Source organism: Alkalicoccus luteus (assembly GCF_052061695.1).
Classification (GTDB): Bacteria; Bacillota; Bacilli; order Bacillales; family Salisediminibacteriaceae; genus Alkalicoccus; species Alkalicoccus luteus.
In genome coordinates this window covers 1-57,671 of sequence record NZ_JBPZEY010000014.1, presented here as the reverse complement: position 1 = coordinate 57,671, position 57,671 = coordinate 1, and the positions used below count along the sequence as shown (strand labels likewise).

Annotated in this window: 51 protein-coding genes and 1 riboswitch (1 of these 52 running past the window's edge); of the genes, 29 read left to right on the top strand and 22 right to left on the bottom strand. The window is 48.7% G+C overall.

What is annotated here, in order from left to right:
* Positions 1-1,868, top strand: partial view of a fructose-1,6-bisphosphatase gene (locus ACSZLD_RS15570; RefSeq protein ID WP_444685716.1) — the 3' portion only. Its footprint begins 64 nt before the window's first position; the window shows 1,868 of its 1,932 coding nt (coding positions 65-1,932); its start codon lies off the left edge, out of view; its stop codon occupies positions 1,866-1,868.
* A 37-nt stretch (positions 1,869-1,905) separates the two neighbouring features.
* Here the strand turns inward: ACSZLD_RS15570 and ACSZLD_RS15565 are convergent, their stop codons facing one another.
* Positions 1,906-2,472, bottom strand: a complete 567-nt coding sequence (locus ACSZLD_RS15565) for a M15 family metallopeptidase (protein WP_444685715.1) — start codon at positions 2,470-2,472, stop codon at positions 1,906-1,908.
* A 590-nt stretch (positions 2,473-3,062) separates the two neighbouring features.
* Between ACSZLD_RS15565 and ACSZLD_RS15560 the strand changes: the two genes are divergently transcribed.
* The gene (locus ACSZLD_RS15560; RefSeq protein WP_444685714.1) at positions 3,063-4,001 is read left to right on the top strand and encodes a diacylglycerol kinase; all 939 of its coding nucleotides are present in this window, start codon (positions 3,063-3,065) and stop codon (positions 3,999-4,001) included.
* Between the two features lie 105 nt (positions 4,002-4,106).
* Here the strand turns inward: ACSZLD_RS15560 and ACSZLD_RS15555 are convergent, their stop codons facing one another.
* Both ACSZLD_RS15555 and ACSZLD_RS15550 read right to left on the bottom strand, forming a co-directional pair.
* Positions 4,107-4,559 carry a DUF948 domain-containing protein gene (locus ACSZLD_RS15555; RefSeq protein ID WP_168007799.1) on the bottom strand — a complete coding sequence of 151 codons (453 nt, stop codon included), beginning with the start codon at positions 4,557-4,559 and terminating at the stop codon, positions 4,107-4,109.
* A gap of 36 nt (positions 4,560-4,595) precedes the next feature.
* Positions 4,596-4,943: a DUF5665 domain-containing protein gene (locus ACSZLD_RS15550; RefSeq protein ID WP_377907597.1), complete on the bottom strand. Its 348-nt coding sequence runs from the start codon at positions 4,941-4,943 to the stop codon at positions 4,596-4,598.
* A 224-nt stretch (positions 4,944-5,167) separates the two neighbouring features.
* On the opposite strand from ACSZLD_RS15550, the gene ACSZLD_RS15545 reads away from it, so the two are divergent.
* The 3 genes from ACSZLD_RS15545 to deoR all read left to right on the top strand — a co-directional run bounded on the left by ACSZLD_RS15545 (position 5,168) and on the right by deoR (position 8,255).
* Positions 5,168-6,418, top strand: coding sequence for a NupC/NupG family nucleoside CNT transporter (locus ACSZLD_RS15545; RefSeq protein ID WP_377907598.1), 1,251 nt, complete (start codon positions 5,168-5,170; stop codon positions 6,416-6,418).
* A gap of 28 nt (positions 6,419-6,446) precedes the next feature.
* Entirely contained in the window at positions 6,447-7,118 is a 672-nt protein-coding gene (deoC, locus tag ACSZLD_RS15540; protein ID WP_377907599.1) for a deoxyribose-phosphate aldolase, read from the top strand.
* Positions 7,119-7,289: 171 nt separating this feature from the next.
* On the top strand, positions 7,290-8,255 hold the full coding sequence (gene deoR / locus ACSZLD_RS15535; RefSeq protein WP_444685713.1) for a DNA-binding transcriptional repressor DeoR: 966 nt from the start codon (positions 7,290-7,292) through the stop codon (positions 8,253-8,255).
* Positions 8,256-8,375: 120 nt separating this feature from the next.
* Here deoR and ACSZLD_RS15530 read toward each other — a convergent pair whose 3' ends face one another.
* Complete coding sequence (locus ACSZLD_RS15530) at positions 8,376-9,347, bottom strand: SEC-C metal-binding domain-containing protein (RefSeq protein ID WP_377907601.1); 972 nt, start codon at positions 9,345-9,347, stop codon at positions 8,376-8,378.
* Between the two features lie 124 nt (positions 9,348-9,471).
* On the opposite strand from ACSZLD_RS15530, the gene rlmD reads away from it, so the two are divergent.
* The 4 genes from rlmD (at position 9,472) to ACSZLD_RS15510 (ending at position 14,591) form a co-directional block, all read left to right on the top strand.
* Positions 9,472-10,842 carry a 23S rRNA (uracil(1939)-C(5))-methyltransferase RlmD gene (gene rlmD / locus ACSZLD_RS15525; RefSeq protein WP_377907602.1) on the top strand — a complete coding sequence of 457 codons (1,371 nt, stop codon included), beginning with the start codon at positions 9,472-9,474 and terminating at the stop codon, positions 10,840-10,842.
* A gap of 65 nt (positions 10,843-10,907) precedes the next feature.
* Entirely contained in the window at positions 10,908-11,879 is a 972-nt protein-coding gene (locus tag ACSZLD_RS15520; protein ID WP_377907603.1) for a tRNA dihydrouridine synthase, read from the top strand.
* A 402-nt stretch (positions 11,880-12,281) separates the two neighbouring features.
* Positions 12,282-13,478 carry a PDDEXK-like family protein gene (locus ACSZLD_RS15515; protein ID WP_444685712.1) on the top strand — a complete coding sequence of 399 codons (1,197 nt, stop codon included), beginning with the start codon at positions 12,282-12,284 and terminating at the stop codon, positions 13,476-13,478.
* A gap of 468 nt (positions 13,479-13,946) precedes the next feature.
* Positions 13,947-14,591 (top strand): hypothetical protein, encoded by a 645-nt coding sequence (locus ACSZLD_RS15510; RefSeq protein WP_444685711.1) that lies wholly within the window; start codon positions 13,947-13,949, stop codon positions 14,589-14,591.
* 419 nt (positions 14,592-15,010) lie between these two features.
* Here ACSZLD_RS15510 and ACSZLD_RS15505 read toward each other — a convergent pair whose 3' ends face one another.
* Complete coding sequence (locus ACSZLD_RS15505) at positions 15,011-15,190, bottom strand: SE1832 family protein (protein WP_377907608.1); 180 nt, start codon at positions 15,188-15,190, stop codon at positions 15,011-15,013.
* A 117-nt stretch (positions 15,191-15,307) separates the two neighbouring features.
* The gene (locus tag ACSZLD_RS15500) at positions 15,308-15,529 is read right to left on the bottom strand and encodes a hypothetical protein (RefSeq protein ID WP_168008178.1); all 222 of its coding nucleotides are present in this window, start codon (positions 15,527-15,529) and stop codon (positions 15,308-15,310) included.
* Between the two features lie 222 nt (positions 15,530-15,751).
* Between ACSZLD_RS15500 and ACSZLD_RS15495 the strand changes: the two genes are divergently transcribed.
* Positions 15,752-16,180 (top strand): VOC family protein, encoded by a 429-nt coding sequence (locus ACSZLD_RS15495; RefSeq protein WP_377907609.1) that lies wholly within the window; start codon positions 15,752-15,754, stop codon positions 16,178-16,180.
* 226 nt (positions 16,181-16,406) lie between these two features.
* Here the strand turns inward: ACSZLD_RS15495 and ACSZLD_RS15490 are convergent, their stop codons facing one another.
* Positions 16,407-17,237: a SurA N-terminal domain-containing protein gene (locus tag ACSZLD_RS15490; RefSeq protein ID WP_444685710.1), complete on the bottom strand. Its 831-nt coding sequence runs from the start codon at positions 17,235-17,237 to the stop codon at positions 16,407-16,409.
* A 288-nt stretch (positions 17,238-17,525) separates the two neighbouring features.
* On the opposite strand from ACSZLD_RS15490, the gene ACSZLD_RS15485 reads away from it, so the two are divergent.
* Positions 17,526-17,963 (top strand): OsmC family protein, encoded by a 438-nt coding sequence (locus tag ACSZLD_RS15485; RefSeq protein WP_377907611.1) that lies wholly within the window; start codon positions 17,526-17,528, stop codon positions 17,961-17,963.
* A gap of 72 nt (positions 17,964-18,035) precedes the next feature.
* On the opposite strand, the gene ACSZLD_RS15480 is transcribed toward ACSZLD_RS15485, so the two are convergent.
* Positions 18,036-19,718 carry a methyl-accepting chemotaxis protein gene (locus tag ACSZLD_RS15480; RefSeq protein WP_444685709.1) on the bottom strand — a complete coding sequence of 561 codons (1,683 nt, stop codon included), beginning with the start codon at positions 19,716-19,718 and terminating at the stop codon, positions 18,036-18,038.
* A 106-nt stretch (positions 19,719-19,824) separates the two neighbouring features.
* Between ACSZLD_RS15480 and ACSZLD_RS15475 the strand changes: the two genes are divergently transcribed.
* Entirely contained in the window at positions 19,825-20,496 is a 672-nt protein-coding gene (locus tag ACSZLD_RS15475; protein WP_377907612.1) for a phosphotransferase family protein, read from the top strand.
* Positions 20,497-20,516: 20 nt separating this feature from the next.
* On the opposite strand, the gene ACSZLD_RS15470 is transcribed toward ACSZLD_RS15475, so the two are convergent.
* Positions 20,517-21,461, bottom strand: coding sequence for an EamA family transporter (locus ACSZLD_RS15470; RefSeq protein WP_444685708.1), 945 nt, complete (start codon positions 21,459-21,461; stop codon positions 20,517-20,519).
* Between the two features lie 150 nt (positions 21,462-21,611).
* Here ACSZLD_RS15470 and ACSZLD_RS15465 point away from each other — a divergent pair, with 150 nt between their 5' ends.
* Positions 21,612-22,154, top strand: a complete 543-nt coding sequence (locus tag ACSZLD_RS15465) for a general stress protein (protein WP_444685707.1) — start codon at positions 21,612-21,614, stop codon at positions 22,152-22,154.
* Between the two features lie 145 nt (positions 22,155-22,299).
* Entirely contained in the window at positions 22,300-23,319 is a 1,020-nt protein-coding gene (locus ACSZLD_RS15460; RefSeq protein ID WP_444685706.1) for an LLM class flavin-dependent oxidoreductase, read from the top strand.
* A gap of 749 nt (positions 23,320-24,068) precedes the next feature.
* Here the strand turns inward: ACSZLD_RS15460 and ACSZLD_RS15455 are convergent.
* The 3 genes from ACSZLD_RS15455 to ACSZLD_RS15445 all read right to left on the bottom strand — a co-directional run bounded on the left by ACSZLD_RS15455 (position 24,069) and on the right by ACSZLD_RS15445 (position 28,215).
* On the bottom strand, positions 24,069-26,429 hold the full coding sequence (locus tag ACSZLD_RS15455; protein WP_444685705.1) for an FdhF/YdeP family oxidoreductase: 2,361 nt from the start codon (positions 26,427-26,429) through the stop codon (positions 24,069-24,071).
* A gap of 106 nt (positions 26,430-26,535) precedes the next feature.
* Positions 26,536-26,907, bottom strand: a complete 372-nt coding sequence (locus ACSZLD_RS15450) for a Na-translocating system protein MpsC family protein (protein WP_168008158.1) — start codon at positions 26,905-26,907, stop codon at positions 26,536-26,538.
* 60 nt (positions 26,908-26,967) lie between these two features.
* Positions 26,968-28,215: an L-lactate MFS transporter gene (locus ACSZLD_RS15445; RefSeq protein WP_444685704.1), complete on the bottom strand. Its 1,248-nt coding sequence runs from the start codon at positions 28,213-28,215 to the stop codon at positions 26,968-26,970.
* A gap of 362 nt (positions 28,216-28,577) precedes the next feature.
* On the opposite strand from ACSZLD_RS15445, the gene ACSZLD_RS15440 reads away from it, so the two are divergent.
* Positions 28,578-28,808, top strand: coding sequence for a hypothetical protein (locus ACSZLD_RS15440; RefSeq protein WP_377907618.1), 231 nt, complete (start codon positions 28,578-28,580; stop codon positions 28,806-28,808).
* Between the two features lie 92 nt (positions 28,809-28,900).
* Here ACSZLD_RS15440 and ACSZLD_RS15435 read toward each other — a convergent pair whose 3' ends face one another.
* Both ACSZLD_RS15435 and ACSZLD_RS15430 read right to left on the bottom strand, forming a co-directional pair.
* The gene (locus ACSZLD_RS15435; RefSeq protein WP_377907619.1) at positions 28,901-29,443 is read right to left on the bottom strand and encodes a cupin domain-containing protein; all 543 of its coding nucleotides are present in this window, start codon (positions 29,441-29,443) and stop codon (positions 28,901-28,903) included.
* Positions 29,444-30,001: 558 nt separating this feature from the next.
* On the bottom strand, positions 30,002-30,259 hold the full coding sequence (locus tag ACSZLD_RS15430) for a hypothetical protein (RefSeq protein WP_377907620.1): 258 nt from the start codon (positions 30,257-30,259) through the stop codon (positions 30,002-30,004).
* Between the two features lie 414 nt (positions 30,260-30,673).
* Here ACSZLD_RS15430 and ACSZLD_RS15425 point away from each other — a divergent pair, with 414 nt between their 5' ends.
* From ACSZLD_RS15425 to ACSZLD_RS15400, 6 genes are all read left to right on the top strand, one after another.
* Positions 30,674-31,636: an N-acetylglucosamine kinase gene (locus ACSZLD_RS15425; RefSeq protein WP_444685703.1), complete on the top strand. Its 963-nt coding sequence runs from the start codon at positions 30,674-30,676 to the stop codon at positions 31,634-31,636.
* A gap of 5 nt (positions 31,637-31,641) precedes the next feature.
* Entirely contained in the window at positions 31,642-32,562 is a 921-nt protein-coding gene (gene murQ, locus ACSZLD_RS15420) for an N-acetylmuramic acid 6-phosphate etherase (RefSeq protein WP_444685702.1), read from the top strand.
* A 71-nt stretch (positions 32,563-32,633) separates the two neighbouring features.
* On the top strand, positions 32,634-34,001 hold the full coding sequence (locus ACSZLD_RS15415) for an ABC transporter substrate-binding protein (protein ID WP_377907767.1): 1,368 nt from the start codon (positions 32,634-32,636) through the stop codon (positions 33,999-34,001).
* Positions 34,002-34,140: 139 nt separating this feature from the next.
* Positions 34,141-35,034, top strand: a complete 894-nt coding sequence (locus ACSZLD_RS15410) for a carbohydrate ABC transporter permease (protein WP_377907624.1) — start codon at positions 34,141-34,143, stop codon at positions 35,032-35,034.
* Positions 35,035-35,063: 29 nt separating this feature from the next.
* Positions 35,064-35,909, top strand: coding sequence for a carbohydrate ABC transporter permease (locus tag ACSZLD_RS15405; RefSeq protein WP_377907625.1), 846 nt, complete (start codon positions 35,064-35,066; stop codon positions 35,907-35,909).
* A gap of 31 nt (positions 35,910-35,940) precedes the next feature.
* Positions 35,941-36,825: a MurR/RpiR family transcriptional regulator gene (locus tag ACSZLD_RS15400; protein WP_502306129.1), complete on the top strand. Its 885-nt coding sequence runs from the start codon at positions 35,941-35,943 to the stop codon at positions 36,823-36,825.
* Positions 36,826-36,917: 92 nt separating this feature from the next.
* On the opposite strand, the gene ACSZLD_RS15395 is transcribed toward ACSZLD_RS15400, so the two are convergent.
* From ACSZLD_RS15395 to ACSZLD_RS15385, 3 genes are all read right to left on the bottom strand, one after another.
* On the bottom strand, positions 36,918-37,772 hold the full coding sequence (locus tag ACSZLD_RS15395; protein ID WP_377907627.1) for a transglutaminase family protein: 855 nt from the start codon (positions 37,770-37,772) through the stop codon (positions 36,918-36,920).
* Positions 37,773-38,071: 299 nt separating this feature from the next.
* Positions 38,072-38,341 carry a 30S ribosomal protein S14 gene (rpsN, locus tag ACSZLD_RS15390; protein WP_377907628.1) on the bottom strand — a complete coding sequence of 90 codons (270 nt, stop codon included), beginning with the start codon at positions 38,339-38,341 and terminating at the stop codon, positions 38,072-38,074.
* A 246-nt stretch (positions 38,342-38,587) separates the two neighbouring features.
* Positions 38,588-39,901: a C40 family peptidase gene (locus tag ACSZLD_RS15385; protein ID WP_444685701.1), complete on the bottom strand. Its 1,314-nt coding sequence runs from the start codon at positions 39,899-39,901 to the stop codon at positions 38,588-38,590.
* A gap of 184 nt (positions 39,902-40,085) precedes the next feature.
* Here ACSZLD_RS15385 and ACSZLD_RS15380 point away from each other — a divergent pair, with 184 nt between their 5' ends.
* Together ACSZLD_RS15380 and ACSZLD_RS15375 are read left to right on the top strand one after the other, a co-directional pair.
* Complete coding sequence (locus ACSZLD_RS15380; protein ID WP_377907630.1) at positions 40,086-40,712, top strand: FMN-dependent NADH-azoreductase; 627 nt, start codon at positions 40,086-40,088, stop codon at positions 40,710-40,712.
* Between the two features lie 380 nt (positions 40,713-41,092).
* A complete protein-coding gene (locus tag ACSZLD_RS15375) occupies positions 41,093-41,980 on the top strand; it encodes a helix-turn-helix domain-containing protein (protein WP_444685700.1) in 888 nt (295 codons plus the stop codon).
* Here the strand turns inward: ACSZLD_RS15375 and ACSZLD_RS15370 are convergent.
* The 3 genes from ACSZLD_RS15370 to ACSZLD_RS15360 all read right to left on the bottom strand — a co-directional run bounded on the left by ACSZLD_RS15370 (position 41,926) and on the right by ACSZLD_RS15360 (position 45,375).
* Positions 41,926-42,558 carry a hypothetical protein gene (locus ACSZLD_RS15370; protein ID WP_444685699.1) on the bottom strand — a complete coding sequence of 211 codons (633 nt, stop codon included), beginning with the start codon at positions 42,556-42,558 and terminating at the stop codon, positions 41,926-41,928. The genes ACSZLD_RS15375 and ACSZLD_RS15370 overlap by 55 nt on opposite strands.
* A gap of 84 nt (positions 42,559-42,642) precedes the next feature.
* Entirely contained in the window at positions 42,643-43,992 is a 1,350-nt protein-coding gene (locus ACSZLD_RS15365; RefSeq protein WP_444685698.1) for a flagellar assembly protein A, read from the bottom strand.
* Between the two features lie 32 nt (positions 43,993-44,024).
* Positions 44,025-44,109, bottom strand: a riboswitch (cyclic di-GMP riboswitch).
* Between the two features lie 489 nt (positions 44,110-44,598).
* Positions 44,599-45,375, bottom strand: coding sequence for a hypothetical protein (locus tag ACSZLD_RS15360; RefSeq protein ID WP_444685697.1), 777 nt, complete (start codon positions 45,373-45,375; stop codon positions 44,599-44,601).
* Between the two features lie 141 nt (positions 45,376-45,516).
* Here ACSZLD_RS15360 and ACSZLD_RS15355 point away from each other — a divergent pair, with 141 nt between their 5' ends.
* Entirely contained in the window at positions 45,517-46,803 is a 1,287-nt protein-coding gene (locus ACSZLD_RS15355) for a protoglobin domain-containing protein (protein ID WP_444685696.1), read from the top strand.
* A gap of 99 nt (positions 46,804-46,902) precedes the next feature.
* On the opposite strand, the gene ACSZLD_RS15350 is transcribed toward ACSZLD_RS15355, so the two are convergent.
* Positions 46,903-47,361, bottom strand: coding sequence for a DUF1499 domain-containing protein (locus tag ACSZLD_RS15350; RefSeq protein ID WP_444685695.1), 459 nt, complete (start codon positions 47,359-47,361; stop codon positions 46,903-46,905).
* A gap of 171 nt (positions 47,362-47,532) precedes the next feature.
* Between ACSZLD_RS15350 and ACSZLD_RS15345 the strand changes: the two genes are divergently transcribed.
* Positions 47,533-47,988: a GNAT family N-acetyltransferase gene (locus ACSZLD_RS15345; protein ID WP_444685694.1), complete on the top strand. Its 456-nt coding sequence runs from the start codon at positions 47,533-47,535 to the stop codon at positions 47,986-47,988.
* A gap of 68 nt (positions 47,989-48,056) precedes the next feature.
* On the top strand, positions 48,057-50,492 hold the full coding sequence (locus tag ACSZLD_RS15340) for a PAS domain-containing protein (RefSeq protein WP_444685693.1): 2,436 nt from the start codon (positions 48,057-48,059) through the stop codon (positions 50,490-50,492).
* Positions 50,493-50,743: 251 nt separating this feature from the next.
* Here ACSZLD_RS15340 and ACSZLD_RS15335 read toward each other — a convergent pair whose 3' ends face one another.
* Entirely contained in the window at positions 50,744-52,411 is a 1,668-nt protein-coding gene (locus tag ACSZLD_RS15335; protein WP_444685692.1) for a glycoside hydrolase family 13 protein, read from the bottom strand.
* A 293-nt stretch (positions 52,412-52,704) separates the two neighbouring features.
* Between ACSZLD_RS15335 and ACSZLD_RS15330 the strand changes: the two genes are divergently transcribed.
* The 3 genes from ACSZLD_RS15330 to ACSZLD_RS15320 all read left to right on the top strand — a co-directional run bounded on the left by ACSZLD_RS15330 (position 52,705) and on the right by ACSZLD_RS15320 (position 57,305).
* Positions 52,705-53,697 (top strand): DoxX family membrane protein, encoded by a 993-nt coding sequence (locus tag ACSZLD_RS15330; RefSeq protein WP_444685691.1) that lies wholly within the window; start codon positions 52,705-52,707, stop codon positions 53,695-53,697.
* Between the two features lie 70 nt (positions 53,698-53,767).
* Positions 53,768-55,483: an ABC transporter ATP-binding protein gene (locus ACSZLD_RS15325; protein WP_444685690.1), complete on the top strand. Its 1,716-nt coding sequence runs from the start codon at positions 53,768-53,770 to the stop codon at positions 55,481-55,483.
* On the top strand, positions 55,476-57,305 hold the full coding sequence (locus ACSZLD_RS15320; protein WP_444685689.1) for an ABC transporter ATP-binding protein: 1,830 nt from the start codon (positions 55,476-55,478) through the stop codon (positions 57,303-57,305). The genes ACSZLD_RS15325 and ACSZLD_RS15320 overlap by 8 nt, the downstream gene beginning before the upstream one ends.
* Positions 57,306-57,671: the final 366 nt, after the last annotated feature.

Genomic DNA, 57,671 nt, shown 5'->3' with positions numbered 1-57,671 from the left:
AGATTATTCACCTGGAATCGATCTTGGATTTGCCGAAAGGAACGGAGCATTTTGTAAGCGACCTTCACGGTGAATACCAGGCGTTTCAGCACGTGCTGCGGAACGGATCGGGCAATGTCAAAATGAAGATAGCCGATGTGTTTAAAGGCGAGCTGAGCGAAGCGGAAATAAACGAGTTTGCGACGCTCATCTACTACCCGGAGGAGAAGATAAAGCTTGTCAAAAGCACCTTCACGAGCAAGGAGGAGCTCAGAGAGTGGTATGAGAAAACGATCGCACGCATGCTGCGGCTGATTTCACGTTCATCCTCAAAATATACGCGGTCCAAGATCCGTAAAGCACTGCCGCAGCAGTTTGTCTATATTGTCGAAGAGCTGCTGTACAAAAAGGATGAGGTCGAAGATAAAAAGGAGTATTACGAAAAGATACTTGAGCGCACAATTGCCTTCGGACAGGCAGACAAGCTGATTATCGGCCTTGCCTATACGACGCAGCGGCTCGTCGTCGACCATCTGCACGTCGTCGGTGACATTTATGACCGGGGGCCCGATCCCCATAAAATTATGGACACGCTCATTAACTACCATTCGCTAGACATACAGTGGGGGAACCATGATGTGCTCTGGATTGGCGCCTACGCCGGTTCTAAAGTGTGTCTTGCCAATATCATCCGCATATGTGCACGCTACAACAACCTGGACATCATTGAAGACGCCTACGGTATTAACCTGCGGCCGCTGTTGAATCTTGCTGAAAAGCACTACGGGGATAATCCGCCGTTCCGTCCGAAGCGGACCGATGACGATCAGCTGAGCGAGCAGGAGCAGCTGCAGATCACGAAAATCCACCAGGCGATCGCCATCATTCAGTTCAAGCTCGAAAGTCCCATCATCAAACGGCGTCCATGCCTGCACATGGAGGACCGGCTGCTGCTGGAGCGTGTCGACTACGGTAAGAATGAAGTGACGATTCACGGGAAAACCTATCCGATCGAAAACGGCTGCTTTGCCACCGTGGACGCGGACGATCCGTCTGCGCTTTTGGATGAGGAGCAGCAGGTAATTGACAAGCTGCTGTTCTCCGTTCAGCACTCCGAAAAACTGACGCGCCATATGAATTTTCTAATGAAAAAAGGCAGTCTGTATTTAAAATATAACGGCAACCTGCTGATTCACGGCTGCATTCCGCTGGAAGAAGACGGCAGCATGAAAGAAATGGATATCGAAGGCAAGGTATACGCCGGGCGTGAACTGCTCGATGTGTTCGAGCGGTACGTACGCGATTCGTTTGCCCGTCCGGAGGAGACGGATGATTTCGCGACGGATATGATCTGGTATTTATGGACGGGTGAAAATTCATCGCTGTTCGGCAAGCGGGAGATGACGACGTTTGAGCGCTACTTTATTAGGGACAAGGCGACACACAAGGAGCGGAAGAATCCATATTATTCATTGCGGGAGGATGAGAACATGTGCCGGCGCATGCTGGAGGAGTTCGAGCTGGATCCGGAGCAGGGACGCATCATCAATGGGCACACCCCGGTGAAGGAAATCGACGGGGAGGACCCGATTAAAGCCGAGGGAAAGATGATCGTAATCGACGGCGGCTTCTCAAAGGCGTACCAGTCGACGACGGGAATTGCAGGATACACGCTTTTGTACAATTCGTACGGCATGCAGCTCGTCGCCCACCAGCATTTCAACTCAAAGGAAGACGTGCTGACGAAGGAAACCGACGTTCTCTCGGTGAAGCGACTCGTGAATGAGGAGCTCGTGCGGAAAAAAGTGCGGGAGACGAACAACGGAGAAAAGCTGAAGCAAGATATCGAAAGCCTGCACCGGCTGCGGGAACACCGGTATATGACATAGAAAAGAGCGCCGCACCTTTTGCTGAAGGGGCGGCGCTTTACTCATCGGAGTTAGTTTCCCTAGCCCGCTGAAGTTCGTTGATGGACAGGCCAAATGTCATTTGCAGATGCGGGTAATCGGAGAAGCCATCCCAGTCACCGCCCCATTCAAAACCGATATCTTTGGCGATAGCGGCCACTTCGAGCCAGTCTGGTTCGCCGCTTCCGTTAAAGTCGGTTTCGATGTCCCAAACAAGTCCATCATCGGTTTCGAGTGCATAGTCAATGGCAAGGCCGTAGTTATGATACGACTCCCAGGCGGCTGCGTTGGTGACGATATCCCCGTCGGCAGACCGGCCTCTCGCATACAGCTCATCCTGGCGGTCGGGGGAGCGGTACCCTTCTGTAATAACGAGGCGGATGTTCTGTTCCTCCGCCCGCCGCAGCAATTCCTCTTTCGCCTCTTCCACGAGCGGGTGAAGCTGGTTTTCCGACACGACAGCTTCCGCGGAAACGAGCGGATCTCTCTGTTCTTCGGTACTGCCCGGAAGTTCCACCGTCTTCCAGTCTACCGCTGACAAAGCAGCGAGCGCTGCCAGGAGAAGCATCACTACAATTAATCGCATATCGTTTCACCTTCTTTCGTTTATGGTATCACAGAACAGGATTTGAGACGGTGCCCAACCTCCTTACGATGGAACCTGCGAGTAAATGAAAGCACGGAACGACGCACGAACATGATGCTGCTCATAATGGCAACGGGTCTGTGAGGGTCAAAGCCAAGAACGCCTTAGCCTGTGTATGTCTCGGCAGGCAAGTCGGGTATATCCGCTTTAACCCGGTAAGTCAGGGTAATACGAAAACGAAAAAGAGAGAAATTAAAAGCATGCAGTAGTATATATGAGAGATAAAGCGATTTTACCTATTAAATTAATAATTCTGAATATTTACAATAAAAAGTTTATCGTATAAAATGAGCTCTACACAGCAAGAAGCTGTGATATCCATAGGAAAGGGGTTTTGCGATCGATCCAGCCACAGCAAGGATTTTTTACGCGAAGGAGGGATTGCAAAACAGGATGAATAGCGACATACGAACATGAGCAGGCCTTTGTCAAAAACGATGCTGTTGACAAAGGCCTGCTTTTTGTATGCTTCAAGCGTCCATATTATGGTATACTGACTTGGAAAACTGGGGATGACGGGGGACGGTACCATGACGAAACGAGCCAGGCTGATTTATAATCCTACTTCCGGCAGGGAACAAGTAAAGCGTCATCTGCCGTTTATTTTAGAAACATTGGAAAAAGCAGGATACGAAGCATCCGCCCACGCAACAACCGGCGAAGGGTGCGCCCGCCGAGCTGCTGCGCTTGCGTGTGAACGGGAATTTGATTTTGTGATTGCAGCAGGCGGCGACGGAACCATTCATGAGGTCGTTAACGGGATCGCCGAAAAAGACTACCGGCCAAAGCTGGGGCTGCTTCCGGGCGGCACTACGAACGATTTTGCACGGGCGCTTCATATTCCAAAAAACATAGAGGAAGCCTGTGAGACGCTTGTATCGGGGAAAGAGCGTGCGATTGACGTCGGCCGCGTCGGCGAAAAATATTTTATTAACATTGCGGGGGCAGGTACCCTAACCGAGCTTACATATGAAGTGCCAAGCCGCCTGAAAACGATGATGGGGCAGATGGCGTACTACGTAAAAGGATTTGAGAAGCTGCCGAGAATTAAACCGACGCAGGTGACGATTCACTATGATGGAGAGACCTTTGAAGGGGAAATTATGCTCTTTCTCGTCTCCAACACGAACTCCGTCGGGGGATTTGAGAAGCTTGCACCGCAGGCGTATCTGGACGATGGCAAGTTCGATTTAATCATCGTCAAGAAGACGAACCTGGCGGATGTCGTCCGCCTCACAGGGGCTGCCATGCGCGGCGAGCATTTGAAGGACGATCGTGTTCTCTACGTACAGGCCGGGGACATCGAAATCATCTCTGAAGATAAACTGGAGCTGAACCTGGACGGTGAGCATGGGGGAGCATTGCAGGAGCGGTTTACCAACTTGTACCGGCATGTGACGATGATGGTGCCGGACAGAATACACACGTGTCTGAAAGCAGATGATGACGCGCAGGCGGAATTAGAATAGCGAAAGAGCTGTCCAGTCCTATTGGCCTGCGACAGCTTTTTTGAGCAACCAAAAATAAAGAGCGGTCCGGCAGTTTCACCGGGCCGCTCTGTAGGGTCAGTTCGATCAGGAAGCTGATGTGACGTCTTCCGCTACTTTGTTCGATTCTTTCTTAATCTGGCGCAGGTAATACACGAACGCAGCGCCGCGAAGAATACCTTCAAGGTGCTTTTTATCAATGTAGTTAATGCCGGCTGTTGCACGGTCGTGCTTTACGGACGTATAGCTTGCGAGCGTGCCTGTCAGGTGATGAGCAGCTTCGCCGGTGTCGTGAATGATATCAAACAGCGGATTCAGCTTGCCGATTTTTTCGTTAACATCCACGAGTGTTTCGTTCGTGTTATAAAGAATCAGCGTTGTCTCACTCGTAATTTCCCCGAGACTTTTATTCAGCGTTGACACCGTATCGGCCGTGTTTGATAGCGTGGCGGCCAGATTGTTGAGCACCGGACGCAGGAACAGTACGGCGACAAAAAATGCAATTGCTAATACAAGAACTCCAATGCCTAACCAATCCATATGTAGCACCTCATTTCAAAAAATTTGAACTTCTTACTATTCATTATCCCGATTTGCTTCGACAATATCAAGCAGGTTTGCAATATATTCGCCGACAAGCGGAGCTGAAACGAGCTGAGATAAAATTAAAATCAGTAAACCGATAAAGATCGCGGTACCGACGGTAAGGCCGACGCCCCGTGCTACACCTGCAATCAGGTTCGTTTTGATAACTTCTCTCGTATTAGTGAAGTGATACGCCATATCCTTCAACCGGCCATTCGTCGTAATATCCTCCAGCTTGTCCAGCAGCTGTTCAAACCGCTGATTCTCTTCCTGGCGCTTCTCATCCCCGCGGGTTTTGGACGGGACTTTTCGTTTTTCCTGCTCCTTCGAAAGCGGCATCTAGTCAACCCTCCTCTGCTGCATCTGATGATTGAATACGGACTGCTGTTCTTATTCCCTGTATGCGCCATATGTAAACAACAGGCAGAAAAAAGGGCGATCGGTTGGGTACATCACGATCAGCAAAAATGAACTTGTGATTAAAGTAATATTTACATATGTTCAAAATTAGTGGTATAGTGGCAAAGTCAGAAGAAAACGCTAACATAACGGGGGATTCACAGATGAACATTTTGTGGGGAATTGCCGGAATTGTAACAGTGCTCAGTATTGCACTGCTGCTGTCATCCAACCGGAAAGCGATTAATCCACGGACGATATTCGGCGGTTTAGCCATCCAGATTTTATTTGCATTTATTGTGCTTTATTCCACGGTGGGCCAGCAAGCGCTGTTTGCCTTCACGGAAGTAGTCAACGCGATCGTCGGCTTCACGGGAGAAGGGATCGACTTTCTCTTCGGCGGATTATTTGAAGCTGAAGGCGTCGGCATGATTTTTGCGTTTGAAGTACTTACGATCATTATTTTCTTTTCTTCACTGATTTCCATCCTTTACTACCTGGGAATCATGCAGTTTGTTATCAAGATTATCGGCGGTGCCCTCGCATGGCTTTTAGGAACAAGCCGGACAGAATCGCTGTCTGCTTCTGCTAACATCTTTGTCGGCCAGACGGAAGCACCGCTCGTGGTCAAACCGTTCCTGCCGCAGATGACACGCTCCGAGCTTTTTGCTGTCATGACCGGTGGACTCGCATCTGTAGCCGGTTCTGTGCTGATCGGGTATTCCCAGCTTGGGGTACCACTCGAATACCTGCTCGCAGCAAGCTTTATGGCGGCACCTTCTGGACTCGTTCTGGCTAAAATTATTATGCCGGAGACAGAGCCGGAGAAAGCGTCAGATAAGCAGGAAATCGATATGGAAGATGATAAAGAGTCCTATAATGTCATCGATGCCGCAGCGAGAGGGGCAAGCACCGGTCTTCAGCTTGCACTGAACATCGCAGCGATGCTGCTGGCGTTTATCGCTCTTGTTGCTCTTGTCAACGGAGGTCTCGGCGTTGTTCAGACCGGTATTAACTGGGTTCTCGATTTCTTTACGACATTTCAGCTGGAAGGATTAACGCTTGAAAATATCTTTGGCGTCATTTTCGCACCGCTCGCCTTTGCGATTGGAGTGCCGTGGGCTGAAGCATTTCAGGCCGGAAACTACATCGGACAGAAGCTCGTTCTGAACGAATTTGTAGCCTACGCTTCGTTTGCACCGGAAATCGAGAACCTTGATCCGAAAACGGTTCTCGTTATCAGCTTTGCGCTTTGCGGTTTCGCAAACGTATCGTCACTGGGGATCCTGCTCGGCGGACTTGGGAAGCTTGCTCCAAGCCGGCGCGGAGATATTGCCCAGCTCGGTGTCAAAGCCATTTTTGCAGGTATGCTCGCCTCTCTCTTGAATGCATCTATTGCAGGCATGTTCTTTTAAAATTTGACGATAAAAGGGGTAATGTATGATGACACAGTCAGTTGCATCCATGATCGACCACACGCTATTAAAGCCGGAAACAGTTGAAGAACAAATCGTTAAGCTCTGCCAGGAGGCAGATGAATACCGCTTTGCATCCGTCTGCGTTCAGCCTGTATGGGTTGAAAAGGCAGCGGAACTGCTAAAGAACGCTGAAGCAAAAGTGTGCACGGTTGTTGGTTTTCCTCTCGGAGCTAATACACCGGAAGTGAAAGCCTTCGAAACAGAAAATGCGATTCAAAACGGAGCAGATGAAATTGATATGGTCCTGAATATTGGAGCGCTTAAGCAGGGAAATCTTGAGCTCGTAGAACGGGACATGCGTGCCGTTCAGGAAGCAGCGCAGGGAAAAGCGCTGACGAAGGTTATTCTGGAAACATGCCTGCTGACAGATGAAGAGAAAACGGCAGCCTGCAAGATTGCCGTGAAGGCAGGACTGGATTTTGTAAAGACGTCCACCGGCTTCTCGACAGGTTCCGCAACCGTAGAAGATGTAGCACTTATGCGCAGAGCGGTCGGAGATCAGGCTGGCGTAAAAGCATCTGGCGGAGTCCGGTCGCTTGAAGACGCGAAAGCGATGATTGAGGCCGGCGCAACACGAATTGGCGCCAGCGCAGGTGTAGCGATTGTAAAAGGGGAACAGAGCGAATCCGATTATTAATCAGTAGAACGTAAGGCCTCGGAGTGAAGCAGATTCCGGGGCCTTCTTTATGGATAAAGCTGCGTAAAATAAACACACTGATTCTCGGAGAAAGCGATTGCAATTTACGAAATTGCGTGAAATAATGTTCATAGACGGAATAACGTTAGTTTGGCTCCAGGGGGAAGGACCATGACAAAGGATAAATTATCACGGGTCGTCAAAGCAGCGAAAATGTATTATCAGCTGGACTACAGTCAGCAAGCGGTGGCGGAAGAGCTTGGTATTTCCAGACCTTCTGTGTCGAGACTTCTTCGAGAAGCCAAAGAGAAGGGAATTGTGCAAATCCGCATCGTAGATCCCTACCAGGATTTACAGCAGATTGGAGCGGTAATCGAGGAGCATTTCGGACTGAAGAACTGTATTGTCGTCGATGCCCCGGTTCACGACGATCATATTATCAAAGAGGAAATCGGGAGACAGACGGCTTCTTACTTGCAGCAGATCGTTAAAGACCACGACATCATCGGAACAACGTGGGGCTCGACGATGTATGAGGTGGCCAGGCAGCTTCAGCAGAAAAGCGTGCACGATGTGATTGTGACGCAGCTGAATGGCGGAGTCAGCTATTCGGAAGCCAATACGTACGCCTCCGAGATCATACACTATCTCGGACGGGCGTTTCATACGTCGCCGTATTTTCTGCCGCTGCCAGCGATCGTCGACCATATGGTAGTGAAGCAGGCGATCGTCTCCGACCGGCACATTCGTCATGTGCTCGATCTCGGTAAAAAAGCGAACATCGCTGTCTTTACGGTGGGCATGCGCTATGAGGATTCCGCCTTGTATAAAGCCGATTACCTGACCGATGATGATATGAAGGTGCTGAAGGAAAAACAGGCGGTCGGAGATATCTGTTCACGCATGTTTGATATTAACGGGAAGCTCTGCGATGAAGATTTGAATAACCGGACGATCGGCATCGAACTTGATGAACTGAAGGAAAAGGAATACGCTGTGCTGGCAGCCGGCGGGCTTCAGAAGCTGGATGCTATTATCGGCTCGCTTCAGGGAGGCTACTGCAACGTGCTGATTACCGACCTCTTCACAGCGGAAGCGCTGCTTGACTGGAAGCAGGAACAGGAAACAAGTGCCTGAGAAGAGTAGATGAATGAGAGAAAAACGTACTCTGCCGATGTTAAAAAGCGACATGAGAAAAGCCGGTGATCTGGAATAGATCGCCGGCTTTGTTGATTTAATCTGGTTTTTCGTTTTCCATTAAGATTGCTCAAAGGCAGTGAGCTGCTTGACCTTTGCAGAGATTGTGCTTTTCGAGACACCATACTGCTCCGCGCAGGCCTGCTGGGAAAGAGGCTCCTCATCCGGGAGTTCTCTTGCAGCCCAATAGTGCAGAGAGGCTGCATAGGCTGCTGGTTTCGTAATGCGGGGTGCTTTCTGATAAAGAAAGCGGCGCAGCATGGATGCAGAGGCTGCACGGACACGCTTTCGAGCAGACAGCTCAGACAGGATCGTTTCATAAGCCTCCTGTTTATCGAAGACGGGTCCGGTTTCCAAGACAGCACCAAGCAGCTGCAGCAGCTGATCAAACTGCTTCGTAAAATGCTTTTGTTTGGTTATCTCCACCCGGGTACATTCATTCAGAAATGCTTCGGCAAGCTTCGACGGGAGTTCAACAGCATCGCTGCCGAGAGCCGGTCCGTCGGGAGTCGGATAAAGGTAGCCGATCACATAGGAACCGCCTTCGATCGTCTGCGAGGAAGGCGTCTTTTGAATCGTCTGCGACTTATCCGTCCAGACGTTTTTCAGCGCGATATATTCGCTGTCTGCGTGAACGACTTCAAACAGGCTCGGCTCAAGCTTTTGCCACGCCCCAAGGAACTCCTGGAATGCGGGCGTATAGCTGTCGTGATGCTCATCGACAAACCGCTCCAGAATCGTTTTATCCTTGAGTTTCCAGTTAAACAGCATCCAGTGAAAGAGGAGCTGGGAGAAGGCGCGGGCATCCGGTACGGCCAATGATTCAAACGCAGCAGTTTTTTTGTCGTACTCGGTTTTAATTTGATCATCAAATGCCTTGCTGTAGTCAAACAGCTTCGGAAGCAGTTCATTAAATGCGCGCACATCTGCCATATCGAATTTAGACTTTGTTTCCAGCTTTTTTAAGCAGCACTTTTTGTATTTTTTTCCGCTGCCGCATGGGCAGGGATCGTTTCGTTTTAACGTAGCCATGATTCCACCTCTAATTTTCTGTATGCATGATTGTCCTAACCTATCATACCAGCTTCAAGTCCGTTTTCAAACAGCCGGAATGTGTTACAATCGGGTAAGCTGAAAAGAGAAAGGACGTACGTACATGAAACAGCAGGCACCAGTGAAAAAAAACGAACAGTACCGGGTGTTAGTCGAGGATTTAACGCACGACGGAGCCGGGGTCGCAAAAATAGACGGTTTTCCGGTATTCATTAAAGGCGCACTTCCCCGGGAAGAAGCCGACATTAAAATCGTTCAGATGAAAAAGAACTTTGCATTTGGCAGACTTCTGACGCTGCATGAAACGAGCAGCGATCGAACGGAACCTCCATGTCCGGTGTTCAAACGATGCGGAGGCTGTCAGCTGCAGCATCTCACGTACAGCGGCCAGCTTGCGTATAAACAGAATGTCGTAAAAGAAGCACTTGCCCGGATCGGCGGATTAACAGACGTTCCAGTGCATGAAACGCTAGGGATGGCGGATCCGTGGCGCTACCGGAATAAATCACAAATTCCAATCGGCGAGCAAAAGGGGCAGATCGTAAGCGGCTTTTATGCTGAGCGCAGTAAGGACATCGTCGATACCGACGAGTGTCTGATTCAGCATCCGGACGCAGATCGCACGATGAATCTCGTGAAAGCAGCAGCGTCGGAACTTGGCATTCGCGCCTATGATCCGCAAAAACATAAAGGACAGCTTCGCCACGTTGTTATCCGGCACGCCAAAACGACGGATGAACTGATGATCGTGCTGATCACGAAAGATAAGGGGCTTCCGAATAAAAAGCAGCTGGCCGACAAGCTGCGCGACACCTTCCCGAACCTGAAGTCGATCATGCACAACGTGAACCCGAAGCGGACGAACGTTATTTTTGGCGACGAAACGAACGTCGTTTGGGGAGAGAGCGTCATTCACGATGAAATTAACGGTGTTCGCTTTGCTATTTCCGCCCGCTCCTTTTATCAGGTAAACCCGGAGCAGACCGATGTGCTCTACGGGAAGGCGCTGGAGTATGCAGCTTTAACCGGAACGGAAACGGTGATGGACGCCTACTGCGGCATCGGCACGATCAGCTTGTTTCTTGCAGGCAGAGCTCGACGCGTATACGGGGTGGAAATCGTTCCGGATGCCGTCGATGACGCGAAGCGAAACGCGGAAATTAACCATATTGAGAACGCTGATTTCTTCGTAGGGGAAGCCGAGAGCATCATGCCCTGGTGGCAGGCGCAGGGAATCCGTGGCGACGTTATCGTCGTCGACCCGCCTCGAAAAGGCTGTGACGAATCGCTTCTCACCACGATGACCGAGCTCGCACCGGAGCGAATCGTCTACGTTTCCTGCAACCCGGCGACCCTTGCCCGCGATCTGAGCATCCTCGCAGAAAAAGGATACGAAACAAAAGAAGTCCAGCCGGTTGATATGTTTCCGCATACGACGCATGTGGAGTGCGTTGCATTGTTAACATCCAGCTAGCTTGATAAAATGAGAAAAAGTCGAATTTCTTTTATGATATTTATAGTAAGTGGAGTTGATTGATTGTGAAAGAGAATTTCTGGCGCGACCTGCCGCGGCCGTTTTTTGTATTAGCACCGATGGAAGATGTGACGGATGTCGTGTTTCGGCACGTCGTCAGTAAAGCTGCGCGTCCCGACGTCTTTTTTACCGAGTTCACGAATTCAGACAGCTACTGCCATACAGAGGGAAGAGACAGCGTGCGCGGGCGTCTGTTATTCACTGAAGATGAGCAGCCGATGGTAGCCCATATCTGGGGAGACAAGCCTGAGTATTTCCAGCAAATGAGCGTAGGGATGGCGGAAATGGGCTTTAAGGGGATCGACATTAATATGGGCTGTCCCGTGCCGAATGTGGCATCAAGCGGAAAAGGCAGCGGTCTGATCCGCCGGCCGGATGTCGCAGCAGAGCTCGTTCAAGCGGCAAAAGCCGGTGGGCTGCCGGTAAGCGTGAAGACCCGTCTCGGCTTTACAGAAGTGGAGGAGTGGAAGGGATGGCTTACGCACATTCTCAAGCAAAATGTGGCAAACCTCTCTATTCATCTTCGCACGAGGCAGGAAATGAGCGCAGTGGATGCCCACTGGGAGCTGATTCCAGAAATCACCAAGCTGCGGGATGAGATCGCCCCGGAGACCTTGCTTACCATCAACGGAGACATTCCCGATCGGCAGGTCGGTCTTGAACTTGCTGACAAATACGGAGTAGACGGCATTATGATCGGGAGAGGAATATTCAAAAATCCGTTCGCTTTTGAAAAAGAGAAAAGAGAGCACAGCAGCCAGGAGTACCTGGATCTGCTGAAGCTGCAGCTCGACCTTCAGGACTATTACGCAGAGCAAGTGCCCCGACCGATCACGAAGCTGCACCGCTTTTTCAAGATATACGTAAAAGGATTTCGAGGCGCCAGCGCACTTCGAAACGAACTGATGCAGACGAAGTCGACAGATGAAGTGCGGGCACTGCTGAAGCAGTTTGAACAGGCGGAGCAGCCGGTATAGCTTTTTTAAAGGCAATCTGGTGCAAAGCTAAAGCTTTGCTTCGATCCAGTCATACGAGTAACAAGCAGCATGTCGGGATGAAGTCCGGCATGCTTTTTTTCGATAAAAATAGTGTTTTATAAATGGCGATTAGTAACACCGTTTGACAACGTAAGGGTAATCAAGCCATAGTAAATAGAAAAGAATTGTCCTTTCAACAATGGTTAAAGCGTGTATTCGTGTGACCAAGTGTAGTTACATATCAATTCGACATACATAAAGAAAAAGGGAAAAGTTTGATTGAGCTGAGAGCAAATTATATAAAGCAGCAACAAAATAATGATAACTAGCCATTTCTGACTGGTTAATTCTATCGTTTAAGTTCTGTTTTCTAAATATGTTCGGAAGGCTGGGATGATAAATATGAATCAAGATGTTGCCGCACTAAATAACTTTTTACTCGATACAGAAGCTCTTCATCGAATAGAAACGAAAGCATCTGCGTTTAATTTGTTTGAAGTGCTTGGGGTTGTAAATCGGGAGATCCGACATAGCAACGTTCTTGCTTGGCTATTAGATCCAAATGAATCTCACGGGATGGATGATTTTATCGTGAGAGACTTAGTCAACATGGTTATGCAGCGTGTCCATGATGACGAAATTGATCATCAAAAGCGTTTGCGGGTGGCTTTAGTTGATTATGCGGATTTAATTGTAAAACGAGAATGGAATAACATTGATATTCTTTTAGTTTCCGAGAAGGAACAGCTCGTCATCGTTATTGAAAACAAGATATGGAGTCAGGAGTCCAACCATCAATTAAACAAATATGAACAGATAATAGAAAACCACTACCGTGATTACATGGCTGTCTATATCTACTTAACTCCATTTGGAGATAGTGCCAGTCACTCTGAACGTTGGGTTAACGTGGATTACTCTACGATTATTAAACTCATTGAAGAAGGCACGAGTCATCGAGAATTAACTTTAAATGAACGGTCACGTGATTTTCTGACACAATACATAGAAATGTTGAGGAGGCACATTGTGGGAGATGAGGAGTTAGAGCAGATATGTAAGGAAATTTATGCAAAACATAAAAAAGCCTTAGATCTCATATACAAATATAAGCCTGATATACAATCTGAGATAGCAAGCAAGCTTCCACATGATATTAAAGATGAAAAGAACTTAATCTTAGATCATTCCATTAAAACGTTTATAAGATTTACAACAAATCGATTGGATTCGCTAATCGAGCACCTAGGCTCTAACTGGACGCCAAGTAAACGAATCGTGCTGTTTGAGTTTCAAAACAGACCGCATCAACTTCTATTAAAATGCATTATAGGTCCAGGTGAACCTGCACTTAGAGAAAAACTCCATCAAGTGGCAATAAAGTACCCTGAGTTGTTTAACATTGCAAAAAACCGACTAAATACTGGATATGCACCAATTTATTATAAAGAAATTCTTCCTAATGGCTATCAAGATGAGTTAGATGAAAGCAGTATTTTTGAAATGATCGAACAAAAGATGAACGATTTTTTAAAAACCGATTTAGAAAAGCTTGAATCAGCTTTTGAGAACGAGTTTCAGAGTGATAATACCTGTTAATGTTAATGGATTAGTATGGCTGAATCTGAAGAACACGCTATTATCGTGGTGCTGGTTACAACACTTAACTCTAAGCCTTATTGGAATAAGTCTATGAATAAAACGTATGCAGCTAAACCTTCTAAAACAACAAGTTCGAAGCGAAGAGCGTTGACTCCGAGAGGATCAGGCCGAGGCAAAGATCCACTGGCTCGGAATCACCGAGCCAGTTAGCTGAGACCGGCCCCTCCGGAAAGCATACGCTCGTAGGCACAGAACACAGCTTTGTTTGAATTTACTCATCTACCTCGTCAGAAAGTTCCTATGTTCGTGCCTATAATTCTTTCAGCTCTGCTTTCATGTGATTTATGTATTTCTGCTAAACCTTTTGTGAATGAATTAATGAACTTTATTTAGAACCGTAAAAATAGTTAGCCTGTAACAAGTTCGAGTGAAAATTGAATTAATTATACAAAGGGGCTGTTGAATATGATGATTAGTCCTGAGTGGTATTACGAGGAGCACCTGAACGGGAAATCAAAAGAGCAGATTATGACCTCCATAAGGGGACTTAAGCAGAGGATAGGCAGCCTCAAAAATTCAATGGAAAACCCGTATGAGGATATAAAGATTTTTATGCAACCAAGCGAAGAAACTCAACTTTACTGGACTCGTGAATATTTAAAAATGGCTAAGCAAGCTTACGCTGAAGCAGGGGGAACTTACATCTTGTCTGAATCTGAAGCGAGAGCAGCTGAATTTGATGAAAACATTTATTCTATCAGCAAAATAACCTTTCGTATTAAAAAGAGCTCCGATATCTTCCATAAATATGTTATAGAAGTTTTAAATGATATAATAACCCTTTCTGAATTTAGAGAACATGGTTTAATCAAAAAACGTCATAAAAAAAACGTGACAAAAACCGTTTTTTTATATGAGCTTAAAAACTTGCATATTGGTGAATGGCGTAGACGATACTCTGCTAAACATGATGAATTCAACGTGCTCAATATAACGAAGTGGGAAGTAGAGTTTGAATATAGCAATGAATTTAAACCAAAAAAATTTGGTGGAGAAAATGCCTATCCATATAATTTTGATAGGTTTCAGATGTTATTTGAAGTAGATTGATTTAAAATAAAGACACCAAAGGAATTTTAGTGTTGAGCAGAACATGATTAATGATTAGTGTTGATAGGAAGAAAACACGCTTATAACAAAGAAGTCTTTTCGCTATCTTTTCCTTGCGAACGGGATGGTCTTTAAGCTTTCCCCTTTTAGAGGCGTCTTGAGAATCACCTTGTCTTTCCTGTTCCTGAGCGGAAAGACAAAGAACAAAACGATCTCTCTTTTGTTTTAGCGAATAGAAGCGCAACGAAAACCGGCGGACGCCTGTGGAAGAACGAGCTGGGAAGATCCCGCAGCGAATCGAGGAAGCTGAGGAGCTCGTCCACGGCAAGCCTGCCGAGTTGTAGTGACGCATCTTTCTATAATTTAATACCTGCATAATAAGCAGCATGTCATTGTCAGGGGACATGCTGCTTTTACGATTAAGAAAGCTCCTGCTTCCGAGCATTCAATTCCTTCAGTTCAACCTCAATATCGCTCAGCCGTTTTTCCAGCGGAGCCAGATTACCGCCAATGGACTCAAGCTTATCCAGGTTGTTCTGCAGCTGTACATACTCATCCTTCAACTCTAAAATCTGGCCGTCGATCTGCTGTTTATCCACGATCATCACCTTCTGCTTTCGTTTTGTTTAGTGCAAGCTTATCATGAAGCGGCGGTTTGGGAAAAGGCCGGCCGCCGCATAGAAAAGAGCGTCCCCGTTTAATGGAACGCTCTTCGTTTATGCCATTGATTTTCGCCCATATCGCTTATAATCCTCATAGGTTCCGGAACCTCTGCATGAACGGCACTGCTCGGCCGGCTCATAGCTGTATTCACTGACATACGCTTTCGTAACGCCGCGGCCTCTGCAGTCGATGCACTTATTCTTTCGTTCAAACCGGTGTGCACGTCTCGTGTAAAGAAGCTTGCGGGTGCCTTTCGTTCTGTCCATCACTGCCATGTCTACAACCTCCTTTATAAAATGAGGAAAAGACTGATCAGCCCGTCTGAACAAAAAGTTCCCGTGGCACAAGGATGGCCGACGGGACTCCATGGAGTAAAAAAATAAGCGGGGTGCTTATGCGTCTATTATATAAAATACATTCCATATGTACAAGTGTATTCTCTAAATAAACATGATAAGCTTAAATGGAGCGATTTTAACACGGGGGAGGACCTGCGCATGAAAACAGGTATTGAAATTGATCTGATTGTCCATGACAGTTTGGATGCACTGCGCTTATATGAAACGATTTTTGATGTTCAACGTCTGACTGTAACTGATCTCCAGCAAGGTCAGAATGAAGTGATTTTTTCGATTTATGGTACAGAAATACATCTGCTCGATGAAAACGAAGCATACGGCATGAAGGCACCTTCTGGTGAGGAGCCGCTGCCAATCTGGATTAACGTAACAGTACCGGACATTCATAAATCGTATAACAACGCCATAGCAGGCGGATGCAGAAATATGCAGCCTGTCACAACCATGGAGAAGTACGGCATATCCAATGCAGTGTTTATGGATCCATTCGGGTATCAGTGGATGCTCCATGAAGTACACCGGGATCTGAGTGACGAAGAGCGGGATGCGATGCTCAGAGGAGAATAGCGTGAAAAGCTTCACAAAACGTTCACTAGCTGACGGCTCAGAACGGGAATAGGAAGGTATACCGGAGCCTTACAGTCGGTGTGTGCCTGTCGGGAATGTGGGGGCTGGATCGGGAAGAGCCTGCACCGGATTTACTCCAGGCTCCGGATTCAGTCAACTGGATCAGTCAGCAAAAAGGACCGTCTCAGCAAGTTGCTGAAACGGTCCTTTAGGTTATAACAATGTGTTAGAGGTGAATCGTTACATCTGCATTTTCACGCAGTTCCTGAGCCAGCGTCTGGGAATACTCGGCTTCCTGTTCAGCGCGCAGCTGTTCTTCCAATTCAGGCTGAATTTCTTCAAATTCAGGCATTTCCATTTCTTCGCCGCCTTCACCGCCGGCCATTTCTTCCTGCTGGGCGACGAGCTGCTCGTAATACTCTTCAACCTCTTCCTCGGAAGGATCAACGTCGCCGGCCTCTGAAGCGATCAGTTCATCGACTTTAATCTGCATTTCTGCTTCTTCCTGCAGATTTTCTACATCTTCACCCTGTTCTTCCAGCGCTGCAACAAATTCATCGCCGGATTCCATGCCGCTTTGAGCAGCCAGCTCGTCAAACAGTTCGTTCACTTCCTCTTCCGATGCTTCAAAGCCTTGCTCTTCTGCTTCCTGCACCATCAGCTCCAGATCTACCATATTCTGCACGAGCTCTTCCTGAAGCTCCTGCTGGTCAATTTCTTCACCAGTCATCTGTGCCTGCTGGGCAGCCTGCATGAACATGTTTTCATAGGTAACCGCGAATTCGTCGCGTTCAATTTCTTCGCCGTTTACTTCCGCAACAACCTCCGGAAGATCATCTGTTTCTGCTTCAGGCATGTCCTGCTCTCCCATGTCAGCAAGCTCATCGGCTCCTTCAGGGTCTTCTGCAGCTTCTTCATCGTTCATTTCTTGTTCGGAATTATTGTTCATACCGCCATTTTCAGGTGCTTCTTCTGTATTGCCTTCGTTGCCGCCGCAAGCTGCGAGAATCAGCATCGCAGACGCTGCTGCGGTTGTTAATGTCCATTGTTTTTTCATCGGATAACTCCCCCTAACGAATAACTTAGTGGTGAGTGTAACACACTGCCGAGAAGCGTTTCGCCCCTTGCGGCTGTAAGATCAGAGCGGATTTCTAGTATCTATGAGACTGTGGGATGCAAAACAGCGACATAAGCGCTGTCGTGCTCTTTCCATCAGCCAAATACGGATAATTTGTAAAATCATGAAATGGACTGATCCTCGAAACGTTCCGCAAATGGAACATTTAAATGTGGATAAAGTCGGGTATAGCAGCAGAGACAATCATTTAAAGGAGGAGTCCGTAATATGAAACGAGTAGATTTTGAAGTAGCAGGCACTGGTCAAGGAATGAAAACAGAGGTGGCATCGGACAAGCATACAATCGTCATCGATGAACCGCCTGCGATGGGTGGAAACGATGAAGGGCAGGACCCGTTGACGAACCTGCTTGCCTCTCTTGCAGGCTGTGAGAATGTCATCGCGCATATGGTTGCAGACGAAATGGATTTTAATCTTGATAAGATCGACTTCAAGGTTAGCGGTTATATCGATTTGCGAGGTTTGCAGGGAGAAGAAGGCGTGAAACCGTATTTTCAGGAAGTGACGGTAAAAGCGGCCGTCCATACCGATGAATCAGACGAGCGGATCGATGAACTGCAGCGAAAAACAGATGCGCGCTGTCCCGTGTATACGACGCTTGAAGCAGCAGGCATTCCACTGCAGACGGCTTGGACAAAGGCATAAGCAATGCAACAGAAGCCGGCGATTAAGTTAGGGATCGCCGGCTTCGTGCCGTTTGCTGTCGTATTCGGGGGATTATGATAAACGAAACCGATCTAATTCTGTACGCAGGCTTTTCGCGCTGCCGGAGAGGCTTGAAGCGCTTGACGCCATCTGTTCCATAGATCGGTCTGTTTCTTCGGCAGAAGCGGTTGTTTCCTGGATACCGGCTGCGGCTTCCTCTGCTGAAGCTGCTGCCTCCCCGAGAGAAGCATGAATCTTCGAAGTCTGGCCGGACATACCGGCTACGTTTTTACCGATTTCTCTCATTTGATCAGCAAGCTCCGTGATCGACACCTGAATAGCTGTAAACGTCTGCTCGGTCGCTTTCATATTGCTGCTGCCTTCGCTCGTTTCCTCATAGCCTTTTTGCAGAGATTCTGCGACGGAGAGAGAATCCTGCTGTACGCTGTGAACGATATTGGTGATGTCTGCAACGGAGCCGGTGACCTGCTCAGCGAGTCGCCTCACCTCGTCGGCGACTACTGCAAAGCCGCGGCCTTGCTCGCCGGCGCGCGCCGCCTCAATAGCTGCGTTCAGTGCTAACAGGTTCGTCTGTGCTGCGATATCTTCAATCACGGTCACAAGCTTGGAAATGTTATCGGTTTTCAGCTGCAGCTCATCCATTTTGGTAACGGCGCTGGACATTCTTTCATCAATCCGCTGCATGGATTCACCTGAACGAAGAACCACGTTTGTGCCTGAATCCGTCAGCTTCAAAACATCGTCAGAGGACTGAAGTGCCTGTTCGACATTAGAGCTCGATTGAGCCATCGTTTCGCTGAAGGAAGCCATCGAGCTGCTCAAGGTCGTCGTGACAGAAGCTTGATTTTCTGCGCCTGCAGCCAGCTGCTCCATAGTGGAGGCTATTTGAGCAGATCCGCCCCGAACATCCTCAGAAGCGTGAGCGAGGCTTGTGCTGCCATTTTCGACCTCAGCTGCTACAGATCCAATTTGTTGCAGCAGAATGCGGTTATTTTCTGTCATTTGATTCAATGAGTCTACCATCGCTTTTGTTTCGTCTTTTGTGCGGACATGAAGCGCCGGACCGGAAAGGTTGCCGTCTGCCAGCTCTCGAAGTCTGTTCGTCACAGAATGCACAGGCTTTGCAATCGAACCTGCTGTCACAAATGCAGTAACAAGGCCGGTCACGATGACAAGAACTCCGGCACCGACTGCGATCAGGAACAATAGGTTTGACGACTCATTTACATTCTCAGCGCGGAGTGCGACCTGACTGCTTCGATCGGCAGCAGCTCCCTGAAAATAAGCCATCAGCTCCTCTGCGTCGGTTCGGCCGGCGGAATTCATGTAAGCAAGTGCCTCTTGCTCCCGGCCATCCTGATACACTGGAAAGACATTTTCCCTTACTGCATCCGTCCAGGCTTCGGCCTGCTGAATGGCTTTGATCGACGCTTCGTTTGACGTTTGCTGAAGCACCTCTGCTGATACCGCATCAGCCTCTGCCGTAACGGCTTCAAAGCTTTCTTCAAATCGTGGATCACCGGTGAGCAAAAAGCCGCGGACAAGCGCGAGCCGCTCTGTCATGGCGTATGACAAAAAGTGATCAGCCTCCAGCTGCGGAAGCTCTGACTCTGAAATCTGTTCTGATTCACTGCTTATGTATTGAAAAGACATACCGTTAACAATTCCCTGAACGGCGGCAATAAGCAGGATAATGAGAAACCCTGCTAGAATCTTTGTACGTATGTGCTTCATGATGCTGGCTCCTTTAGTATCATTTATGCAGGTAAAAAGTACTGCAATACCTAGTATCGGCTGCTTGCAGCCAGTTGTTTAGCAGCATGCAAACAGGAGGCCCGTAATGGAAACAACATGGCTTGAACAAATGAATCAAATAAGCATCACAGCAGTGGATCATAATGAACCGGTTCTGGTTTCCGGTATTCCGGAAGGTGTCAGATGTGTCGGGATTGGAACGGATGCTGCCGTCTTTCAATCAGCAGAGCATCCGGAGTATGCGGTGAAGCTTTACGCAGGGGGAAGAGAAGCGAAGGCAGCTGAAGAGTTCCGGATTTATAAGCTGCTTGCAGGTTCGGCCTATTTCCCTGTCTGCACGTATCAGGAGGGCAGGCTGCTGGTAATGAGCTTCGAGGCAGGAACGACCTTTTACGACTGTCTGCTGCAGGGGACTGAGATTCCGGAGACTGCCGTGGAAGAGGTAGAGGAGGCAAGACAGTATGTGCGGTCGCGCGGTTTAAATCCGAGAGACATTCATTTGAAAAATATTCTGCTGCAGGAAAACGGAATTAAAATACTGGATGTATCAGAATACGGCAAGCCAGGAAACGACATGCGGTGGGAGCACTTAAAAGAGGCGTATGAAGAGGTTTACAGTTTAATAAGAGGAAAAGCGCTCCCGCTCTGGCTGCTGGAGACAATTCGTAAGTGGTACAACAGGCGGGAGAAATACTTTCAATCCTATGAAGAATTTAAGCAGTTTTGTTTAAAAATGCTGCGCTATCGTGCAAAGTAATCAGCCGTACGACAGGCTGTTCAAGAAGCGGTGTGCGTCCGCTTCTTAGCTTTCGCAGCCGGTGCCGGAACCGCCTTCTCTTCTTTTACAGCAACAAGAAAGATCATACTGAAGATAAATAAGGTGCCGACCCACTGATAAGTGCCGAACGGCTCCTGCAGCCACCATACTGTCGCTGCCACAGCTGAAAGAGGCTCAAGACTCCCTAGAAGCGATGTCTCTTTTGCCTGAAGCGTCTGCAGGCTTTCAATATAAAACCAGAAGGCGATCATCGTACCGAAAATGACGATGAACGTGAGTGCAGCCCAAGCCGAAAGTGGAAGGGAGGCAGCCGGAATATCCCAGGGGGCGTGCAAAAAAGAAAGGAGGGCGCCGCCGATCACCATCGCCCAGCCTACGATGACAAGCGCCGAGAACTGTTTCAGCAGCGGTACAGCATAAAGTGTATAAAAGGCAAGCGCAGCACCGGACAAAAGCCCCCATATTACTGCAGGAACTGGAACCGATAGTGCCTGCACGGATCCGTTTGTGAGCAGCAGAAACGTTCCGCCGAGCGCGAGCATGACCGCAGCGGCATCACGGACTGTCAGCCTGGACTGTCTGCGGAGCAGGAGCCAGCCGATGATCATCACCGGCGCCGTATACTGAAGCAGGGTGGCAACGGCCGCATTTCCGTAGCTGATAGAAGCCATGTACGTGTACTGCACAGCAAGCATGCCAAATATCCCGAAGAGGACAAGTGGAATCGCGGTCTGCTTCGTTGTCCATACGCGCACAAGCTCCCGCCGGTCCTTCCAGACTGCCTGTACAAGGAGCAGCAGTAATCCGGCAACGATTAATCGCAGGCTGACAAGCCAGTTGACCGGAATTGAAAATTCCTGAAATACATATTGTGAAACGGTTCCGCCAAGACCCCAGAGCGTTGCCCCTGTAATCACGAGAAAAAACCCCCACCAGCGCGGCATTATGAAAACTCCTTTCCTTCCAAACTCTTTCTTTAGTGTAATACAGTGCCACAGCTTCGGTAAAGGCAGTCTGACAGCCTATGTTTAGTTATTTCAACTTATTGGGAATATGAACGAACAGGAGATAAAAAGAAGGAGGAGGCATACAGCATGAAAAAACGAGTAGTCGGAGTATTCTCATCAGAGTCAGAAGTAAGAGAATCCGTTGAATCATTAAAATTGGACGGCCACAGACCGGAGGAAATTATCGTAGCAGCCGGAGACAGTGATGCGGCAGACTGGCTGAAGTCCGAAACGAATGTACGCATTGAGGAGCCTCAGCAGGAAGAAGGCACAGGCAATGAGGAAGATCAGTCCTTTTGGGAAAAGATAAAAACCGCGTTTAAAGGAACGACAGAATTTAAGGGTCAGGACGGAGGATCGGAAGGCTTTACGTTTGATAAAATCGGTATTTCCGGTGAAGAGGGCCAAAAACTTGAGGCCGAGCTCGACAACGGCAGGATGGTCGTTCTGGCTCCGGAGATGGAAGCAGGAGCTGCCTTTGATGACGAGAAAACAGAAGGCAGCATCGATCCGGAAGGTCCGAGCCAGATTGGGGATCCAATGAGCTCCGAGGATCCTGCCGAACAAGCAGAGGATGCACCAAAGTTCCCGCAGGATAGTGACGTGGATGAGAAACACCGAGACCGTTAAATGAAGACCCGCTATCCGGCGGGTCTTTTCTTATAAATGTTTGTTTTCGCCGCTTTGCATGAAGATCTGAGCAGAATCGTTTACGAAGGGAGGAGGGATTGGTAAGCTGTTACATGACTTACAAAAAGAAAGGGTTCTGATAGATATGCATGCATTACCTGTCTCCGCTTTAAATCTGGCACCAGTCAGACAAGGCGAAACGATCGCTGACGCTATAGATGCTATGACGAGACTGGCAGCTTCCGTTGAAGATGCCGGCTACACCCGCTACTGGATTGCCGAGCACCATAATACGCCGACCCTGGTCAGCTCTGCTACGCCGTTATTGATTCAGAGGACGCTGGAAGAAACGTCTTCGATCCGTGTCGGTTCCGGCGGCATGATGCTGCCGAACCATTCTCCGCTCGTTGTTGCCGAGCAGTTTGGCACACTGGCTGAGCTTTATCCTGAAAGAGTGGATCTCGGTCTTGGACGCGCTCCCGGAACGGATATGAATACAGCGAGAGCGCTGCGACGGACGCACATGGATACGGCGGTTCACTCGTTTCCGGATGATGTGCAGGACTTGCTTCACTATTTTGGTCCCCCTGAAATACAAGGGAAGGTGAAAGCTCATCCGGGAGTTGGAACCGGCGTACCGCTTTACATTCTCGGTTCGTCTACAGATTCCGCCGTTCTCGCTGCCCGGCTTGGACTGCCTTACGCATTTGCTGCTCACTTTGCTCCGCAGCAGATGGAAGCGGCCATCCGCATATACCGCGAGCAGTTTCAGCCGTCCGAGTGGCTTGATAAGCCGCATATGATCGTCTGTCTAAACGTTATCGCGATGGAATCAGACGAAGAAGCAGCCCGCGAGCAGACGACGATGCAGCAGTTCTTTTTGAACGTAGTCCGCGGCACGCAGCAGCCTTTGCAGCCGCCTGTCGCGTCCATGGATGGTATTTGGTCACCTCAGGAAAAAGCAATGTCCCAGGCGATGTCGAGCATGACGCTTGCCGGCAGTGAGGAAACTGTTTCCCGGCAGCTGCAGGAGTTTCAGTCCCGGTTCGCCGCTGATGAAATCATGGTCGTGTCCTACATTTACGATGAAGAAAAACAGCACGCCTCCTACCGGCGGTTTGCTGACATTGCTAAAAAAACGAGCAGCTCGCAAACGACAACCTGATTAAGAGAGACCTGGAAGCAGTTTTCCGGGTCTCTTCGTGTGTAGGCGGAGCCGCCGCTGCATGTATAGGGAAGCAGAGGACATCGGCTGAAGGCTGGTTGAAAATGGTTAACGTTTGCGGTGAAAGCATGAACGTTGCCGGCAAGGTGTTCAACTTCTGCTGCAAAAGCTTTAACAATGGCCGGTACATGTTTACGAGTATCAACTTAGGAGTGGTATAACGAAAATAGCGTTAACGAAGGCGGGTAAACATTCAACATTTCCCGGTAAATGTTAAACTTTTTTGCGCTTCAGGGTCCAATCAAGCTTTCTTTGCTTTGACATTGATGCATGCTGAACAGAAAAATCGACCTCAGGGTTGAAATGATAAGTTGAACGCTCAGAATGAAAACTTCTGCCACCAGTTTGATAAGATTTTCGCTATCGCGAACGCCAGTTGAAAACTCTGATAAGTTTCAGCCTGAGAATGAAAAGTTTAGCGCCAGGGTTGAAAAGTTTATTGCTGCTGATGAAAAGTTGGCACGCTCTCGTAATAACTTTCCGCTCCTCTTATTCGATCAGACACTCACGCACTCCTCTAACCGCCCATAACGAAAAAACCCGGAAGGCAGCAAGCCTCCGGGTCATTATGCTGTTTCTTACGTGTTATCACCTGTACATCTTTACAATCGACTGCTTCTGCCGGTCAGCGAAGAGGAGCTGCCGCCAAACGAATAACCTTTCTGCTTCCTAAACGTAATCCATATTCGTTAAGACGGGGGAGCCATCTCCAAGTCTTCCACCGGTTTTTCGTAGTATTTCGTATCTTTTCGTGCGTTGTAGCGATCGGCTTTTTCAACCTGCACGGCGATGTTGTAGTCCGGTATGCCGGCAAATTTTTCGTAGCGGCCTTTCGGCAGCAGGAAGTTTCCTTCCGGGAAGTGAACGCCGATATTGGAATCGGCCATTTCGGCGATCCGGGCTTTACCCTGAAAGACGCCGTGCTGGTTATACACGACGACCGCTTCGCCTTCATGAATGCTGAGACGTCGTGCGTCGTTGCTGCTGATGAGCACGTCATAGCGGTCTGCCTGATTGAACGGGTCTTTCTCCCCATATACCATGGAATTAAACTGCTTGCCGCGCCGGGTAGTGACGTAAAAGTCGCCTGGCTTGCGATTGAGGTCCGGAATATCGACCGGAATCAGGTTTCCGCGGCCGTCTTCTGTCGGACAGATGCCATCCTCGCAAAGCCATGCGCCGCCCCACTGGAACACGTCTCCTTGACGCTTCAAATGCTGAACACCTTCATAGGCGGGATTCGCCACAGCGATTTCATCGCGGATTTCCTGTCCGGTTTTAAAGTCCACAAGGTGGGCTGTTTCAGGCTTGACGCGTTTGGCGAGATCGACATAAATCTTCCATTCCGCGCGTGCTTCTTCAATTTTATTTTTGTTGCCTTCGATTTCAGGAGAGAAATAAACCATACGCTCCGTTGACGTCGAGGTGCCGCCGCCTTCCTGCTCGTAGCGTGTTTTCGCCGGCAGGACAATGACCGCTTCTCTTGCATCCACTAGCGTGGATGTATTCAAAATGATATCTTGGTGAACGCGGATCTCCAAATTGGCGAGTGCTTCTTCGATAAAATCCGGATCCGGCATCGTTTCAAGGAAGTTTCCGCCGGACATATAGTACATCTTTATTTTTCGTTCATGGTCTTCGGGCAGCATAATGTTCTCCAGACTCACGCCGACAATATCACCCTGCCACGCCGGCAGCTTGAAGTTCCAGAGCTTCTCAATGCGGGGAATGTTATCCCCCTTATAGTCGCCTCCGGGAAGGACAAACGGATCGGCGCCCATTTCACCGCTCCCCTGAACAGAAGAGTGACCGCGGAATGGCATCAGGCCTGCGTGCTTTCTGCCGAGAAAGCCTCGCAGCAGTGCCAGGTTCGCGACCTGTGAAATGTTATCGGTCGCAAAGGTGTGCATTGTGAGGCCGAGCGCCCAGGCAAACACGGCATTTTTACTGTTGGCGAGCAGCTCGGAAAGCTCGATGATCCGTTCTTTACTAACGCCGGAAGAGGATATAATTTCATCCCATGATTGCGCAACGACGTGCTGTTTTAACTGCTCATAATCATTCACATGTTCATCAACGAATGCATGGTTAATCGCAGACCCGTGCGCCTCTTCCTCCATATCAAACCAGTGCTTCATAATACCGTGCATGAAGGCGATATCGCCTCCGATGTTTACCTGATAGAAATCGTCCGCCACTTTCGTACCAAAAATAGCAGACTCGGGAACAGACGGCACCCAGTATTTATCCATTGAAGGCTCTTTATACGGGTTAATGACGATAATTTTCGTACCCTTTTTCTTTGCCTCAAGCATGTACTTTGTGGAAACAGGTGATGAATTAGATGCAACGCTTCCCCAGAAAAGCAAAACGTCGGTACCGATCCAGTCCTGATAGTTAGATGTAGATGCGCCGACACCGATCGAGCGCTTCAGTGCCGTTTTACTCGGTGAATGACAGATGCGTGATGCATTATCAACGTTGTTCGTCCCGAGAAAACGGGCCACTTTTCCGCCGACATAATACGATTCATTGGTGATGCCGCGGGACGTCATATAAAACGCATACTGCTTCGGATCAAGCTTCTTCATTTTGGCAGCAATCTGATCCATCGCGTCATCCCAGCTGATGCGGGAGAAGGAGCGTTCTCCGGGACGTCGGATGAGCGGGTAAGGAATGCGGCCAAGCTTGCGCAGCTCGGTCGACGAATACTTGCGAAGCTCATCAATGTCCGAGTGCAGGACATCTTCGTCTATTGCCGGCATCGTATTCAGGCGCAGCACGTTAAAACGGGTCGTGCAGACGTGCGGGCCGGTGAGCGTCTGATCATACAGTCCGGATACGCCGAGGGCACAGCCGTCGCAGACGCCTTTCGTGATGATGTTTTTAGCGTAATTTAAGTTGTCCTTGTTTTCCCACATTGTTTTAAACGAGTCGCGGATATGCTTCGGCTTTACTTTGCCGAGGCCGAAGGGAACAGGACTCACCCAATGTTCCGGTGCCGGCATTTTCGCTTTTTTCATCGGTCCGTTATGCTTTGTCTTTCCCATGATCATTCCTCCTGAAAGGTAATAAAAAAACCACCGCATCCGCACCCCGAAAAAACGGGGTGCTGGAATCGGTGGTTGAGTCTTTAACAGGGACGCTGTCAAGTGCCTAACCTTCTTTTTCGTTTCTGAATTTTTTCTCCAGATCCTCATCGAAAATAAAGATCGACATGCCTTTATCCTGTTCAATATCAATGTCTACAAATAAATCGACGAAGTTGCATTCCAGCAAGTCTTCCATCTCAACAGGCCGGTGTGTGCGGTAAATGTTTTTTACCATTTCGGTTCGAGCTGCACGCAGCATCTGACGACCGTCCTGATCGCTGGCAATGAATTTCTCCACTGGGGAGAGGTTGCCTTCCATCTCGCATATCGCCCAGTTTTTGCAGAAAGTCGTTTGAATCCTGCTTGGACCTTTGCCCATATGCCGTTTACGGAAAGAACGGACGAGATTGCTGAATTCTGCTTCATATTTTCCCATCAAGCGCCAATCCTTTGCAGTGAATGTATAAAGAAAGCGTAGTCTTATCTGAAGCGCTTGTCAACTTGCGAGCTTCTGATCCGCTTTCGCTTCCCGAAGTCTTCGGATGTCGACCCGGATAATGAGAGAGACGAATAAGGCGATCACAAACATGCCGCCGAAGATATAAAGCGTTGCTGCATAGCTTTCCGTGATCTCCCGCACCTGTGCCGCAATGATTGGTCCGGCAAGGCCGGCAAGCGCCCAGGCAGTCAAAATGTAGCCGTGAATCGCGCCGAGCTGCTTCGTTCCGAATATATCTCCAATATAGGCCGGGATTGAAGCAAAGCCGCCGCCGTAACATGTCATGATTAAAAACAGCACGACCTGGAAGGCGATTGCATGGGTCAGCGACGGAAGCATAAAGAAGGCTGCGATCTGAATGGCGAAAAATGCTGTGTACACGTTCGGTCGTCCGATGTAGTCGGAAATCGAAGCCCAGGCCAGTCGTCCGGCCCCGTTGAAGAAGCCCATGATTCCAACCATCGTTGCAGCAGCCGCCGCCGAAAGTCCGGCAATTTCCTGTCCCATCGGTGAAGCAACTGCCAGGATCGCGATCCCGCAGGTCACGTTAATGAACAGCATAATCCAAAGAAACCAGAAGCGTTTTGTTTTCACGGCTTCATTTGCAGTGAGCTGGGAAAGATCGCCTCCGCTTTTCGCTTTTTCAGCCTGGAGTTCCTTCATATAGCCTTCCGGCGGACGCTCCAGGTACAGCGAAGAAGCAAACATAATGACAAAGTAGGCGGTACCAAGAATAAAGAAGGTAGAAGCAATGCCGACAGAGTCGATCAGCGACGCCATAATGGGACTGGCGATCATGGCAGCGAAACCAAAGCCCATGATAGCAAGACCTGTCGCTAAGCCGCGCCGGTCGGGAAACCATTTCACAAGGGTGGATACCGGCGTGATATAACCGACGCCGAGTCCGATGCCGCCGAGCGCTCCGTACGTGAAATAAAGCAGATAGAGTGACTCTGCCTGAACGGCAAAGCCAGCTCCTATCAAGCCGGCACCGAAAAAGGATGCGGAAACGAGACCTGAAATGCGAGGTCCGTATTTCTCAACAAAGTGCCCCATAAAAGCAGCTGATAGTCCGAGAAAAACAATGGCGATACTGAACGTCATGGAAATAGCGCTGAGGCTCCAGCCAAATTGTTCAGACAGCGGATTAGTGAATACGCTCCATGCATAGACAGAGCCGATCGAAATGTGAATACCTACAGCGGCCAGCGCGATCAGCCAGCGGTTCTTTAATTTTCCATTCATCATGCTGCACTCCCTTTTGTGTAGTCAAGATTTTGATCAGCCGCCAATAAAAAAACCGCTGCCTTTTCAAGGAGAATAGTCTTCTCCTTGAACGGCAACGGTAAACGACAGCAGGTGCGCTGCTGAACGGCCAACGTAGCGTTTTACTAGATAGCTGCATTTTCGTGAAACCGGTGACAGGGTCGCTGTTCCGCGTCATCACGATGCAGGATGTATGATTGCAATCATTATAATACCTGCTAATGTAAGCATTTACAATAGAACGAGTGAAAAAAGTTCAATTTTTGGACACAATTGCAGCTTTTGTTGCGGGAGTCTAAAGAATTTCGTATAATGACCACAGTTGCAAGGAGGGATGTAACATGACCTGTTCGATCGATCACAGTTTACAAGATGTTCAGCAGAAGCTGGAATCTCAAAAGTCCTATCTGCCAATAGAGCTCTATGAAGCAAGTGTCCGCTATCTGGAAACAGCCAGTCATCAGACGGCACTAAACGAAATGTTCCATCTGCTGAAAAAGTATGATCTTGTATCAGAAGAAGAAAAACGAATCAGAGAGGCGTCACTTGCGACGCTGCTCCACTCTGCTTAAATGCAGTACGTGAAATGGGCCCGGCAGTCCTGTTAAGGACTGCCGGGCTTTCTAATTGGAGCATTTTCAGTGACAGCAGGATAGACGCGTCTTTATGAATGAACGTAGGTTTCTATCAGCTCTTCACGAACGCCCTTCTGCTCAGCTTCTTCCTTCCATTCCTCCAGCATCTCCATTCCCTCTACGATCGTGTTCTGCATGTCAAGAACGACAGCAGTATGAAGCGGGTTAGCAAGCTGGCCTTCTTCCGTATAAAGCCCATCCTCCAGCAGTCCATACAAAATGCACATAGATTCCTGAAAATAGTGGGCGGGGGTGAGCGTTACGCGAAACGTAACCGATCTGGACGTAGATGCGTTTTTAAACATATGTGGTGTGTTAATGGGAATACTGATTCGTCCGCTGTCCGGACTCAGGTCCATCTGTTCACCGCTGCGCTCAATATGCAGCTTGCCCGACACGACTTCAAACATTTCCTCGAATTTTTCGTGATAGTGCACGGGCGGACCGGAAGCGCCCGGCGGCAGGTATACTTCGATTTTCTCGTAGCCCTGACCAGCCGGAGCTTTTTCGAGAAACGTGATGCGCTCTCCTGTCAGCTTATTTGTAATGGATTGCTTCGGTATAGAAGTCATACCATTACCTCCTTCTCTTTTATTTACCATATTGTACCTTAAAAAGAAAACGGTTACCATAAAAAGACATGTAATGATGTCTGAAACCTAAATAGTCATGTAAGGAACCAGACGACAATAGGCAGAAATGGATATTCAAGCAGCGAAGAGAACGAGGACAGCTGGTATAGGGAAGCGGATAGAAAGATGAGAAAGCAGGATGTGTGGATGTTTTTGGGAGGAGTTGCAGCTGCCATTGCTGTGCTGTCATTGCTTCATGCGCTGGGAGTACCGGGGGTTTGACACCGTATTACCGTTTATATTTGGTGAAGACAATGTGCTCGCATAGGATCGCTGTTGGTATTGCGTATTGTTTTCCTGCTCGTGCTCGTCTCCAAAAGAGAAAAATCTTCCTCATAAACCAGGTGTCGGCACTGTATTTGCATTAGGGCACCAGTTGAAGAAGTCACCTGCTGCAATCTGCGTCTATAACTAAAAAGGTAAAGCAACATAGAAGACCCCGGTCATTCCCATGGAAATGACCGGGGTCTTTTTCAATCATGCAGAAAGGTTAACTGGTTAATTGCTCCGCTCGGCAGCGAGAGCTTTTGAGAGATCGGTCTGCTTTTGTTCAAGCCGGAACTGCAAGCTTTGAATTTTTGATTCAATTGCAATAATGTCCCGTCTGGAGCGGATAATCATGTAGTCGCTTCTATGATTACGGCCGGCTGCCTTTTTTCGCTCCAGCTTGTCCGTTTCTCTGCGTATCTGGCCTTTCAGTCTTTCTACATCTCTTTTTATCACATCAGCAACAGATTCGGATTCTTTCATGGCCATGGTGTCATCTCCCTCCTGTTACGTGCGCGACGTTTTCTGGAAGCATCATTCCTAAAAATAGTCGTATAGTCACGTACTATTCTACTACCCGTAGGTAGAAGTGTACTAAACCTTCTTTCGTGAAAAAAAGTGCTTCTCAAATACTTGTTTTCTTTATCATATCAAATTTGATTGGAAATGCGTGGGAAAACGTCCTGCTTCTAAAGAGCCGAATTAGCAGCTTGCAAACCTTATAAGATCAGCATCTGCAGAATAAGCTGCAGGCCCAAACTAACATTACAAGCAGATAAATACAAAAAGTCAGAGAAATCAAAAAAATAAATGAAATATAGTTACAAATATTAAAAATATTATTGACATAATAATTCATTAACGGTAAGCTCTACTTATTCAACGAACAGGAGGCTGTCCAGCATGTATGTGATAGGGGTTGATGGAGGCGGAACGAATTCCAGAGCTGCAGCAGCTTTTGTAACGGCAAGCGGGCTGGACCGGGAATCAGCAGTCATCCAGGGAAATGGATCCAATCCAAGAGCTGTCGGCTTTGAGCAGATGCGAGAGGAACTGACTGAATTACTTTCCTCATTATTGAAAGCGCATTCAATTCGAGCAGGCGATGTTGCAGGAATCTGCTGCGGACTTGCAGGAGCCGGGCGCCTGCATGATCAGCTGCTGGCTCAGGCAGAGCTGAGAAAAGCTGTCTCACAGCTTGGCATATCAGCATCTGCCTGTATCGATGTGTATGCCGATTCCATTACAGCATTGGAGGGGGCGATACCGGGACCCGGGGAAGGTATTCTTATCATTGCCGGGACTGGATCAAACGCTATTGGAAGAACGAAGACAGGAGATTTGTTTCACTGTGGTGGATGGGGGCACTTGCTCGGTGACGAAGGCGGCGGTTACCGTATCGGGCTGGAAGCGCTGCAGGCGGTTGTCCGGGCAGCTGACGGACGTGCATCACCAACAAGCTTAACCTCATCACTGCTCTCGTTTTTTGGTTTGCAGGAGCCGGAGGATCTCGTATCGTTCGTGTATGAGCATGCAGGAAAAAGGGAGATTGCGTCTGCTGCACCGCTCGTCATGGAAGCGGCAGAGGGTGGGGATGAGGCTGCTGCAGGCATTGTGCATCAGGCTGTTGAAGAACTTTGCCTTCATGTCCGCAGCTTGCATGACCAGGCAGGTACGTTTTCGCCTCATGTTCCGGTGGCAGCTGAAGGGTCTCTGATTAAGCAGGCGCCAGGATTTCAAAAGCAGTTCCGCCATCTGCTGAAGGCAGACGGACTGGGCACGTGGGCAGAATCTGCGGCAGACCCGCTTGAAGGGGCGCTGCAACTCGCAGCCAGACGTATTTATGACACAGGAAAAGTCAGGTGATATCAATGGGAAAAGAGCTGTCAGCGCTTTTGACAGAACAGCGTAATCCAGCGAGTATGCGGCTGAGTGATATGAGCACAGCCGATATGCTGAAAACAATGAACCAGGAAGACAAAAAAGTAGCCGATGCTGTAGCAGAAGCTTTACCTGCCGTCGAACAGGCAATCGAACGAATAGTGGAAAAACTGGAACGAGGGGGGCGGCTCTTTTACGTCGGTGCAGGCACATCCGGCAGGCTTGGCTATATGGATTCCTCTGAATGCCCGCCTACGTTCATGACAGATCCGGAGATGGTGCAGACCGTAATGGCTGGCGGAGATGGTGCAGTCGAACAGGCCAAAGAAAATTCAGAAGATGACGGTGTGCAGGGAAAACGTGATCTGCAGGGAAGAATGCTGCGCGCAACAGATGCGGTTATTGGCATCACAGCAAGCGGCCGGACCCCGTACCCGATCGGAGCGGTCACCTATGCCAGAGAGATTGGGGCAGCAGCTATTTCCCTTTCGTGTAATCCGCAGTCGGAAATAAGCACTTATGCAGATGTGGCCATAGAAGTTATTACAGGCCCTGAAGTTCTGACCGGATCCACACGTTTGAAAGCGGGCTCGGCTCATAAAATGGTGCTGAACATGATCAGCACGAGTGTCATGGTGAAGCTCGGTAAAGTACACGAAAACCTCATGGTGGACGTGCATGCGAGTAACTACAAGCTTCGCGAACGAGCGAAACAGATTGTCAGTGATTTAACAGGCTTATCGGTTACAGAAGCACATGACGTGCTCGAAAAAGCTTCATGGAAGGTGAAGCCCGCGATTGTGATGATCAAAGCAGGTGTCGGAGTCGACGAAGCTTTAGAAGCAATCGAGAACTCGCATGGATGTGTCAAACAGGCAGCCAGGCAGGCACAAGCAGGGAAACAAGGTTGATCCGGCCGAATTTATTCGGCGTTTCATCATACACTAACTTTCTGAAGGGGGAAGAAAAAGTGAAAAAATCAATGAAGCGTTCGCTGACAGCAGCATGCTCCACTGGTCTTATGATCGGACTCTTGGCAGCATGCGGCGGAGAAGAAGAAAACAACGGCAATGGGGCAGAAGCAGAGGAGAACAATAATAACAGCAACGCCGCAGCTGACAACGGAGAAAGCGGAGATGGCGACATCTCAGGCGAGCTTGAGATTCAGTATTTTGTAGGAGGCTACGGCGACTCGTGGTGGAAGGAAGTCATTGCAGATTTTCAGGAAGAGTATCCGGACGTGGAAATCATTGAACATGCAGGACCGAACGTTAATGATGAAATGAGATCGCGCTGGGTGTCCGACGATCCGCCTGATGTTGTGTATATAGACGGAGCTGGATCCAGTGAAACTCAGATGGTGGAAGATGGACAGCTGATGGACTTAACTGACTGGCTTGAAGAGGTGGAGACAGCAGACGGCAACATGCTTTCTGACAGCTTTATCGTAGATCCGGCCACATATGACGGACAAATCTACAGCCTGCCGCTTGTGTTTGATACGTGGGGCACTTGGTATAACGCCGCCCAGTTTGAAGCAGAAGGGTATGACGTTCCTGAAGATTTCCCTAGCTACATGGATACAATGGGGGATATTCAAAGCAATGAAGATATTCAACCATTCGTAACGACAGGACAGCACCCTTACTACTTCCTGCGCGGTGTACTCACACCTGCATTCGGTGCAGCTGGAGGGGATGAGCTTCTGGCGGATATCGTAACCGGTGAAGAAGGCGTCTGGGAGCGGGACGAGGTCGTTGCCCAAATGGAAAAGGTAGCTGAGATGCAGGAAGCTGGATACATTGATGACGGATTTGGCGCATTAAACCATACGCAGTCGCAGATGAACTTCCTGCTCGGAGATAACGCGTTTATCCCGGTTGGATTCTGGCTGCCGAATGAAATGGCCGGGGATGTGCCGGATGACTTTGAATTTGGCTTTATTCCGTCACCGATGCAGGACGAAGGAGAACCTTATGCGATTGTTCCAGACCTTCGACCGCTTGCTGTAGCTGAAAATGCAGACAATCCGGATGCTGCGAAAGCATTTGTAGAATTTGTCTTTACTCAGGAGTACGCTACGCTCTTCTCTGAGCATACAGGTGCCATCATGAACCTGGAAGGTGTCGATCTATCCGAAAATGAAGAAGTGCCGGATTATTTGATTGAGGCAAATGCGATGATCAATGACGAAGAGCAGGTGCAGATTTACCACCGTCCGCATCCGATGAGCGCGGATTTGGAAACGCCGATTGGGGATGCACTGACGGCTCTGATGCTTGGCAACAGCACAGTAGATGAATTCATTGAGGCTGCAGAGGCTGCTACAGCAGACTACAGAGGCGAATAAAAGAGTCTGATGCAGACGGTCCTCTTTAGCACCTTGTAACACAAATCGGCTGTCCCGGAATACAGGCGGGACAGCCACTTTTATAAAAGCGCGGAGGCTAAGCAGCGCGCAAAGTTTGAACGGGAGAGAAGGGATAGCATTGGTAACGACGAAAAAACAAAAATACTTATTTCTGGCATTCTGTCTCGTACCGACATTTCTTTTATTTGCTGTATTTACGCTTTATCCAATGATCAGCGGACTTTATTTTTCCTTTTTCAGCTGGTCCGGAGCAGCAGCAAACCGGGAATTTGTAGGAATTGATAACTATATCCGTCTCTTCAACGATGGCATCATTCCGCGGACCATCCTCCATGATTATTTTCTTGTGGTAACGAAGGTGCTCGGAATCATGGTATTGGCAATGTATTTCGCTGTGGCGATCATGCAGATGAAGCTGAAGGAAGCACCGTTTTACCGGATTATTTTTTTCTTCCCAAATATCATGTCGGTTGTTGTTATCGGGATTTTATGGACGTTCATTTACAATCCGAATCTCGGCCTGGTGAACTCTGCTTTGGAGGCAGTAGGACTGGAAAATTTAACACGCCCGTGGCTTGGAAGCGAAACGTGGGCGCTTCCCTCTCTTGTGCTGCCATCCATCTGGGCCGGGATCGGTTTGTTCATGCTGATGTTGATGGGGGGCATTGCGACGATCTCCAAGAGCTATTATGAAGCAGCAGAGCTTGACGGAGCGACAGAATGGCAGCAGTTCTGGAAGGTAACCGTACCGCTGCTCTGGCCGCAAATCAAGGTTTCCATCCTCTATATCGTTATCACGACGCTGAACGGCTCGTTTATCATCGTGCAGATCATGACCGGTGGCGGTCCGAACAATTCGACCCACGTCATGGGCTCCTACCTGTATCAGCAGGCATTCGAGCAGTACAATTTCGGCTATGGAGCGACGATCGGCGTCATGATTCTGGTCATTTCATTGGTGACAGTGCTGGTGCTCGCCAGACTGCTGAAGCGGGAGAAAGTGCAGTATTAGCATGAGCGATATGCAGAGGAGGAACAGCAATGGAGGATAAAAAGAAAGGACATATATTGAAGCGATTCGGCCTGCGGATTCCGTTGGTGCTGTGGTCGCTCGCCGTGTTGTATCCGATTTTCTGGATGATGCTCGGTTCGTTCAAAACGAATGCAGAGATATATGCAAATCCGTGGGGACTGCCCGAATCATTTGGATTTCAAAATTTTATTGATGCATGGAACAATTACAATATCGATCTTGGGGTATTCAACAGTCTGCTCGTAACGGTGCTCGGCTCCCTGCTGGCTTTAGCCCTGGCAGTGCCGACGTCTTACGCGTTGGAGAGAATGGAATTCAAGGGAAGCACCGTGCTGTTTAATTTGTACATTTCAGCGATGATGATTCCGATGGTGCTGGGGTGGATTCCTTTGTTCTTCCTGCTGATGAACTTCGGTATGCTGGATAATTTGTTCGGTCTTTCTATCGTATATGCCGTCTCCCAGCTGCCGTTCAGCATTTTCGTATTAACAACCTTTATGGGCTCGATTCCAAAGGAGCTGGAAGAATCCGCTGCGATGGACGGCATGAGCCCGTATCGGATTTTATGGAAAATCATTACGCCGCTTTCCATGTCCGGCATTATCACGGTTACAATTATGAATGCGATTCAATTTTGGAATGAATATTTTATGGCGCTTATCTTTTTGCAGTCGAGGGAAAACTATACACTGGGACTTGCGATCGATTTCATTAGCAGGGAGGCCTCCTACACCAATGCGTGGGGCACCTTGTTTGCAAGCTTGACGATCGCGATTATTCCGATCATTATTCTTTATGCCATTTTCCAGCGGCGGATCTCAAAAGGGATGACAGAAGGAGCAATCAAAGGCTAGCGCTGGAAAGCATATAGAAGGAGGTACGGCTGTGAACGTCAGTCATAAAGCATTTTCCGGAGGACTTGTGATGCTGAATGAAATGAAGCACAAGCTTCCGGGCTCAGAGAAAAAGGTAGCAGAATACATTATCGAACATCCCAATGATGCGATCCAGCTGACAGCGACCCGACTGGGGGAAGTAAGCGGTACGAGCAGTGCTGCTGTCATCCGGCTCTGCAAGTCACTTGGATTAAAAGGGTTTCCCGATCTGAAACTGCGCGTGTCCGGTGATTTGCAAAAAGGGCAGCAGGTTTCCTACAGCAACATTGAGCCCGGCGAAGATCAGGAAGCGATCGTCAATAAGCTGACGAATAACGGCGTACAGGCGCTCCAGGAAACAGCTGAACTAGTGAACTACGGCGAGCTTGAACGAGCCGTAAAGGCACTCCAGCATGCTGAACGGATTCATTTTTTCGGTGTCGGAGCTTCAGGCATTATCGCCCAGGACGCTCAACAGAAGTTTTTGCGGATGAATAAGGCGGTGTCGTGCTTTACCGATATCCATAATGCAGCGATGTACATTGCCAACGTGAGTGAACAGGATGTTGTCTTTTGTATTTCCTTTTCAGGGGAAACGTACGAAACGCTGAAAATTTTGCAGCTGGCAGAGCAGCGTGGAGCTGTTACGATCAGCCTCACCCGCTACGGGCATTCAGCAATTGCAGACAGAGCGGATATTCCGCTTTTCATCTCAGCGACGAGAGAGGTGCCTGCGCCATTCCGGAGCGGGGCAACATCGTCCAGGCTGGCACAGCTGCACATGATCGACATTTTATTCGTAAGCGTCGTCACGGCTCAATACGAGCTTGCCTCTGATTATTTAAAAGAAATCAAGGACGCAATGGATTTTATGAAAAAAGGCAGAAGAAGCTAAAACGAGTCAGCAAGCATCAAACAAAGAGCCGATACTGTCCCGCTGTGGGGGAGCATCGGCTCTTCTTGATGGTGATGCACGGTTGCGCGAGTTCAGTAATCTTCCAGCAGGGTGCAGCTGACGTTCACTTCCATCGTCTGACCGCCGCCTCGGTAGACGCCTTCAAATGGACTCAGATCTGCATAGTCTCTGCCGGTACTGATAATGACGTGATTTTCGAGCGCTTCGACATTATTTGTCGGGTCTAGTCCGCACCATCCCACCCCGGGGATCATCACTTCCACCCAGGCATGGCTGGCGGCGTCCCCGATCATGGCAGACTCTTCTCCAATATATAAATATCCGCTGACATACCGAGCCGGTATCCCGCTGCTGCGCAGCAGACCAAGCATAACGTGGGTATAATCCTGACAGACACCGCTTCGCTGCTGGAGCGAATCTGAAGCGGTCGTAGAAACATCGGTCGTTTCCGTGTTGTAATCGAAATCGCCGTTAATAAAGTTCATGACCTTCACAGCATATTCCGCCGGGTTTTCCACAGGTCCGAGCAGCTGCTGCATCTCCTCTACCTGAGCATCACCTAAAAAGGTGTAGGGTGTAGACTTTAGAAAGGCAAGGTAGTGCTTTTTAAATAATGGAGAATGGAAAATTTCCTGCATTTCTTTCTTATAGGGGACCGATTGAATAAACGGTGTTTTTTGAATGCTGACCTCAGACGTCGTCGTTACGTGAAGCTCCCGGTGCTTTTCAGGGATGAAAAAAGTTTCGACGTTGTTTCCCCAAATATCGACGCTCTCCCGCGTCATGGAGGCAGGCTCGATCTCAAGCTGATAGTGCAAAAGCCGCTGGCATTCGTCTGTCCGTGGTTTCAAGCGCATGTAGTTCAGGCTTTGGTCAACATCGGTTTCATAGAAAAATTTATTTTCGTGCACAATCCGGTAGCGCATACTCCCACACCTCATTTTCCATTGTATTACAGCTACTCTACCCTTTTTTAAGGCTTCATAAGCTGAATCAGGAAAATGAGTTTCTGGACGGAAGAGGCCCATGTTTAAATGGCTGATTCATCCGGATTCGTTCTGCAGAGGATTCGATGAGTGCACATGCTCGTAATAAATAAAAAACCCGCTGCGTGAGTCAAACGCAGCGGGTTTGATCCGTTATCAAGGACTTGCTGACTTTCACGTCTACAAAGAAAAGCCAGAAAGCCTTTCTTGAATTGGTTCGGACACCCTGTCGGCCGGCTTTACCAGCTTGCCTTTTTGACGCCGGGGATCTGGCCCTTATGTGCGAGCTCACGAAAAGCAATTCTCGACAGCCGGAACTTCCGCAGCACGCCGTGCGGACGGCCCGTCAGTTCACACCGACGTGTCAGGCGGATAGGATTTGAATCACGGGGCAGCTTTGCCAGCGCTGCATAGTCACCTTTTTCTTTCAACTCTCGGCGAAGCGCTGCATAGCGTTCCACCATTTCGATTCTCTTTTTTTCTTTTGCGATCTTCGACTTCTTTGCCATCTATGCGGACACACCCTTCATATAAATAGTAATCATTACGTTTTGTATGATATCGTAATTATTACGATTTGTAAAGGGTGTGCGGCTGGCCAGCTTATGAGATCCTTCAATATCGGCTGCTGATCACAGGCTCAATGTCAGTATTCCTGTCAAGAAACCAAGCAACTATCCTTGCACGCACGAAAAAACACAGGAGCAAGGGTAATGGCCCCTGCTCCTGTGCGGTTGTTTGCGGATAGATGAAGGTTATTGCATACGCCGTGCACCTTCAAATCGGTCCGCAAAGAAATCGCTGTACTCTAGGTGACGGATTGTGACACCGGATGATTCACTCGCTATGAAAAATAAATCATTGCCGATATAAATTCCTGGAAGCAGCGAGCTGCTTCCTTCAAAGAAAATCACGTCCTCAGGTTCAAGTGCGTCCCGACTTACCTCGGAGCCGGTTTCCCACATGGATGCAGCTCGATCCGGAAGGGAAAGGTCCCTTGCTTCATCGAATACATGGCGGACGAATCCGCTTGTATTAAAACCGTCTTCCGGTGAGCTGCCGCCTGTTTCAAACGGTACGTTCAAGTAATCAGCGGCAGTGCGGAGAAGGTCACTCTCGACGGCCATGTCATCAAAGCGGCGTGTCTCCGTGTAGGCATCCTCCCAGTAATCGTTCAGGCGGCTGATCTGCGTTTTGTTTTCGGTCCGGCTGGCATGGATCATGAAGCCGTCACCGAGATAAATACCGGCGTGCGTAACTTCTCCTTCTTCGCGAAGTCTATCTTCTACGTCAACATCTGAAAAGTAAAGTACGTCTCCTGGTCTGGTTTCGTCGGGCTGAATCTCCTGACCAGTCTGTACCTGATCGATCGTTACCCTTGGAAGATAGACGTCCCCGGCTTCGCGGTACACTTCCTGAACGAAAAAGGAACAGTCGAACGCTTCAAGCGTACTGCCGCCGAATTCGTAAGGGGTATCGAGATACTGCATCGATTCTCTAACCGCAGGGTGTTCATGGTCTGTATAGGAAGAGGGGTGAAGCGCCTCTTTTTCATGTTCTGACAAGCGCCGTGCTTCCGTAAAATGATCGCCCCAAAATCCTTCTGTGACATCAACTTCAACGGCCCCGTCACTTGTCGACACAACCACGGCCTGTTCACCGCCGGTATACATCCCGGCCATCAGCGTATCCGCTTCAAAAAAGACAAGGTCTCCTCGCTGTGCTTCCTCAAGCGGAACGGCCTCTCCCAGGTCCTGTTGATGAGCTGCCAGACGGGGCATGCGAATGCCCGTTTCTTCTTCAAATACATACTGAATCAGTCCCGAGCTGTTCAGACCGCTCTCCGGGTCAGTACCATCGGATTCAAACGGTGTCCCAATTAACGCTTCAGCAGCTGCGGCTGCCCTGTCCAGATCGGGATCGAGCTCCCCGAACGATCGCTCGTTATCCTCGCTGTTCTCGTTCTGCGGTGTTTCTGCAGGCTCTGAAAATAGCACATATAAAAACACACCTGCTGCGGCAATACCGCTGATCAGTAAAATTAGACTCTGCTTCTGCCGCTTATCCATAATCTCCCCCTCTGCTAAATCTCTCTCCGGATTCCCGGATGCTGTCTCTATTGTAGGTCTTATCAACCAATTTGAAAAGCATAAGGAGCTAAGCTTGATTTTGTGTACAAAAATAATTAAACTAAATTTTTGTTAGCACTTATATAAAAGTGACAATTTTCATGAATGCAGGAGGAAGATACAGATGGCTGACGTGTTATTTATTAAAGCAAACTCCCGTCCGGATGATCAGGCGGTTAGTCTGCAGATGTACAATACCTTTAAAGAAAAGTACATGAGTGAAAACCCTGAAGATCAGATTCAGGAGCTTGATCTTTTCGAAGAAAATCTCCCGTACTATGATGCGGACAAAATTCACGGTATGTTCAAAACAGCGAAAGGTCTGGAGCTGACTGCTGAGGAGCAGGAAGCAGCAGAGCTCGTTAAAGGATACTTGGATCAGTTTTTAAAAGCTGACAAAATTGTCATTGCGTTTCCGCTTTGGAATTTTGCTGTGCCGGCTGTCCTGCACACGTACTTTGACTACCTCTGCCAGGCAGGCACAACGTTCCAGTATACGGAGAACGGGCCGCAGGGGCTTCTGTCAGATAAGCGGGTCGTACTGTTGAACGCAAGGGGCGGCGTATATTCTGAAGGCGCAGCAGCGTCAATGGAAATGGCTGTAACTTACGTGGAAACCATTATGACGTTCTTCGGTATTGAAGACCGCACCAGTATCGTCATTGAAGGACACAATCAATTTCCCGATAAGGCCGGAGAGATTATTGAAGCCGGTCTGGAAAAAACAAAAGAAGCAGCGTCCAGCTTCTAATAGAAGCATGAAAAAGCTGCCCGGATAAACTTCCGGGCAGCTTTTTAGCGAATAAAATGATAGAGCAGAAGAAAGGAGCGGGGCTCGATATCTAAGCTCATCCGTGCTTATAAGGGAGTCCTTTACCGAGCGGTTCAAACACATCAACAGCCTCAGGTCCAACAATCAGCAGTAACGCGGCGGCAGTCATCATGAACATCAACAATTTCATAAAGAGCCCTCCCATTCAAGTTGAATTGATCTGATTATAGCTGATTTTCAACATCGATCAAGGCGGCGTCTCGCTGATTTTCAGCCGGAAAACGACTGAATATGGTTTTTTATCAGTGAAAAACGGTAAAATGTATTCATATACGAATAGTTACTGGGAGATGATGGGATTGCAGCAGGCAGAAATAGGCAAAAAACTAAAGGAGCTGAGAACGTTTTTCGGTGTCTCTCAAAAAGAGCTCTGCAGCGGACTCTGCACGCAGAGTTACATCAGCAAGCTGGAGCAGGGCCTTGTCCATCCTTCCGCAGACTTAACAGCAGAGCTTGCGGAGAGAATGGGGGTCGATATTCAGTATTTGTTTGACGCGTCTGCAGATGTATCCAAAGTGAACTATATGTATACCGTTATGAGATCGATCGCTCAGAGTATGGATCGAACAGACTATAAAGCTGTGCTGATGACGGTCGAGGCAGAAGAACACCATCCAGAATTTCAAAAAGGAACATTTCGGCAGTATCTTCTCTGGCGTAAAGGCATTTGTCTTTATCACGTCAGGGAGAATGTGTCCGAAGCAGTGAAATACTTGGATGAGGCTGCGGAGCTGTCTCCGGCTACCAGGAAAAATCCGACGGTACAGGACCTCGATATCATGCTCAGTAAAGCAATTGTTTTTAGTATGGCAGACAGACAGGTTCAGGCCGAGAACGAGTACCGCCGACTGCTCCATGCTGCAAGGAGACATCCATATCTGTCCGATAACTCGCTGCTCGTCCGCCTCTACTATAATTACAGCAAAAATCAGTTTGAGCAGGAAAAGTGGAAAGAATCTCTCGAACTAGCGGATAGAGGAATACACCTGTGCCTGCGGGAGGATTCGATGTACATGCTGGGTGAGCTGTATTTTCAGTACGGACAAAGCGGCCGGGAATCCGGCCGCTTCAGCAAAGAGGAGACAAAGCGTTACTATGAGAAAGCCGTGTTTTTATTTCAGCTCCGGGGGAATCAGTTCTTTGCGGACGTTGTTGCAGAAGAACTGGCTGAACTGCTTGAAGACTGAAATAGCTGGAGCCTTCCGTCATCATCCAGCGAAGCTCGGATCTGCTTCGTTTCAGACTCAATCAGCTTTCGCTCCCGTCCGATCGTCAGCACCACATCAGGATGGCAATGGTCAATAGAAATGATACCCGTTTCATCCGTTTCCAAAAGTGTTCTGGCTCCGCCAGGAGAACCGGCCTCCCGAACCGATATTCCACGTCCTGCCTTTAACGTGCCGCCAACGGCACGCTGATGGATCGTGATCACGCCGTCTGCTTCCATATAGGAGTGCAGGACACCTTTCCCGAGAACGTCAATTTCGCCAGCTGAAATGAGCTTGCTGTGAGAGGCATAGCGAATAGCAATTCTAGATCTGCTGACAGAAGGGCTCTCCAGCAGATCATGCAGCTGGAATGCCTTCTGCTGCAGATCACGAAAGAGCTGATCCTCTGCTTCATGTGCACGGTGAAACGTGAGCAGGGCAGTTTGGAGCTGCTCGCCAACATTACGCCACTGTTCTTCAAATAAGCCGGAATGAAGCAAATGGTCGACAAGCTGCTCGGTATCGCTGCGAAGCCGAGGGTACTTTTTTTCCTGCAAAGCCCGGATCAGCGGACCGCGGCCGCGCTGCTTTTCATAAGAGGCCTGAAAAGCAGGGGAGTCAACGACCTGATAAAAGACTCGTCAAAAAGACGGGTAGGTATGCAAAAATGTTTTCAGCAGCTTGATTGTTTTTACATGAGCTGTTTTGCTCGTCCCTGCTGTAAGAGTTGAATGCAGCACGCTGCCGTTAACAGTAATGGAGCCTGCAGCGTGTAAGGACGACTGCTCGCTGTGAGCGTGAATCCATACATCTCCTGCTGCTTCCACCTTCATGCCGTCCTCGACAGACCCAATCACTTCAACATCCCCTGTAAAGCGGATGTTTCCGTCTCCAAGCTGCAGGTTCCCATCATGAACGAGCTTCGGCAGAATGGATAACCGCACGTGCTGTCCCTGCTTCTTTAAAAGAGGACGCCCGGCAATAGAAGCCGTAATCGTTTTCGTTTCTTCATCGAGTTCAATACCCGCTCCTGCCTGAACCGCGATCGGCCTGCCTGCTTTAGCTTGAAGCACATCTCCAAACAGGCTGAGGCCATCTTCGCCGGCTGTTGGATCAATGATCGATCCTAAAACGACTCCTTCTTCAACGGCCGGAATCCGAATCGAATCCCTAAAATCAATCGTTCCGTCCGGCTTCTCCCGGTACATTTTCTGTTCTGTCTGCAAATTGATCTTAAAGTCAATCCGGCCGTCTTTTCCGTGCTTCGGCAGCTTTCCTGCCGTTATTTGGACAGTGGTCTCTTGAATAGACGCACATGCTTCCCGAATCACATCCGTTTGAATACCGTAGGTAATATCCATCCGTTCCAGCTGCTCTATGACGTCTGTTTCTGTCAGTTGATTTAACGGTGTTTCCTCTTTGGAAATACTGACATACAGATATTCGGCGGGCGGATGATCATTGATTGCAGCAGTATAGTACGCTCCAGGCTTTACATTCAGCGTAACGAGCTGCTGTTTTTTATCAATAGAAACAGACCAAGTGGTTTCACGAGGCGGGAGGTTGATCGAAAACTCCAGTATATCTCCCTCAGTTAGCGGAGTGGTTCTACCAGTTTGTCTGCCATTTTTAGAAGCGGTCACTTCATCCGGCAGGTGAAGAACAGGACGTTTGGGTCCGTTTCCTTCAAAATAGAGAACGCCATCTTTCATCCAGGCGGTCCCCTCCAGTCTCCTGGATAAGTTTTCATCTCTGCTGGCATCAAGCGGCTCATCGAGGTAGGAATCCAGCGTGTCCAGCCAGCTTTCTTCTAGCGGCTCCTCCGTCCATGCGCGTATTTTAGCCTTTGATTTTCTCAGACCAAAAAACAGATTCTCCCCATGGCAGATAATGTCGATGTGTAGAGCATTTGCTGGTGTATGCAGCGTTTTTTCTGCCTTGGCAATCGCTTTTTCCACTGTTTCTGCTTCGAACTCATGTACGTTACGCATTCATACCCCGCCTTCCTTGGTGAAGGTTTATATGCGGCATCCCGGCTGTCATAGGAGGTTTCCCTTAGATCCGCGGCTTTGCGTCCCTGTTTTTCAACAGGTTTGCCCCCGAACTTCTTCTCTTACTGTAAGTTTACTATGAGATTAGGCATGAGCAAGTACTATTTTCAAAAAAATCCATTATCTGCAGTCTTATTATCCTGGTTCTTTATTTACTTATTCGAATAGCAGGGGATGGAGTAAATCTCCACCTGCAGACGGATAGAAAATTCAATCTGCCGCCCGCTTTTTTGAGGTGAAGAAGACTCTACAATAAAAGCATAAGGAGGCGGTAACCGATGACACGCAAACGAAAATCGCTGTTGGAAAAGCTGAGGTATATTCCGAACGAACGTCGTTCAACGTACAGGAGAGAAAGGCTTTTGGAAATGTACGATGGTATCCGTCGTGGGCTCTAGGAGAAGGGGAGAGAATAAGGAATGGTGTTGAAGAGACGGAGAAAGTCTTGCCGGGGGAGGAAACAGACGCGGAATAAAAGGAACCGGGGCTCAAACGGGTGCTCCGGTTCCTTCTGTATTTGGTTCAGCTTGGCAGCGCCGGATCTGGTTAAGGGTAACGACGTTCTTTCTCTTCCTCCTGAAAGGACCGCTTCATACGGGATCGGAGCTTATCTGCATTTTGCTGAATCATTTTTTCGCGACGTTCATGCTTGACGACCTGCATCTTTTTCGCTTCGTCTCTCATAACCGATTCGTTTTGAACGAGCTGCTGATAAAAAACCTGGTTCGCGCGCTTCAGCTTGTCCCACAAGTTGTGACGGTTCATCAACGCAATCCAGTCGCGCAGGGTATCGGTTTGGCGGCTTAAGGAATCGATCATGTCGAACTGAAGCACCTCCAGTTCGGCAGCTGATTGAATGGCTGCTTCAATGTCTTCAGCTTCGATAGGTCTGCCGCTGTCTTCAAGCTCAGCCAGCACGTTTTGAAACTGATCATACACTTGCTTATATTTGAGTTGTATTTTTAAAAGGTGGTTGATCAGGCGGTAACCTGGCTGCAGGTCATTGCGATCCGCTTCTTCCATCACACCAAGCGGCTTTCGGAAAAGATCGAGCTGAATCCCGGCACGCATCCTTGCCTCTTCTTTAATAAAGCCTGCCAGATGGTAAAACGAGTGGAGCTGTTTATGAGCAGCAGCTGCGTCCAGCGTGTTTTCTTCGTGACGGGAAATCACTGCATAGCCGACGGGCTGCTTAGAGCGCAAGTATTCTATGTAATAATAGTCAGTTTCCGCTACACGGACAGGATAAGGATATAAATGAATTTTCTCGAATGTTTGTTTATGTCTGCGTGCTTTCCGCTTTACCAGCCAATTCGTCAGCATAAGCAATCCCTCCTCGGTCTGCACTTGATATTTTAGCATACCTGCTCTTCAGAATCTTCGGCAGTTTGCCGATATCAAGGGAAGAATTACAACCTGCAGCAAGTTAGTGGAACAAGATAGTCAAGAGGGGGATGAAGAAAAATGAAGTGGTTTCAACGGTCGGACAAACAACCGCCTGCAGCAGTCCTGCAAAAGGGGAGTATAACGGTAGCTGATCCGGATATTAAACGCCAAATGGAAATGACAGGATTCTCTGAAGAGATGCTCGGTGTTCTGGCTGCTTTTCGGCCATCGGTGGAAGAACGGATCGGGGAGCTCGTCGATTTCTTTTATGCTAATCTTGAAATCAAGCCTCACTTAATGGAGATCATTGAAGCGAACAGCTCTGTCGACAGGCTGAAACAAACGCTTCGCAAGCATATTTCTGAAATGTTCACTGATACGATCGATGATGCCTTTGTTGAAAAGCGAATTCGTATTGCAAAGGTGCACGTGAAGATTGGTCTGGAGCCGAAATGGTATTTGAGTGCTTATCAGGCACTGCAGCTCAAGTTGTTTTCGCTCGTCTATGAGGTTTACGGTCCAACCGAAGCTGAAACGGTCGTCAAAGCTGTATCATCGATTGTCAGCTTCGAGCAGCAGCTCGTGCTGGAAGCATTTGAAGAGGAGCTTCAGGCTGTGCGTAAAAAAGAAGAAGCATTACGTCACCAGCTCGATCGTTATATTACGGGGAAATCCGAAGAGCTCGGGGCGATCTCGCAGGAGACGAACGCTTCTATGGAAGAAATGAAGCTGCAGGCTGAAGGCATTACGAAGAACTCGCAGAACGGCACCGTGATTTCGAGTGCATCAAAAGAGTCGGCGTTGGAAGGGAGTGCCCGCTTAAAGGAACTGCAGCGGATTATGCAGGAAACGACAGGAAGCATTGAACAGATCGATACTAAAATGCAGGAACTCGCTTCGTTCTCCAAGGAAATTCAAACAATTGTCAGCATCGTTCAAGGGATCGCTGATGAAACGAATCTGCTCGCGTTGAATGCGGCAATCGAAGCGGCCAGAGCCGGGGAACACGGCCGGGGTTTTGCAATTGTAGCTGACGAAGTTCGAAAACTGTCTGAACAGACGAAAGAGTCTGTTGGGAAAGTTCGAGGACTGACTAATCAGACAGATAAAGGCGTACAGGAAAATGCTGCACTGTCCAAAGAAATCGCTGAACGGATGGCAGAAGGCAACCGGTCGGCAGAAGCTGTTGGAGATACGTTCGCTGTCATCCTTAGAAAAATGGAGGAGGCAGTCGGCAAAAACACAGAAATTGAAACAGAGCTGACCGCATTTATGGATGTAATCGGAGAAGTAAACAAAGCCTCCGGTCAAGTAGCAGCGGCTGCAGAGGAGCTTCTGGACCAATCGCGCGGCCTGCAAAAATAGACAGCGGTGTGAGCAAGAGACAGAAAACTAGTAAGTAAGACGTTTTACGTAAATGAAGCGGCTCTCCGATGGAGGCCGCTCTTTTCTGTTCCATGCAACTTACTCGTGCTTACTTTGATAGGCTTCACGGATTGCTTCGATCCGCTTGCGATTAACGTCCATATCGGAATAACCAACGCGCGCTGCAGAACGGACGTCTATGCTATTTTCCGATTCGTTCACGTAAAATTCAACGTCATCCTTAAATTTAAATACATTTGATGCATACACCGCATGGACGTAACGGTCATCTGCCGAAACAATTTCTGCCTGTTCGTCAGCACGGATGATCGCTTTGATGTTCTCAAGGCTTTCCGTACCGTTTTGAAGCGTGAACGGTTCAATATAGCCGCGGTGTTCCGTATCTGCCTGAGATGAAACGGCGTTTGGCGTAGACGGAAGAGGAGCAAGGCTGCCGTTCTCTGCACCTAGGTGCTCCGGCGTCCGGTTGTTTTTTATTACCATAAATGCTGCTGCAGCTATGATGCCTGCAATGACAACGATCACAATTATTCTCATCAAAAGACTCCCTTTCCATATAAAGAATAGTGAACAAACTTTTCCATCGAGGGCTGCAGGAAAGCAGGGTTTACGTTCCAGCCTTATGAGCAACCAATGTTATTTCTTTTCGATTCCCCATTTTATTTCTTTCTAGTCATCTTCAGGTAAAATAGCGGGGAGGGGGAATGCATGATGGACTGGAGATTAACATCATTTCATGAATTTTCAGCAGATCAGCTTTACGATATTCTGCAGCTGCGGACAGAAGTGTTCGTCGTCGAGCAGGCATGTGCTTATCTTGAAGTCGATGGAAAGGATAAAGAAGCGCTCCACCTGACTGGTGTACGCGATGGCGTAATAGAAGCTTATGCGAGACTGCTCCCGCCTGGAACAGCGTATGAGGAGGCAAGTATCGGACGGGTCATTGTACGGCCCAATCTTAGAGGAACAGGGCTGGGAAAAGCTTTGCTCCACCGAAGCATGGAAGCTGTGTATCATCACTTAAACGCAGATCGGATTAAGATTCAGGCACAGGAATATGCGCTGCCGTTTTATGAAAAAGCAGGTTTTGTCGCTGTAACATCCTCGTATCTTGATGATGGTATTCCGCACGTTGATATGATTCACCATGTAAACAAAAAATAAAAGTAGGAATGGACCAGTTGTTATTGTATAATGATAGCATAAAATAGTTTGAAAGGAGGATTTTTCTCTTGGGTACAATAGACTATAAAGGCGCGGCCGATCTTCTTTCTGTTCCGACTCTGGTGATTTCGAAAGCGCCGGATTCCTATGCAGGCTTTGCAGTGAAAGCAGCCAATGCATCGTTTGACCGTATGATCTCCGGCGTAAAGGACGTCGATCTACGGATGTTGGAACGTTATATGGATAAGAAGAATACGGAGCTTTTTTATCAGATGTGCAGCTACGTACTGTCTACCGGGAGTGCATCCTCTTTTCAACTGACGGTAAAAGGCTGTGTCTACATGACAAACGTGTCTACCTCCGAGTCTGTGATTATTATCTCATTTTCAGACATAACAAGCGTGCAGTCACGCCTTGACACATTGGAGACGTATGTGGCCAATAGTCCGGCGCTCATGTGCAGAATGGATGCACAGGGAGTCATCCTTGAAGTGAACGCCGAATGGGAAGCGCTTACGGGAGTTACTGCAGGCATGCTGATCGGACGCTCTATGCTTGATCTGGTACTTGATCAAGACAGGGAAGCATCGATGAATGCATTTAAACGGGCGTTTCGCGGAGAGACGATTCGGCATTTTTTGAATCGTATCGTCACAGCAGCTGGAACCGTTCATTATTTAGAATGGCATCTTTCCATTTCTGACAGAACGGTATTTGCTTCTGCAGTAGATGCATCAGAGCGGGAGCTGCATCAGCGCAAGGCGGCTGAGCGAGGGAAATTGCTTGAGAGTTTGACAGAAGAAGTGCCGGGCGGTCTTTATAAACTAAAGCGAAGCAGCGATGGAACAGTCAGCTTTCCGTATTATTCCAAAGGGTTTCTTGATATTTTTCACGTAACTGAAGCCGAATTCAGGCAGGATGAATCGATTGTTTTTGCCAAGGTTATCGAAGAAGATCAGGAAGCTGCCGTACAGTCGATGCGGACTTCCGCTGAGACACTGACACGCTGGGTGCACGAATTCAGAATAAAAGAGCCGGCTGGCAGGATCTGCTGGATTCGAGGGAGAGCACAGCCTGCTGCTGATCAGCATGGGGGAGTGGTCTGGTACGGCCATGTTTACGATATCACTAAAGAGAAAAACAAAGAGCTTGCTTTAATAGAATCAGAAGAAAAAATGCGGCTGTTAACTACGCAGGTGCCGGGCATGCTGTATCAGTTTGACGTTCGTCAAGATGGACAGTTTTTGTTTAGCGCAGCCTCCCCCGGTGTGGTGGAGTTGACCGGCTATACCCAAGAGCAGATTTGCCGTGACACAGGCTTCTTACTGCAGCATATTGAAGCACCTGATCTGGAGAGAGTCGAAAGCAGTATTGAAGAAGCGGTTCAGTCAGGCACCCTCTGGTCGCTGGAATATTGGTACGATCATCCGGAAAAAGGGAGAAGAAAAATGCGCGGCAATGCACAGCCGCGCTCGCTCTCTGATGGAACGGTCCGATTTTACGGATATATTTACGATATTACGGAAGAAGTGAAAAAAGAAGAGCAGCTTGAAGAACGTGAACGGCTCATCACGCAGATCTCAGACAGAGTTCCTGGGATTATTTATCAAATGACGGGAACTGGTCCGGACGACCTTCGCTTCACAATGGCAACTGGTCAGTTTCAATCTATTTTGGGAACGGATTACAGCGAGAAAGAATTGAAGCAGTATGCGATTTTTGACTGGGTATACGAGCAGGACCGTGATGAGCTGATGGCTGCTGTTCACGCATCGGTCGAGCATCTCACGTTATTCGACTGTACGTTCCGAATGTACGTTGGCGAAGGCAAGCTCAAGTGGATTCGGGCAACCTCTACACCGGAACGGCTGCAGGATGGCAAAATCCTGTGGAGCGGTTATTTAAATGACGTCACAAAGGCAAAACATGATGAGTTCGCTCTGCTGGAAAGTGAATCACGCTTGAAGAAGCTGGCCTTAGAAATGCAGGAAATGGCCTACCATGACCCGCTTACCGGACTGCCAAACAGACGGATGCTGTTTCAGCAGCTGGAAATGGAAATCGAACGGTCGGTCCTGACAGGAAGCCGCCTCGGACTGCTGTTTATAGACCTCGATGATTTTAAAGCAATCAACGATACGTTTGGTCATGATGCAGGAGACCGGCTGCTTAAAGAAGTTGCAGGGAGGCTGCAGGACTCGGTGCGTCAAACCGATTTAGCAGCGAGAATGGCGGGCGATGAATTTCTGATTCTCTTTACCGGCCTGTCCTCTGACGAAGAGTTAAGAGCAGCTGTAGAACGAGTGATGGACTCCATTTCGGCCCCATTTGTGATGAGTGAAGGAACGATGCACTGTACCGCATCAGTTGGAGCAGCAAGCTATCCGGAACATGGCAGAACAGCAGATGACCTCATCAGCTGCGCGGATAAAGCTATGTATAAACAAAAACGCACGGATAAAAACGGCTTCCTCGTTTACGAAAAAGGAATGGAATTTTCCTGACAGATAATGCCAACTCTTCTGCTGCCTGTCAAAATTGGAGATTCTCGACTCCGGGAGAAGCAGAGCGAGGCGAAGATCCGGTGGATACCAGGAAGGAAAGCCGTGGCCGTCCCCTTAGGAAAGCGAGTGTCCGCAGAAACAGGCAGATGCAACGTTAGCTACTTAAAATAACTTTATCCTCACACTGAAAAGCCGTCCCCCTATACGGGTGAACGGCTTTAGTGTAGTGGCTGCAGGGAGCTGGCAGTCAATTAAAGAAGGTATACGCGTGCTTCATATGGTTGAAGCTCAAGCGCAGCGGCCTCCTCGTGCTCCGGCACTTCCTCATAGTTTTGCAGAACAAGGTTTCCGGAGGATAGAGCCAGACCAGTGCCATCCTCGTGCCAGGCAGCGGTTTTGCCTGTCAGATTGGTGATGACGACTGCTTTTCGGCCATCGAGTTCACGAATGTAGGCGTAAACCTGATCGCACTCCGGCATCATCAGTTCATAGCTCCCGTAAACGAAGAGCTCGTGCCGCTTTCGTAAATGAATCAACGCGCGGTAGAAGCTGAGAATCGAGTGAGGGTCCTGCTTTTGTGCCTCGACGTTGATCCGTTGATAGTTGCTGTTGACCTTCAGCCACGGTGAACCGGTTGTAAAGCCGGCATTATCCGCATCAGACCACTGCATTGGCGTCCTGCTGTTGTCACGGGAGGTTTTTGCAAGAATAGCAAGGGCTTCGCCCGTTTTCCCTTCGCCGGCTTTTTCTAGGAACAGGTTCTTCGCTGCCACATCATCATAGTCATCAATGGAATCGAAGTAAATGTTGGTCATGCCGATTTCCTGACCTTGGTAAATATAGGGAGTCCCGCGCATGAGAAAATACATAGCAGCAAGCGAGGTTGCACTTTCCCGCCAGAACTCTGTATCATTGCCCCAAGTAGATACGACACGGGCTTTATCGTGATTTTCGATAAAGAGAGCGTTCCAGCCGCTGTCTGAAAGGCCGTTCTGCCAGCTGGAGAGCACCTTTTTCAAGTTGACGATATCAAGTCCTTCTTCTGCATCCTCATCCCACAAATCAAGATGCTCGAATTGAAAGACCATGTCCATTTTCCCTTCATCCCCAACCCACAGGTGGGCCTCATCAATACTGACACCGTTCGCTTCTCCAACCGTCATTGCGTGCGGATAGTTCGAATACGTTTCCTTTCGGAATTCTTCTAAAAAAGTATGAATTCCGTCCTGATTCATATGCATATCGAAGGAAGAGACGACAGGTAGTCCCTCGGGATTCGGCATATCTGGGAACCCGGGCCGCTTTTTAATGTGACTGATTGCATCGATTCTGAATCCGTCAACACCTTTGTCGAGCCACCAGTTAACCATGTTAAACAGGGCTTCGCGCACTTCTTCATTTTCCCAGTTCAAATCTGGCTGACGTTTGCTGAAAACGTGGAGGAAATACTGATCTGTCTTAGCCTCATACTCCCAGGCAGACCCGCCGAAAATACTTTCCCAATTGTTGGGAGGTCCGTCTCCGACACCGTCTCGCCAAATGTACCAGTCCCGCTTCGGATTATCTTTAGATGAACGGGATTCGATGAACCACGGGTGTTCATCACTCGTATGGTTTAATACGAGATCAATAATTAAACGCATGCCGCGCTCATGACATGCCTCTAAAAGCGCATCGAAATCGTCCATTGTCCCGAAATCTTCCAGTATGTCCTGGTAGTCAGAGATATCGTAGCCGTTATCATCTAGAGGCGACTTATACATCGGACAAATCCAAATAAAATCTATGCCGAGCTCCTTCAAGTAATCCAGCCGGCTGATCATCCCCCGCAAATCACCGAAGCCGTCACCGTTGCTGTCTTGAAAACTGCGCGGATACACTTGATAGCCAACCGCTTCTTTCCACCATACTTTTGTCATTTTTAGTTCACCTCATCTATTGGTCAAAAAGTTGCACGGATTTGTGCAACCGGTTTAACAACGGAAATAAAGAAAAAAGCGCCTAAAAAGCACTTCCTCAATTATGATACCGAATTCATAGCAAAAATACAATTGGTTCAGCGCAATTGAACTTATTTGTGTTGCAAAGCAAAAGATAGGCATCTGAAGCTGAGACCTCGTTTCCTGTATGTTGGACAATGTATTTGGAAGTGTTTGGTTAAAGGGCAAGAAAGGGTAAACAATTCTATCATCTATCGACTGGAGGAACAGGCATGCTAAAGCGGTTCACAGCTGTTGCAGGGATCATCGTTTTGCTGCCGGTATCGGCGGCAGCACATGTGAAATGGTTTACGGAAGAAGAGGCAGAGCGAGCCCCGATCGAAGCGATTATGAGCCCGGCTTTCATGCTGACAGCAATATTGACAGCCGTATTGCTTAGTCTGCTGCCCGGTTTATTGGACGCGATGAAAAAACGCCGGCCTTTTGTGAAGCTCGATAAGCGGATTGCCTCTCTCCGGCATTATACGTTTACCCTGCTCCAATACGGAACGGCAGCTGCATTTTTGATTCAGTTCATCCAGGGAGGATTGTTTGCACCGGAGCTGCTGGAGCTGCAGGAGGTGCTTGCAGCGGTGACAGCCGGCATGGTGATCCTGCTGCTCATTCCTTTAAGAATTACCGTCCGGATCGCAGCAGTAATTTTAATCGGCCTCTATTTGTATTCAGTTATGGAGTTCGGCTGGCTGCATATGCTGGACTACGTGTTTTATTTAGGCATCGCCTTTGTCCTCCTGCTTTATAAAACAAGGCTGCAGCAGTGGAACTATCCTGTCCTTTATTTGACGACCGGACTTTCTCTCTGCTGGGTAGCGGCGGAAAAGTGGGTCTATCCGGATATGGCAGAAAACGTTATTCTCAATCACGGTGTTCCGACCTTTGGCTTCAGCCCGGATCTGTTTGCAATGCTGACGGGATTCATTGAATTTACGGTCGGCTACCTTCTTATCGTTGGCATGCTGAACCGTGTTTTGGCAGTCGTGCTGACCGGGATATTTATTGGTACAGCTTTTCTGTTTGGATGGCTTGAACTTGTCGGCCATTTCCCGATCCACGTGATTTTGTTGACTTTCATTATCGAAGGAAGCGCTTTTTACCGGCCGCCAGTAGCATATCATCAGCGAACGTGGCAGAAGATGGTATACGTTTCCGTGCACTTTTTGTTTGCGCTCGCATTAATTTTGCTTCTTTATTATCGTTTTGCGTAAACTGCTTCGAGTGCAGAAATGAATATGGTAAGCTGAAGTAGACAGTATCGTCAGAAAGGCGCGTACAGCTATGAAACTCATATGGAATTATCTAAAGCGGTACCGGGTAATGGTAGCTGCTGCTCTTGCACTCACGATGATTGAATTAACCGTTGAGCTGCTGCAGCCGCTTCTGATTGCCCGTATTATCGATGATGGTATTATGACAAATGATTTGAATACGGTCGTGTTCTGGGGCAGTATAATGCTCTTGTTTTCCTTCATCGCATTCGCGGCAGGGATTATTAACTCGTTTTACGCTGCCCATGCTAGTCAGTATACCGGCTACGACTTACGGACCGATTTGTTCAGACGCGTTCAGACATTTTCTATGAAAAACTTTCAGCAGTTTCCGACTTCTTCTCTTCTGACCAGAATCACCAATGACGTTAACCAGCTGCAAAATACGATCTTTATGAGTCTGCGCATTATGCTTCGGGCTCCGCTGCTCGTAGCGGGTTCCGTGATCATGGCCCTGATCGTCAATTGGCAGCTGGCTTTGATCCTGGTTGTTACTGTGCCGGTGCTTTTAGCGATTCTCCTCTATATCATGAAGCTTGCAGGACGGCTCTTTAAAAAGGTGCAGGCTGGAGTCGATGATGTGAACAGTGTCGTACAGGAAAACTTGAAAGCTGTGCGGCTGATTAAATCCTATTCCAGGCTCAATCATGAATCAAATCGGTTCCACGGGGCGTCAGAGACGCTGCAGGGCCGCACCGTAAAAACACTTCGGATAGTCGAAGCAACGATGCCGATCATTTTGCTGATCATGAACGTATCGATCATGTTCGTGCTTTGGTTCGGGACGCAGGGTGTAAATACTGGAGCTGTTACTGTCGGGGAAACGGTCGCGATTATTAATTACATCACCAGGATGACCGGAGCTTTATCCATTTTTTCAATGATCATCATCATTTTTTCCCGGGCAAAAGCTTCGGCGGAACGGATCGGCGATGTACTTGCGGTAGAAGAGGAGATGGAGGACGGTACCGGAAGTGTAAAGGAGCCGGCAGGGGATATTGCACTGGAGGACGTTTCCTTCCAGTATCCGGATGAGACGAGAAAAGCACTCGACATGGTAAGGATTCATCTGCGTCCGGGAGAGCGTACAGCGCTGCTTGGTGCAACCGGTTCGGGCAAAACGACGCTTCTTCAGCTGATCTTAAGACTTTACGACCCGGTCCAGGGACGGGTGCTGCTGGATGGAAAGCCGCTGACGGCCATCAAGTGGAAAGAGCTGCGAAGCTGGATTGGCTATGTACCGCAGGAGGCCGTGCTGTTCAGCGGCACTATTGCAGAAAACCTCCGCTGGGGAAAGCCAGATGCAACAGATGCTGAAATGGAGCAGGTGCTGCGGGATGCTCAAATAGCTGATTCGGTGAACGAACTTCCGGATGGCTTGTACACCCGCATTGGTCAACGTGGCGTTAATCTGTCAGGCGGTCAGAAACAGCGCATCTCCATCGCGCGAGCATTAATTCGAAATCCGCGGATTTTACTGCTGGACGACAGCACCAGTGCGCTGGATGTAAACACAGAAATGAGGCTCTTAAAAGCGCTGGATAGCTATTCGTGCACCACACTGATGATCACCCAAAAGCTGAGTACAGCTATGGAAGCAGACAATGTCATTCTGCTTGATCACGGTGCAGTAGAAGCCGTCGGCTCTCACGAGGAGCTGCTTCAGCGCTCAGAGCTGTACAGACAGATTTACGAAACGCAGGCAGGAGGTGCGGCGCGTGGCTGATAAGCATCCGCTGATCGAACCATTTCAGCATAAAAAATTAATTCCAGAGGCAGCGCCGGACGCTAAGAAGCGGGCAGCCGATTGGAAAGGAACGCTAAAGCGGGTGTGGAGCTATCTGGCCGTGCACCGGTCAAAGCTGCTGCTTGTGACACTGATGATCACTCTCTCCTCGGCGATGGCACTGACAGGTCCGCTGCTCGTCGGCCTGTCGATTGATACGTTTCTCGTAGATGGAGACCTCGTCTGGATCGGCTACATGCTTGCCGCCTTGGCAGTCATCTACATCATTCATTCCGTCAGCGTCTTTCTCCAGCACTTTTGGATGGTGGCTGTGGCACAGAAGTCGGTCTATACGATACGCACCGATCTATTCGATCATCTGCAGCGGCTGCCGGTCCCGTTTTTTGACAGGCGCCAGCAGGGGGATCTGATGAGCAGGCTGACGAACGACATGGATAACATCAGCAATACGCTGAACAGCTCCGTTATCCAAATTATTCAAAGCGTGCTGACGCTCGGCGGTATTTTAGTCGTTATGCTTTATTTAAGCCCGCTTTTAACCGTGCTCACGCTGACTATTGTTCCAATGATGGTGCTGGGAATGAAATGGATCACGAAGCGGACCGGACCATTGTTTAAAGAGCAGCAGAAGCGGCTTGGTGACATCAACGGCTATGTTCAGGAAACCATGTCCGGGCAGCAAATCGTAAAGGCCTTCTCAAGGGAAGAGCAAGTCATTGACTCGTTTACCGAAAAAAATGAACGGCTGCGTCATGCCGGATTTTGGGCTCAGACGATTTCCGGATTTATTCCGAAGCTGATGAATATGCTGAATAACCTCAGCTTTGCTGTTATAGCAGGCGCGGGCGGACTGCTTGCGCTCAACGGCATGGTAACCATCGGTGTCATCGTTATTTTCGCTGAGTACGCCCGTCAATTTACGCGGCCGCTGAATGATCTTGCTAATCAGTTCAACGTCCTGCTTTCCGCTGTGGCAGGGGCAGAGCGTGTCTTTCAAATTATGGATGAAAAAGACGAATTTGAACGAGAGGAGGAGCAGGAAGAGCTTTCGCTTACAGAGGGCAGTGTGACATTCGATGACGTATCCTTTGGCTACGGAAATGAACGAACAGTAGACCACATTTCTTTTTCGGCAGCGAGAGGGGAAACAGTAGCTTTTGTCGGCCCTACGGGGGCAGGAAAGACGACAATTATCAGCCTGCTGGCCAGGTTTTATGAGCCGGATCAAGGGCGGATCATCATCGATGGACAAAACATTTTGTCGGTGCGAAAGGCGTCGCTCAGAAGACAGATGGCATTTGTGCTGCAGGATACATTTCTCTTTTCCGGTACGATCATGGAGAACATTCGCTACGGCAGGCTTCATGCAACAGACGAGGAAGTCTATCGTGCTGCCGCAGATGCGAATGCCCATTCCTTTATTGAACACCTCCCTGACGGATATGATACAGTCATCGATTCGGAAGGCGGCGGAATCAGCCAGGGACAAAAGCAGCTATTATCCATTGCTCGAGCGCTGCTGGCGGACCCGGCAGTACTCGTGCTGGATGAGGCAACGAGCAGTATCGATACTGTGACAGAAGTGAAAATTCAGCAGGCGCTCAAACGTTTAATGAAAGGCAGAACAAGCCTTGTGATTGCTCATCGGCTGAATACGATTCGGGAGGCAGACCAGATTGTCGTGCTGCAGGAAGGCAGGATCATGGAGTCCGGCAGCCATGAAGAACTGCTGGAACAGGGTGGCTATTATGCAGGAATGGTTCATTCCCAGTTTCAGCCAGGGAATACAGCAGTCGTTTAGGCTTGCAGGCTGTTGAAAAAGTCAAAATCCAGTCCGGCTAAGCTCGTGCCAATCTTAAAACAGGCGTTATAAACGTACTCTCAACTGCTGAAATCGGAGGACCACGGCCCGGAACGAGGCGAAGTTCCAGCGCTTCCAGCTACGAAAGGAAGCAGTTAGCTGAACCCGCCCCCTCCGAAAAGCGGGTGTCCGCAAATGCGGGCAGATACAAGGGTATTCACCTAACGTGACTTTATTCAAACTATGACGGGGCTGTCTAAAAAGCTCTTCTTGAAACAAAAAGCGGTGCCGGATATGTCCGGTACCGCTTTTTTTTGGAATGAAATGAGAAAAAGACAAAAAAATAGCAGAAATCCGAGCGGCCTT

Coding starts and splice junctions, on each gene's coding strand:
- ACSZLD_RS15565 (WP_444685715.1), bottom strand. CDS start 2,472: ATGCGATTAATTGTAGTGATGCTTCTCCTGGCAGCGCTCGCTGCTTTG.
- ACSZLD_RS15560 (WP_444685714.1), top strand. CDS start 3,063: ATGACGAAACGAGCCAGGCTGATTTATAATCCTACTTCCGGCAGGGAA.
- ACSZLD_RS15555 (WP_168007799.1), bottom strand. CDS start 4,559: ATGGATTGGTTAGGCATTGGAGTTCTTGTATTAGCAATTGCATTTTTT.
- ACSZLD_RS15550 (WP_377907597.1), bottom strand. CDS start 4,943: ATGCCGCTTTCGAAGGAGCAGGAAAAACGAAAAGTCCCGTCCAAAACC.
- ACSZLD_RS15545 (WP_377907598.1), top strand. CDS start 5,168: ATGAACATTTTGTGGGGAATTGCCGGAATTGTAACAGTGCTCAGTATT.
- deoC (WP_377907599.1), top strand. CDS start 6,447: ATGACACAGTCAGTTGCATCCATGATCGACCACACGCTATTAAAGCCG.
- deoR (WP_444685713.1), top strand. CDS start 7,290: ATGACAAAGGATAAATTATCACGGGTCGTCAAAGCAGCGAAAATGTAT.
- ACSZLD_RS15530 (WP_377907601.1), bottom strand. CDS start 9,347: ATGGCTACGTTAAAACGAAACGATCCCTGCCCATGCGGCAGCGGAAAA.
- rlmD (WP_377907602.1), top strand. CDS start 9,472: ATGAAACAGCAGGCACCAGTGAAAAAAAACGAACAGTACCGGGTGTTA.
- ACSZLD_RS15515 (WP_444685712.1), top strand. CDS start 12,282: ATGAATCAAGATGTTGCCGCACTAAATAACTTTTTACTCGATACAGAA.
- ACSZLD_RS15510 (WP_444685711.1), top strand. CDS start 13,947: ATGATGATTAGTCCTGAGTGGTATTACGAGGAGCACCTGAACGGGAAA.
- ACSZLD_RS15500 (WP_168008178.1), bottom strand. CDS start 15,529: ATGGCAGTGATGGACAGAACGAAAGGCACCCGCAAGCTTCTTTACACG.
- ACSZLD_RS15495 (WP_377907609.1), top strand. CDS start 15,752: ATGAAAACAGGTATTGAAATTGATCTGATTGTCCATGACAGTTTGGAT.
- ACSZLD_RS15490 (WP_444685710.1), bottom strand. CDS start 17,237: ATGAAAAAACAATGGACATTAACAACCGCAGCAGCGTCTGCGATGCTG.
- ACSZLD_RS15485 (WP_377907611.1), top strand. CDS start 17,526: ATGAAACGAGTAGATTTTGAAGTAGCAGGCACTGGTCAAGGAATGAAA.
- ACSZLD_RS15480 (WP_444685709.1), bottom strand. CDS start 19,718: ATGAAGCACATACGTACAAAGATTCTAGCAGGGTTTCTCATTATCCTG.
- ACSZLD_RS15475 (WP_377907612.1), top strand. CDS start 19,825: ATGGAAACAACATGGCTTGAACAAATGAATCAAATAAGCATCACAGCA.
- ACSZLD_RS15470 (WP_444685708.1), bottom strand. CDS start 21,461: ATGCCGCGCTGGTGGGGGTTTTTTCTCGTGATTACAGGGGCAACGCTC.
- ACSZLD_RS15465 (WP_444685707.1), top strand. CDS start 21,612: ATGAAAAAACGAGTAGTCGGAGTATTCTCATCAGAGTCAGAAGTAAGA.
- ACSZLD_RS15460 (WP_444685706.1), top strand. CDS start 22,300: ATGCATGCATTACCTGTCTCCGCTTTAAATCTGGCACCAGTCAGACAA.
- ACSZLD_RS15455 (WP_444685705.1), bottom strand. CDS start 26,429: ATGGGAAAGACAAAGCATAACGGACCGATGAAAAAAGCGAAAATGCCG.
- ACSZLD_RS15450 (WP_168008158.1), bottom strand. CDS start 26,907: ATGGGAAAATATGAAGCAGAATTCAGCAATCTCGTCCGTTCTTTCCGT.
- ACSZLD_RS15445 (WP_444685704.1), bottom strand. CDS start 28,215: ATGAATGGAAAATTAAAGAACCGCTGGCTGATCGCGCTGGCCGCTGTA.
- ACSZLD_RS15440 (WP_377907618.1), top strand. CDS start 28,578: ATGACCTGTTCGATCGATCACAGTTTACAAGATGTTCAGCAGAAGCTG.
- ACSZLD_RS15435 (WP_377907619.1), bottom strand. CDS start 29,443: ATGACTTCTATACCGAAGCAATCCATTACAAATAAGCTGACAGGAGAG.
- ACSZLD_RS15430 (WP_377907620.1), bottom strand. CDS start 30,259: ATGGCCATGAAAGAATCCGAATCTGTTGCTGATGTGATAAAAAGAGAT.
- ACSZLD_RS15425 (WP_444685703.1), top strand. CDS start 30,674: ATGTATGTGATAGGGGTTGATGGAGGCGGAACGAATTCCAGAGCTGCA.
- murQ (WP_444685702.1), top strand. CDS start 31,642: ATGGGAAAAGAGCTGTCAGCGCTTTTGACAGAACAGCGTAATCCAGCG.
- ACSZLD_RS15415 (WP_377907767.1), top strand. CDS start 32,634: ATGAAGCGTTCGCTGACAGCAGCATGCTCCACTGGTCTTATGATCGGA.
- ACSZLD_RS15405 (WP_377907625.1), top strand. CDS start 35,064: ATGGAGGATAAAAAGAAAGGACATATATTGAAGCGATTCGGCCTGCGG.
- ACSZLD_RS15395 (WP_377907627.1), bottom strand. CDS start 37,772: ATGCGCTACCGGATTGTGCACGAAAATAAATTTTTCTATGAAACCGAT.
- rpsN (WP_377907628.1), bottom strand. CDS start 38,341: ATGGCAAAGAAGTCGAAGATCGCAAAAGAAAAAAAGAGAATCGAAATG.
- ACSZLD_RS15385 (WP_444685701.1), bottom strand. CDS start 39,901: ATGGATAAGCGGCAGAAGCAGAGTCTAATTTTACTGATCAGCGGTATT.
- ACSZLD_RS15380 (WP_377907630.1), top strand. CDS start 40,086: ATGGCTGACGTGTTATTTATTAAAGCAAACTCCCGTCCGGATGATCAG.
- ACSZLD_RS15365 (WP_444685698.1), bottom strand. CDS start 43,992: ATGCGTAACGTACATGAGTTCGAAGCAGAAACAGTGGAAAAAGCGATT.
- ACSZLD_RS15360 (WP_444685697.1), bottom strand. CDS start 45,375: ATGCTGACGAATTGGCTGGTAAAGCGGAAAGCACGCAGACATAAACAA.
- ACSZLD_RS15355 (WP_444685696.1), top strand. CDS start 45,517: ATGAAGTGGTTTCAACGGTCGGACAAACAACCGCCTGCAGCAGTCCTG.
- ACSZLD_RS15350 (WP_444685695.1), bottom strand. CDS start 47,361: ATGAGAATAATTGTGATCGTTGTCATTGCAGGCATCATAGCTGCAGCA.
- ACSZLD_RS15345 (WP_444685694.1), top strand. CDS start 47,533: ATGATGGACTGGAGATTAACATCATTTCATGAATTTTCAGCAGATCAG.
- ACSZLD_RS15335 (WP_444685692.1), bottom strand. CDS start 52,411: ATGACAAAAGTATGGTGGAAAGAAGCGGTTGGCTATCAAGTGTATCCG.
- ACSZLD_RS15330 (WP_444685691.1), top strand. CDS start 52,705: ATGCTAAAGCGGTTCACAGCTGTTGCAGGGATCATCGTTTTGCTGCCG.
- ACSZLD_RS15325 (WP_444685690.1), top strand. CDS start 53,768: ATGAAACTCATATGGAATTATCTAAAGCGGTACCGGGTAATGGTAGCT.